At 56.1% G+C, this 57,671-nt stretch carries 56 protein-coding genes (2 of these 56 running past the window's edge); 28 read left to right on the forward strand and 28 right to left on the reverse strand.

Annotated features, from left to right (window positions below; genetic code table 11):
• Positions 1–487, reverse strand: the beginning of a protein-coding gene (locus tag IT971_RS06105; RefSeq protein ID WP_063093873.1) for an NnrS family protein. 749 nt of this gene lie to the left of the window's left edge; the window shows 487 of its 1,236 coding nt (coding positions 1–487); it begins with the start codon at positions 485–487; its stop codon lies beyond the left edge, outside the window.
• A 276-nt stretch (positions 488–763) separates the two neighbouring features.
• Here IT971_RS06105 and IT971_RS06110 point away from each other — a divergent pair, with 276 nt between their 5' ends.
• Positions 764–2,233 carry a leucyl aminopeptidase gene (locus tag IT971_RS06110; RefSeq protein ID WP_063093779.1) on the forward strand — a complete coding sequence of 490 codons (1,470 nt, stop codon included), beginning with the start codon at positions 764–766 and terminating at the stop codon, positions 2,231–2,233.
• Between the two features lie 83 nt (positions 2,234–2,316).
• Entirely contained in the window at positions 2,317–2,772 is a 456-nt protein-coding gene (locus IT971_RS06115) for a DNA polymerase III subunit chi (protein ID WP_063093781.1), read from the forward strand.
• 36 nt (positions 2,773–2,808) lie between these two features.
• Here the strand turns inward: IT971_RS06115 and IT971_RS06120 are convergent, their stop codons facing one another.
• Positions 2,809–3,447, reverse strand: coding sequence for an N-acetyltransferase (locus IT971_RS06120; protein WP_158526644.1), 639 nt, complete (start codon positions 3,445–3,447; stop codon positions 2,809–2,811).
• A gap of 36 nt (positions 3,448–3,483) precedes the next feature.
• On the reverse strand, positions 3,484–4,443 hold the full coding sequence (locus tag IT971_RS06125; RefSeq protein ID WP_063093875.1) for a homocysteine S-methyltransferase family protein: 960 nt from the start codon (positions 4,441–4,443) through the stop codon (positions 3,484–3,486).
• A gap of 240 nt (positions 4,444–4,683) precedes the next feature.
• Here IT971_RS06125 and IT971_RS06130 point away from each other — a divergent pair, with 240 nt between their 5' ends.
• Entirely contained in the window at positions 4,684–5,349 is a 666-nt protein-coding gene (locus IT971_RS06130) for a TetR/AcrR family transcriptional regulator (protein WP_051682163.1), read from the forward strand.
• 12 nt (positions 5,350–5,361) lie between these two features.
• On the opposite strand, the gene IT971_RS06135 is transcribed toward IT971_RS06130, so the two are convergent.
• From IT971_RS06135 to IT971_RS06145, 3 genes are read right to left on the reverse strand one after another with little or no spacing between them, the layout of a single operon-like run.
• Positions 5,362–6,003 (reverse strand): hypothetical protein, encoded by a 642-nt coding sequence (locus IT971_RS06135; protein WP_063093785.1) that lies wholly within the window; start codon positions 6,001–6,003, stop codon positions 5,362–5,364.
• Positions 6,004–6,033: 30 nt separating this feature from the next.
• Entirely contained in the window at positions 6,034–8,337 is a 2,304-nt protein-coding gene (locus IT971_RS06140) for a protein-arginine deiminase family protein (protein WP_063093787.1), read from the reverse strand.
• A gap of 7 nt (positions 8,338–8,344) precedes the next feature.
• Positions 8,345–9,202, reverse strand: coding sequence for a hypothetical protein (locus IT971_RS06145; protein ID WP_063093789.1), 858 nt, complete (start codon positions 9,200–9,202; stop codon positions 8,345–8,347).
• Positions 9,203–9,514: 312 nt separating this feature from the next.
• Between IT971_RS06145 and IT971_RS06150 the strand changes: the two genes are divergently transcribed.
• The 3 genes from IT971_RS06150 (at position 9,515) to IT971_RS06160 (ending at position 11,857) form a co-directional block, all read left to right on the forward strand.
• Entirely contained in the window at positions 9,515–10,327 is an 813-nt protein-coding gene (locus IT971_RS06150; RefSeq protein ID WP_063093791.1) for a methionine ABC transporter ATP-binding protein, read from the forward strand.
• 2 nt (positions 10,328–10,329) lie between these two features.
• On the forward strand, positions 10,330–10,989 hold the full coding sequence (locus IT971_RS06155; RefSeq protein ID WP_007091436.1) for a methionine ABC transporter permease: 660 nt from the start codon (positions 10,330–10,332) through the stop codon (positions 10,987–10,989).
• A gap of 67 nt (positions 10,990–11,056) precedes the next feature.
• Positions 11,057–11,857 (forward strand): MetQ/NlpA family ABC transporter substrate-binding protein, encoded by an 801-nt coding sequence (locus tag IT971_RS06160; protein WP_110252297.1) that lies wholly within the window; start codon positions 11,057–11,059, stop codon positions 11,855–11,857.
• A 156-nt stretch (positions 11,858–12,013) separates the two neighbouring features.
• Here the strand turns inward: IT971_RS06160 and IT971_RS06165 are convergent, their stop codons facing one another.
• From IT971_RS06165 to IT971_RS06195, 7 genes are all read right to left on the reverse strand, one after another.
• The gene (locus IT971_RS06165; protein WP_063093793.1) at positions 12,014–14,779 is read right to left on the reverse strand and encodes a DUF2339 domain-containing protein; all 2,766 of its coding nucleotides are present in this window, start codon (positions 14,777–14,779) and stop codon (positions 12,014–12,016) included.
• A gap of 309 nt (positions 14,780–15,088) precedes the next feature.
• On the reverse strand, positions 15,089–15,724 hold the full coding sequence (locus IT971_RS06170; RefSeq protein ID WP_231885409.1) for a thioredoxin family protein: 636 nt from the start codon (positions 15,722–15,724) through the stop codon (positions 15,089–15,091).
• A gap of 150 nt (positions 15,725–15,874) precedes the next feature.
• Entirely contained in the window at positions 15,875–16,570 is a 696-nt protein-coding gene (locus IT971_RS06175) for a GNAT family N-acetyltransferase (RefSeq protein ID WP_063093794.1), read from the reverse strand.
• A gap of 5 nt (positions 16,571–16,575) precedes the next feature.
• Positions 16,576–18,225, reverse strand: a complete 1,650-nt coding sequence (locus IT971_RS06180; RefSeq protein WP_063093796.1) for an MFS transporter — start codon at positions 18,223–18,225, stop codon at positions 16,576–16,578.
• 139 nt (positions 18,226–18,364) lie between these two features.
• On the reverse strand, positions 18,365–18,823 hold the full coding sequence (locus IT971_RS06185; RefSeq protein WP_063093798.1) for an SRPBCC domain-containing protein: 459 nt from the start codon (positions 18,821–18,823) through the stop codon (positions 18,365–18,367).
• A 6-nt stretch (positions 18,824–18,829) separates the two neighbouring features.
• Complete coding sequence (locus IT971_RS06190) at positions 18,830–19,195, reverse strand: helix-turn-helix transcriptional regulator (RefSeq protein WP_063093800.1); 366 nt, start codon at positions 19,193–19,195, stop codon at positions 18,830–18,832.
• A gap of 37 nt (positions 19,196–19,232) precedes the next feature.
• Positions 19,233–19,880, reverse strand: a complete 648-nt coding sequence (locus IT971_RS06195; protein WP_063093802.1) for a LysE family translocator — start codon at positions 19,878–19,880, stop codon at positions 19,233–19,235.
• A 176-nt stretch (positions 19,881–20,056) separates the two neighbouring features.
• Between IT971_RS06195 and IT971_RS06200 the strand changes: the two genes are divergently transcribed.
• The 6 genes from IT971_RS06200 (at position 20,057) to IT971_RS06225 (ending at position 25,812) form a co-directional block, all read left to right on the forward strand.
• Positions 20,057–20,695, forward strand: a complete 639-nt coding sequence (locus IT971_RS06200; RefSeq protein WP_063093880.1) for a VOC family protein — start codon at positions 20,057–20,059, stop codon at positions 20,693–20,695.
• Positions 20,696–20,808: 113 nt separating this feature from the next.
• Positions 20,809–21,135, forward strand: a complete 327-nt coding sequence (locus IT971_RS06205; RefSeq protein WP_007091426.1) for a helix-turn-helix transcriptional regulator — start codon at positions 20,809–20,811, stop codon at positions 21,133–21,135.
• Positions 21,136–21,177: 42 nt separating this feature from the next.
• A complete protein-coding gene (gene arsB, locus IT971_RS06210) occupies positions 21,178–22,251 on the forward strand; it encodes an ACR3 family arsenite efflux transporter (RefSeq protein ID WP_063093804.1) in 1,074 nt (357 codons plus the stop codon).
• A gap of 9 nt (positions 22,252–22,260) precedes the next feature.
• On the forward strand, positions 22,261–22,680 hold the full coding sequence (locus IT971_RS06215) for an arsenate reductase family protein (protein ID WP_063093806.1): 420 nt from the start codon (positions 22,261–22,263) through the stop codon (positions 22,678–22,680).
• Entirely contained in the window at positions 22,673–23,386 is a 714-nt protein-coding gene (gene arsH, locus IT971_RS06220; protein WP_063093808.1) for an arsenical resistance protein ArsH, read from the forward strand. The genes IT971_RS06215 and arsH overlap by 8 nt, the downstream gene beginning before the upstream one ends.
• A 266-nt stretch (positions 23,387–23,652) precedes the next feature.
• Entirely contained in the window at positions 23,653–25,812 is a 2,160-nt protein-coding gene (locus IT971_RS06225; protein WP_063093810.1) for an autotransporter domain-containing protein, read from the forward strand.
• On the opposite strand, the gene IT971_RS06230 is transcribed toward IT971_RS06225, so the two are convergent.
• From IT971_RS06230 to IT971_RS06240, 3 genes are all read right to left on the reverse strand, one after another.
• Positions 25,809–26,846: a helix-turn-helix domain-containing protein gene (locus IT971_RS06230; RefSeq protein ID WP_063093812.1), complete on the reverse strand. Its 1,038-nt coding sequence runs from the start codon at positions 26,844–26,846 to the stop codon at positions 25,809–25,811. The two genes, IT971_RS06225 and IT971_RS06230, sit on opposite strands and share 4 nt — an antisense overlap.
• Before the next feature lie 451 nt (positions 26,847–27,297).
• A complete protein-coding gene (locus IT971_RS06235) occupies positions 27,298–28,572 on the reverse strand; it encodes a calcium-binding protein (protein ID WP_063093816.1) in 1,275 nt (424 codons plus the stop codon).
• 119 nt (positions 28,573–28,691) lie between these two features.
• A complete protein-coding gene (locus IT971_RS06240) occupies positions 28,692–30,602 on the reverse strand; it encodes an ABC-F family ATP-binding cassette domain-containing protein (RefSeq protein WP_063093818.1) in 1,911 nt (636 codons plus the stop codon).
• A 376-nt stretch (positions 30,603–30,978) separates the two neighbouring features.
• Here IT971_RS06240 and ndk point away from each other — a divergent pair, with 376 nt between their 5' ends.
• The gene (gene ndk, locus IT971_RS06245) at positions 30,979–31,401 is read left to right on the forward strand and encodes a nucleoside-diphosphate kinase (protein WP_007091418.1); all 423 of its coding nucleotides are present in this window, start codon (positions 30,979–30,981) and stop codon (positions 31,399–31,401) included.
• 146 nt (positions 31,402–31,547) lie between these two features.
• Here the strand turns inward: ndk and IT971_RS06250 are convergent, their stop codons facing one another.
• The 5 genes from IT971_RS06250 to purM form a co-directional block, all read right to left on the reverse strand.
• Positions 31,548–31,682 carry an aa3-type cytochrome c oxidase subunit IV gene (locus tag IT971_RS06250; RefSeq protein ID WP_110252298.1) on the reverse strand — a complete coding sequence of 45 codons (135 nt, stop codon included), beginning with the start codon at positions 31,680–31,682 and terminating at the stop codon, positions 31,548–31,550.
• Positions 31,683–31,861: 179 nt separating this feature from the next.
• Complete coding sequence (locus IT971_RS06255; protein WP_007091417.1) at positions 31,862–31,990, reverse strand: aa3-type cytochrome c oxidase subunit IV; 129 nt, start codon at positions 31,988–31,990, stop codon at positions 31,862–31,864.
• 114 nt (positions 31,991–32,104) lie between these two features.
• Positions 32,105–32,482, reverse strand: a complete 378-nt coding sequence (locus IT971_RS06260) for a hypothetical protein (protein ID WP_063093820.1) — start codon at positions 32,480–32,482, stop codon at positions 32,105–32,107.
• A 177-nt stretch (positions 32,483–32,659) separates the two neighbouring features.
• Positions 32,660–33,334: a phosphoribosylglycinamide formyltransferase gene (purN, locus tag IT971_RS06265; protein WP_063093822.1), complete on the reverse strand. Its 675-nt coding sequence runs from the start codon at positions 33,332–33,334 to the stop codon at positions 32,660–32,662.
• On the reverse strand, positions 33,322–34,395 hold the full coding sequence (purM, locus tag IT971_RS06270; protein ID WP_007090847.1) for a phosphoribosylformylglycinamidine cyclo-ligase: 1,074 nt from the start codon (positions 34,393–34,395) through the stop codon (positions 33,322–33,324). The genes purN and purM overlap by 13 nt, the downstream gene beginning before the upstream one ends.
• 318 nt (positions 34,396–34,713) lie before the next feature.
• On the opposite strand from purM, the gene IT971_RS06275 reads away from it, so the two are divergent.
• The 7 genes from IT971_RS06275 to rnd all read left to right on the forward strand — a co-directional run bounded on the left by IT971_RS06275 (position 34,714) and on the right by rnd (position 41,730).
• Positions 34,714–35,838, forward strand: a complete 1,125-nt coding sequence (locus IT971_RS06275; protein WP_223305040.1) for a DUF2066 domain-containing protein — start codon at positions 34,714–34,716, stop codon at positions 35,836–35,838.
• Positions 35,839–35,934: 96 nt separating this feature from the next.
• Positions 35,935–37,032 carry an AI-2E family transporter gene (locus IT971_RS06280; protein WP_007090849.1) on the forward strand — a complete coding sequence of 366 codons (1,098 nt, stop codon included), beginning with the start codon at positions 35,935–35,937 and terminating at the stop codon, positions 37,030–37,032.
• Between the two features lie 7 nt (positions 37,033–37,039).
• Positions 37,040–37,792 carry a DnaA ATPase domain-containing protein gene (locus tag IT971_RS06285; protein WP_007090850.1) on the forward strand — a complete coding sequence of 251 codons (753 nt, stop codon included), beginning with the start codon at positions 37,040–37,042 and terminating at the stop codon, positions 37,790–37,792.
• 84 nt (positions 37,793–37,876) lie between these two features.
• Positions 37,877–38,413 carry a RimK/LysX family protein gene (locus IT971_RS06290; protein ID WP_007090851.1) on the forward strand — a complete coding sequence of 179 codons (537 nt, stop codon included), beginning with the start codon at positions 37,877–37,879 and terminating at the stop codon, positions 38,411–38,413.
• Positions 38,414–38,474: 61 nt separating this feature from the next.
• Positions 38,475–39,380: a 30S ribosomal protein S6--L-glutamate ligase gene (gene rimK / locus IT971_RS06295; protein WP_007090852.1), complete on the forward strand. Its 906-nt coding sequence runs from the start codon at positions 38,475–38,477 to the stop codon at positions 39,378–39,380.
• A 3-nt stretch (positions 39,381–39,383) separates the two neighbouring features.
• Positions 39,384–40,472 carry a succinylglutamate desuccinylase/aspartoacylase family protein gene (locus IT971_RS06300; RefSeq protein WP_007090853.1) on the forward strand — a complete coding sequence of 363 codons (1,089 nt, stop codon included), beginning with the start codon at positions 39,384–39,386 and terminating at the stop codon, positions 40,470–40,472.
• A gap of 88 nt (positions 40,473–40,560) precedes the next feature.
• Positions 40,561–41,730, forward strand: coding sequence for a ribonuclease D (gene rnd / locus IT971_RS06305; protein ID WP_063093825.1), 1,170 nt, complete (start codon positions 40,561–40,563; stop codon positions 41,728–41,730).
• A 98-nt stretch (positions 41,731–41,828) separates the two neighbouring features.
• Here rnd and IT971_RS06310 read toward each other — a convergent pair whose 3' ends face one another.
• The gene (locus tag IT971_RS06310) at positions 41,829–42,290 is read right to left on the reverse strand and encodes a nuclear transport factor 2 family protein (protein WP_063093827.1); all 462 of its coding nucleotides are present in this window, start codon (positions 42,288–42,290) and stop codon (positions 41,829–41,831) included.
• Complete coding sequence (locus IT971_RS06315) at positions 42,287–43,147, reverse strand: SDR family oxidoreductase (protein ID WP_063093829.1); 861 nt, start codon at positions 43,145–43,147, stop codon at positions 42,287–42,289. The genes IT971_RS06310 and IT971_RS06315 overlap by 4 nt, the downstream gene beginning before the upstream one ends.
• 105 nt (positions 43,148–43,252) lie before the next feature.
• On the opposite strand from IT971_RS06315, the gene IT971_RS06320 reads away from it, so the two are divergent.
• Entirely contained in the window at positions 43,253–44,167 is a 915-nt protein-coding gene (locus tag IT971_RS06320; RefSeq protein WP_063093831.1) for a LysR family transcriptional regulator, read from the forward strand.
• 27 nt (positions 44,168–44,194) lie between these two features.
• Here IT971_RS06320 and IT971_RS06325 read toward each other — a convergent pair whose 3' ends face one another.
• The 4 genes from IT971_RS06325 to IT971_RS06340 form a co-directional block, all read right to left on the reverse strand.
• Positions 44,195–45,088 carry a glycosyltransferase family 2 protein gene (locus IT971_RS06325; protein WP_065701931.1) on the reverse strand — a complete coding sequence of 298 codons (894 nt, stop codon included), beginning with the start codon at positions 45,086–45,088 and terminating at the stop codon, positions 44,195–44,197.
• 106 nt (positions 45,089–45,194) lie between these two features.
• Entirely contained in the window at positions 45,195–46,442 is a 1,248-nt protein-coding gene (locus IT971_RS06330) for a DUF1835 domain-containing protein (RefSeq protein WP_063093835.1), read from the reverse strand.
• Between the two features lie 192 nt (positions 46,443–46,634).
• On the reverse strand, positions 46,635–48,131 hold the full coding sequence (gene ppx / locus IT971_RS06335) for an exopolyphosphatase (protein WP_007090859.1): 1,497 nt from the start codon (positions 48,129–48,131) through the stop codon (positions 46,635–46,637).
• A gap of 26 nt (positions 48,132–48,157) precedes the next feature.
• Complete coding sequence (locus IT971_RS06340) at positions 48,158–50,305, reverse strand: RNA degradosome polyphosphate kinase (RefSeq protein ID WP_007090860.1); 2,148 nt, start codon at positions 50,303–50,305, stop codon at positions 48,158–48,160.
• Between the two features lie 195 nt (positions 50,306–50,500).
• Here IT971_RS06340 and IT971_RS06345 point away from each other — a divergent pair, with 195 nt between their 5' ends.
• The 4 genes from IT971_RS06345 to IT971_RS06360 all read left to right on the forward strand — a co-directional run bounded on the left by IT971_RS06345 (position 50,501) and on the right by IT971_RS06360 (position 55,031).
• Positions 50,501–51,037, forward strand: coding sequence for a histidine phosphatase family protein (locus IT971_RS06345; protein WP_063093837.1), 537 nt, complete (start codon positions 50,501–50,503; stop codon positions 51,035–51,037).
• Between the two features lie 246 nt (positions 51,038–51,283).
• Complete coding sequence (gene aspS, locus IT971_RS06350) at positions 51,284–53,071, forward strand: aspartate--tRNA ligase (RefSeq protein ID WP_063093839.1); 1,788 nt, start codon at positions 51,284–51,286, stop codon at positions 53,069–53,071.
• Positions 53,072–53,217: 146 nt separating this feature from the next.
• Positions 53,218–54,135: an SPOR domain-containing protein gene (locus IT971_RS06355; RefSeq protein ID WP_063093841.1), complete on the forward strand. Its 918-nt coding sequence runs from the start codon at positions 53,218–53,220 to the stop codon at positions 54,133–54,135.
• 2 nt (positions 54,136–54,137) lie between these two features.
• Positions 54,138–55,031, forward strand: a complete 894-nt coding sequence (locus IT971_RS06360; protein ID WP_037988750.1) for an EipB family protein — start codon at positions 54,138–54,140, stop codon at positions 55,029–55,031.
• A gap of 97 nt (positions 55,032–55,128) precedes the next feature.
• On the opposite strand, the gene IT971_RS06365 is transcribed toward IT971_RS06360, so the two are convergent.
• A complete protein-coding gene (locus tag IT971_RS06365) occupies positions 55,129–55,446 on the reverse strand; it encodes a helix-turn-helix transcriptional regulator (protein ID WP_007090865.1) in 318 nt (105 codons plus the stop codon).
• A 465-nt stretch (positions 55,447–55,911) separates the two neighbouring features.
• Between IT971_RS06365 and IT971_RS06370 the strand changes: the two genes are divergently transcribed.
• From IT971_RS06370 to IT971_RS06380, 3 genes are all read left to right on the forward strand, one after another.
• Positions 55,912–56,841: a histone deacetylase family protein gene (locus tag IT971_RS06370; protein WP_063093843.1), complete on the forward strand. Its 930-nt coding sequence runs from the start codon at positions 55,912–55,914 to the stop codon at positions 56,839–56,841.
• 153 nt (positions 56,842–56,994) lie between these two features.
• Positions 56,995–57,258 carry an exodeoxyribonuclease VII small subunit gene (locus tag IT971_RS06375; RefSeq protein WP_007090869.1) on the forward strand — a complete coding sequence of 88 codons (264 nt, stop codon included), beginning with the start codon at positions 56,995–56,997 and terminating at the stop codon, positions 57,256–57,258.
• 14 nt (positions 57,259–57,272) lie between these two features.
• Positions 57,273–57,671, forward strand: the beginning of a protein-coding gene (locus IT971_RS06380) for a polyprenyl synthetase family protein (protein ID WP_007090870.1). Its footprint extends 498 nt past the window's final position; only the first 399 of its 897 coding nucleotides appear in the window; it begins with the start codon at positions 57,273–57,275; the stop codon falls past the right edge of the window.

Genomic DNA, 57,671 nt, shown 5'->3' on the forward strand with positions numbered 1-57,671 from the left:
CGGTAATCAGCCCCAGAATACCAAGGATTTTAAGGTTGCGATAATTCCGACCCAGCACAAGCTCCCGCCCGGCAATCACGATAAGGGCGATGAAATAACCAAGCCCGCCGATAATGGTCAAGGCGGGCGGCAATGCCTCGCCAAAGCCAATCGCCAGCCGCGCGATGAGCCAGCACGCGGCAAGCACCATCAGCAATCCGCCCGCAACGGCGGGCCGCCCCGTCCAGTTGGCAATCGCGGTTAGCAGGAACCCGCCAATCGCCGCCCCGCCAAAGCCGAAAATCATTTCATGCCCGTGCCAAAGCGACGGCGTGCCAAGCGACGGCGTCGGCACGCCATGCGCCATCCCCGCCACCCACCAGACCACGGCCACCACCGCAATCAGCCCGGCAAACAGAAACATCGGGCGAAACGCGCCACTCCAGAATGGATGCGGTGCGGGGGCGGGTTCGGATATCGAGATCGGCGTGGTTTTCGCATTCATCATGGCACCGTCAAACAAGCAGGGGACTAAGTTGGAACAGTTCCATCATAGGCCGCGATTGTCCGCCTGCCTTGACATTGAGCAATCGGCCAAAATCACCGTGGAAACACGTGGGTGGTCGTCATGGGCCTGTCATATCGGTAAAATCCCGCAGGTTTTTGAGCAATAAGCCTTTTCTTCGCCATTTAACGCGCTAGATTAGGGAAAGCATTCAAGCATCGGCGGGATTGCCGGTGCAGACACCACATATGCCCGAAACATGACAGGAGCCTTTTTCCCATGAAGATCACGTTCTCCGATCTCGCCATCCCGACCTCGGGCGCTGTGATCGCCTTTGCCACCGATGGCGGCGATCTGATGCCAAGTGCCGTGGCGCTGGACGAAGCAACCGGCGGCGCACTTGCCAAGGCGATCAAGGGATCGACCTTCAAGGGGAAAGCAGGGCAAAGCCTGCAGCTTCTGGCGCCGGCCAATACCGATCTTTCGCGCATCATCGTGTTCGGGATTGGCAAGGAAGCCGAATTTGACGTGATCGCCGCCCAGAAACTTGGCGGCAATGTCACCGTGCGCGCCCTTTCGACCGGCGAGAAGGACGTGACCGTCCTGTTTGACATGGAAGGCATGGCCTGTGATTTCGCCACCGGTGCGATGCTGCGCGATTATCGTTTCGATAAATACCGCACCACCGAAACCAAGGAAGATAAACCGGTTCTGAAATCCATCGCGATTGCCGCGCGCGATCACAAGGACGCCAAAAAACAGTTCGACAGTGCCAAAAAGGTCGTCGAAGGCGTGTTCTTCACCCGCGATCTGGTGTCTGAGCCTGCCAATGTGCTGTATCCCGAAAGCTTCATGAAAGAAGTCAGCGCGCTTGAAAAACTCGGTATCGAGATCGACGTGCTTGACGAAAAGGAAATGAAAAAGCTTGGCATGGGCGCACTTCTGGGCGTCTCGCAAGGTTCGGCGCACAAGCCCTATATGGTTGTCATGCGCTGGAACGGTGGCAAGAAAAAAGACGCACCGGTCGCGTTTGTTGGCAAGGGTGTGACCTTTGATACCGGCGGTATTTCGATTAAACCGGCTGCTGGCATGGAAGACATGAAATTCGATATGGGCGGGGCCGGTGTGGTTTCCGGCCTGATGAAGGCCCTGGCCGGGCGCAAGGCCAAGGCCAACGTGATTGGCGTCATCGGCCTTGTTGAAAACATGCCATCTTCCACCGCACAGCGTCCGGGCGATGTTGTGACCTCCATGTCGGGGCAGACCATCGAAGTCATCAATACCGACGCCGAAGGCCGCCTTGTCCTGTGTGATGCCCTGACCTATGTGCAGGAAAAATACGATCCGAAACTGATCGTCGATCTGGCGACGCTTACCGGCGCGATCATCATTGCGCTGGGCCATGAAAATGCCGGGCTGTTTTCCAACAATGATGAATTGTCCACCCAGATCACCAATGCCGGTCTTGCGGTTAATGAAACTGTCTGGCGCCTGCCACTGTCGAAGGCCTATGACAGCCAGCTTAAATCCGACATCGCCGATATGAAAAACGTTGGCGGCCGGCCGGCCGGTTCCATCACGGCGGCCCAGTTCCTGCAACGCTTCATCACCAAGGATCGCCCGTGGGCGCATCTTGATATCGCCGCCATGGCCTGGGCGACGAAGGATAGCGAAGTCACGCCAAAGGGTGGCACTGGCTTTGGCGTGCGTCTGCTGGATCGCTTTGTTGCTGATAACTGTGAGTCCTGATTTCACGGCGGTTTGACCAGAAACTTGCGGGGCAGGGTGACGATCACCTTGCCCCGTTTTCATGTTCGCGATAGAAATCCACCATGGCTGACATCTGGTTCTATCATCTGACCGCGTCCCCGCTGGAACGTGCATTGCCGACCCTGCTGTCCAAGACATTGGAGCGGGAAAAACGTGCTGTCGTTATGACCGGGACCGAGGAAAGGATCGAGGCGCTCAATACCCTGCTTTGGACCTATGACGCCGCAAGCTGGATGCCCCATGGATCGAAATCTGATGGTGATCCGGAAATGCAGCCGGTCTGGCTGACATCCGAGGATGAAAATCCCAACGGGGCGCAATTCCTGTTCCTGACCGACCGCGCGATAAGCGAAAAGATCGCCGATTATGAACGCGTCATAATGCTGTTTGATGATCGTGATCATGAGGCGGTGGCCGAGGCCCGCACCCGCTGGAAAGACTGGAAAGACGCCGGGCACAAGCTGTCTTACTGGCAGCAGACCCCGCAAGGCGCATGGGAAAAAAAGGCCGAAAGCTGAGGGCTTCCGGCTTTTTGTTTGGTCTCCTGCTTCTGATCAGAACTGCTTGATCAGCAATATCCAGTTTTTACCGGGATTTTCCCAACCTTCCTTGACCATCGCTCGTTTGGCGCACTGGGTATAACCATGCCGTTCATAAAGACGGATGGCACCGGGATTGCCGTCTGATGCGATGATGCTGATCGCCTGTTTTCCGGCATTGATCGCATTGCGTTCGGCCGCCCGGATCAGTTCTGATCCGACCCCGCGATTGCGAAACGGCGGAAACACCGCCAGCACATTGATGTACCAGCTTCCCGGTGCCAGGCTTTCAAGCTCAAGCAACGGCACAAACATTGCCGGTATTTCCGTCGGATCAATCGGATCAAACGTATCGGGCTGGGCATAATCAATCAGAGCACCGATCACCTGATGTTCGCCAAAGGCAAGCGTGGTATTGCGATAGGAAAATCCGCCTTCGTCGCGCCGGGCGCGTCGGCGCCCGACATCCCAGACGGTCTCGTCGCCTTCGATCATGTCCTGCCACAGATAAACCGGCAGGCCTTCGCCCGCGATATTGATCAGCTTGGCCATGACATCGGCATCATTAACGCTTGCGCGCAGTAAATCCATTGGCGGTGTCGGGCGGTCGGTGTTTGATTGTGCCAATGGCCGCGCGGCTGGTTTAAAGCTCATATTCATTGCTCGTGTCCCTTTTCTTTGTCTTTGCGATCATCCCGCCGCCACAAGACGTGGCAGGGCATGTTTGGCCATGGCATGGACATGGCGATGATCGGTCCCGCAACAGCCGCCAATCACCGCAAGGTTCGGCAGCAATTCGGCCAGATCGCAATAAAGCCGCCCCAGTTCGTCCGGGTTGCCGTCGTCAAGATGTTCGCAGGCATCAAGTTCCGCATGGCTTTGGCGCGATGCATTGGCCCGAACACCACAAATGCGGTTCTTCCAGGCGTTGTTGCCGTCAAGCTTGTCGCGGAAATGGTCAGGGTGGGCGCAATTGATCATGTAATAAACCGGATAGGCACCGGTTTGCGCATCAACCATTTCAATCACGTCGCCAATGCCGTCACCGCTTGGCAACTGGCCATCGGTTTCAACGGTAATGGAAATCACGCAGGGCAAATCGGCATCCTTGCAGGCCAAGGCGATGCCAATCGCTTCTTCAGGGTAATTCATCGTGATCGCCGATACCATATCGATCGGCGTACCGGCAAAGGTGCGCACCTGAACCGCGTGATAGTCGCGTGCCTGCTGGGTGGTCATGCGGTCGGTCGGGCTATACCCATCGCCGCGTGGTCCGATGCAGCCACTGATCAGGCACGGGGTTTCGGCGGTCTGATACCGGTCGCGCAGATCGGCCATCATCCGGACCGACTTGTGGTTCATGTCGGCAAGTTCGACCGCACTGTAACCCATGCGCAGGCCCCAGTCGCCATTGGCGCGCCATGTCGGGCTTTCCAGTACAAAACCGACCTTGGCGTTGAGCGCGATTTCAAGGTAGCGCGCGTAATAGTTGGCAACGCGATTGTAGCCGTCCTGTGTCTGCAAAAGATCAAAAGATGCGAAATAGGGGATATCAATCCCGTCATGGAAAATCAGGGTGGTTTCAAGCCCGCCGTCGGTAATGAATTTGGTTGGCGCGAAAGGGGGCAGATGGGAATGGTGTGCGGTCATGACTTCAAATTTCACATTTTGGGGTTTCAAAAATTCTACCCGGACGCTATTCAAACCAGCGAAAGAGCAGGGGCCGAAGTCTCGCCCCGGTTGGGTTTTGCTTCTAGTAAGCATGCGGTGCAGTTTTTGAAATTACTGAAAACCTTTTTAAAACAATGGAATATCGGAACTGGTCGGCTTTCTGGCGCATTCGGGGTTATGCTGTGCGACGGAAAACTGTACCGCCGGTAGGGTAAAGTGATGAACCAGACGATTGATCAGGCCGCCGATGCGGCATCAGAGCAGGCCAAGGGCAAGGGTGAGCGCACCCGCGACCGTATCCTCGAAATTGCCGAAAACTCTGTGCTGAACAAGGGATTTGGCGCAACCTCTATCGAGGAGCTCATCTGCGAGGCTGGCATCACCAAAAGCGGATTTTTCTATCACTTCAAGGATAAGAACGAACTGGCGCGCGCCCTTTTGCTGCGTCATATCGAACAGGATGAAAAGATTCTCGATCAGGTGTTTTTGCGCGGGCAGGAACTGGTTGATGATCCGCTGCAACAATTCCTGATCGGGCTTAAAATCCTTGCCGAACTGGTCGAAGATCTGCCGCAGGGTCACCCGGGATGCCTGATCGCGGTTTACTGTTATCAGGAACGGCTGTTTGACAATGAAGTCCGGCTTTTGAACCGGCAGGCGGTGCTGGGCTGGCGCACACGGTTCCGCGCCATTCTGGATCGGATCGTTGATGTTTATCCGCCCAACGAGCCGGTCGACCTTGATGAACTTGCCGACATGGTTTCAACCGTGGTGGAAGGTGGCATCGTGATGTCAAAGGCGCTTGGTCGCCCGCATATGCTTGCCAATCAGATCATGTTGCTACGCAGTTTCGTCAAATTGCTGTTTACCCGGCAACCGGTCTGATTTGATACGGGCTCAAGGCGTGCCGGTTTTGCCGCTACCACCAGTACCACCAGTGCTCATGACATCCTCAAACAGGATTTCCACCAGCGCCTTGGTGACGTCATTCTGGCTTAGTTTTCCGGCGGCCATTTCATTTATTGCCGGGAAACTGTCCGCCGACAGGGCAAACAGCTTTGTCTGGATTTCAGATGCCCGCACCGGCCAGTCCGGATCGATTTGCGCCAATCCAAGCAACATCGCACGCGCCATCTGATCGGTATCACCGCTGTTGATCGCGTCCTGCACCTGCGGGATTTGTTTGGCCTCGGACACGGCAACGTCAAGTGTCGCCAGAAGGTCGGCCAATGCCTTTGCCTGAATCTGAATATCCGTCACCGGGTAATTCTGCTCAATGTCGCGCAATGGGGCGACGGCGGTTGATGTGCCGTAGCTCGACAGATAGGCAATCGCTCCGCCCAACTGCCAGCTTTCCCACTTTTTCCACGAACCGGCTTTAAGGTCATCGATCATCGGCGTGGCGATGGTGCCGCCATATTGCCGGAAAATCTGGTCAATCGCCTGTGGGGCCGGGCGGCCTGTCACGCGGGTTGCTTCCTGCGTTGCAAGGGCGGCGATATCTTTCAGGGCCTGTTGATAGTCGCTTTGTGCCGTCATCGGAAAGCTCCCGTTTCATATGTCACGATATCACGCATCAACCGCTGTCCACCAGTTGGCATAGCGCACATTGCCAAACGCCGCCTGACCGTCATAGGGCGTGCGCAATTCGTTGGTGCCACAGTGAATTTCGCCAAGTGCAACGTGATAGTCATCCCAGTCATCAATGAAGTCGCAGGTGGGGCCATTGACAATGGCAGCGATTTTCTGGGTCAAATCACGTTCAAAAAGATCATATCCGTGATTGGGATTTGTATTGTCCTCGATCCACGGGCCGAAAGGCTTGGGAATCATCAGGCGGTCATTACCAACAAACATATTGGGCATGTCACCGGTCAAGGCACCACACTGGAAGCCGCCCTGTTTGCCCGGATAGACGTTAAAGCCGTTATCCCGCCCGATTGTCCAGCCTGAAACCTTGTCGGCAAAGGTGAAATCACCGGGATTATAGCCTTCCGGGAAGAAGATGACCGGAACCTTGATGATATCGGTATCGACCAGATCGAATGCATTTTTCAGGAGTGTGACATTTCTGGCGATAACTGTTTCAACCCCGCCAATGTTCCAGTCGCGCAGTTGCTTGTATGTGTAATTGCTGTGATCGCGTGGATTGGTCAAGGGTGCCGGGCCGTTGCCCAGAAAGGCATTGATGGTCGCGCCAACATTGGTCCCGTTGATTTGCAGGCTGGTATAATCAAAACGATTATGAACACCATCCCATGCCGCACGATTAAGCACATTTGCGGCACCATGTGCGCCTTGGGCGGCGGTCATCAGGCGGTATGCCTCTGCCGGGCTTGCCACCAGAAGCTTCCATTTTTTGAAGGCACTGGCCGGATTGTTGTCAGGTACAAAGGTCATCATTTCATCGACATGACCAACCAGTAGCCAGTCCGTATCCAGAATGATCGGTGTTTGCATGTTCTGGGCGGCCATGAAGTCGCGGCTGCTGGCATCGACCCTGTGATACCGGTTATGGCCGTAATAAATCCGGCCGTATCGATATGGTGTGACGATGCCATTCGCCGTTTTCTGAACCGGTGGGGTTACGGCAATATTTCCACCCGAATTGGCCGAGGCAATGGCATCTGCGCTTCCCGCTGCCGGATAGGAAATGCCGACATTTGCATTCAGCAATGTCTCATACACCCAGTTTTGCAGGGGCCGCCAGCGGTGGGTCTTCATGAAAACATCCTTGTTTTCAACACCCGTTACGTTACCGGGCCATGAACAGTGACCCGATACAATGGTGTCGCGCATCCAGCGGTCATCCCCGGCGGGAACGGTGCCCCCGCGATAGTTTGCCCATGCATTGCCGTTCAGATAAGGAACACCTGTTGGGGTTGCTGCGGCGGGATCGCCTACCGTGACCGGGATAACCGGATTGTCTGCACCGGCTGCCGCGCCAAGATCAACGCGAAACTGTGCATTGTTTGCGTTGGCGACATACATGCGGGCAACTGTTTGCAAATGGTGATTGCCGACCCACCGTGCTGCGACAACCCGGTCTGCATAAAGATAGCTTGGATTGCCTGCTCCTGTGACCTCGGGCTGGATCACATGCAAAACGATGCGGACTTGACCAGAGGTAAACCCGGTGCCGGCAAACCGGACGGCTTCAAGGGCAAAGAGTTTGGAAGCGCCGACATTGCCGGTTGTAATTGCTGCGATGTCCGTCGTTTCGGGACCAATGATTTCGGTGCTGTTATTCAGAATACCGTTGAATATCCGCAAATGTTGCCGGGCCGGGTTTTCACCCCCAGTCCCGATAACGCGCAGTTCCAAACCCCAACCGCCGGGTACAACAGGGGCACCTGCATTCGGGCCAAGTGCATTTCGCCGGATTTCAAGGCGGGAGGTGCCGGTCACCAGGTCATTGTTACCGTTTACCCGCTGATCCTGATTGTCGGCATAGCCGACAGCGGTGTTATTGCCATCGCGGTTGCAGTTAACCGGAATGATCGCACCAACACCCCCTGCGCCATATGTGATGGCGGGTGGTGTCACCTGATTAAGGATACCGGCATCATCCAGATTGCCGTCACGATTGCGGTCCGTGTGAAGCGTATACCAGACAACATCAAGATTTTTGGCATTGGTGGCATCACCATTCACGACAATACCCGGCTCGTCCACCGGGACGAACCCGGCACCGCTAACCTTCAGCCGCCACGTACCATCCGCAATATCAAAAACATGCGAAACCGCGACATTCGGTGTCACAACCAGATCCTGTGTCTTTTGCGGATGGGCATCGCTGGTGAGCGAGATGCGTACCGAGTTGAACGGATAAACTCCGGCGGGGGCATTAAGCTGGACGGTGTAATTTGCCATGACGTCCTCAGCGGCTGGTAGGGGCGGGTGATGGGCTGTCATTCATCGCATCGGCCAACAGAAGCCGTGCCTGAAGCGCGTTGTTCAGAATGGCAATCCGGTCATCGATGGTGCCAAGGCCGACATCCTTCAGGATTGCACCGGCCCATGGCTGGCTGGTGATGTCCGGGCCACCTGCGAATTGTATGGTGGCGTAATCGGTAATCCCGTCCGGCGTTTTGACGCCAAGCCTGATCGCGGCATCCCCGGCGGCCTTGCTGGCAATCGCCAGGCTGTCGGCGTCATATCGGGCAACCGCATCGGGAATGGTGATCTGCAAATAACCGGGAAGCGATGCGATGACATCGTCAAGCGACGGCACCGGTGACGGGGTGGGGGATGGTGTTGGCGTCGGTGATGGTGACGGTGTCGGCGTTGGTGTGGGTTGCGGTTTCGGGCCACAGGGCGAAGCTGGCAGGGCGGCAACGCTGCTGGCCTCTGCCTCCATCAGTTTCGCCACCTCGTCGGCAAAGCGTTTCTCGGCCTGAAGGCGGCTGACTGCACTCGCATCGAATTTCTGTTTGCTCATGATGCTCAGCGTCTTGAGCCGTTCGGCATCCTGTGCGCCAAACGCCGCCAGAAGATTGCCGACCTGCGGGCCGGCATCGGCAATGCGTTGCGACAATGCCTTGGCGTCCTTGCCGCTGCCTGCTGCAATCAGGGCATCGCCATCACGTGCAAGCTTCTGATCGTTGCTGATCTGCGCATTCAGGCTTTCAAGCTGCTTGGCGGTGCGAATGTCGATCCTGGTGCCGGTGATGGTCACACTGGTCGGGTATTGCGCCAGTGTTCGGGCAAGGTCGCTGATCCTGTCGGCATAGGCCATTTGTCCGGTCCCGCTTTGGTGAAGACGTCCTATGACGCCGGCAGGCGGGGTTTGTGATGGGCGGGATTAATACAAATATTTCATGTTGATCGTGCCCGTCTCATGCAAGCCATGCGTAAATTGCATGTTGATGGGGATTGATGAATGACGTCCGGTTCGCTATACATGTCATATCGAACGCGCCGATTTGCTCCTCAGCTTGCGGGCGCGCTAAAAATGCGGCTAAAGCGAGAGGGCGTGCACGCTCCGACATGTACGACCGCCTCGGTTTCGCCGCGGCGGTTTTTTTATGTTCGGAAAAGGTTGGGATCCATGATCAGGCTCTCGAACGTCCAGAAGACCTACCCTGCACGGCGCGGAAGCCCGGCGCATACTGCGCTGCACGGCATCGATCTTGATATCGCGGCCGGTGAAATCGTGGGGGTGATCGGTCGGTCCGGTGCGGGCAAGTCCACGCTTATTCGTTGCATCAACCTGCTTGAAGTCCCGACATCGGGCAGCGTGATTGTTGATGGCACCGATGTCACGCAACTGGCGAAACGCGATCTGCCGCTGTTTCGCCGTCAACTTGGCATGGTGTTCCAGCATTTCAATCTGCTGTCATCGCGCACGGTTTACGACAATATCGCCCTGCCGCTTGAACTGGCCGGGGCCAGCAAGGCCGATATTGCCGCGGCTGTTGATCCATTGCTGCCGCTGGTCGGGCTAGAAGACAAACGGGACCGTTATCCCGCCGAACTTTCCGGCGGCCAGAAACAGCGCGTTGGCATCGCACGCGCCCTTTCAAGCAATCCCAAGGTCGTTCTGTGTGACGAGGTCACATCGGCCCTTGACCCGGAAACCACCCGCCAGATCCTCAGTCTCCTGCGTGACATCAATAAACGCCTTGGCCTGACCATGGTGGTGATCACCCATGAAATGGCGGTGGTCAAACAGCTTTGCGACCGCGTGGCGGTCATGGATGGCGGCGTGATTGTCGAGGAAGGCAAGGTTGACGCGATTTTCGCCAATCCGACCCACGCCACGACGCAATCGCTTCTGGCCGATGAATTCCTTGATTACCCGGCGCGGGCGAATGCGGCTGCGACCGCGACCGTCGATACAACCACCGGGCAGGAGGCTTAATCATGTTTGCAACACTTGCACCGATCCTGCTTCAGGCAACGCTTGAAACCTTTGCGATGGTGATATCCGCCCTTGCACTTGGCACGGCGTTTGGTCTGCCGCTTGGCGTTTTGCTGGCGACGTCTGGCCGGGGTGAACTGTTCGAAGCCCCGCTGTTTCAGAAATCCATCGGGCCGATTGTCAATGCCACCCGATCCGTGCCCTTCATCATTCTGGCCGTCGCGATCATTCCGTTTACCCGCCTGATTGTCGGGACATCGATTGGTACGTCGGCTGCTATCGTGCCACTGACCGTTGCGGCCATTCCGTTCATTGCCCGCATCATCGAAGGTGCCATCCGCGAAGTCGATGGCGGCCTGGTCGAAGCCGCCCAGGCGATGGGCGCCCGCCCGTTTCAGGTGGTGACCAAGGTGCTGCTGCCCGAAGCATTGCCCGGCATCATTCACGGCCTGACCTTAACTGCGGTAACCCTGATCGGGTATTCGGCGATGGTTGGCGCGGTGGGTGCCGGTGGCCTTGGCGATCTTGGCATTCGCTATGGTTATCAGCGTTTCCGTCCCGATGTGATGGCGGCGGTTGTCATCACCCTGATCGTGGTGGTGCAGATGGTGCAAAGCCTTGGCGACTGGATGGCGCGCAAGGCGGACAAGCGCAATATCTGAACCCGTTTTCGTTTCTTTATCTTCTTTGAATTCCCGCAAAACACCACAGTAAACAAGGAGTTTTACCATGCGGTTTCTGCTTAAACTGACGGCTGCTGCCGTTCTGACCGCCGCCCTGACCGGGCAGGCACTGGCGAACGAGAAAATCAAGATCGGCGTTACCCCCGGTGCGCACGAAGAAGTCATGGAAGAAGTCGTCAAAGTGGCGGCGACCAAGGGCCTTGATATCGAAATCGTCAGCTTCTCGGACTATGTCATTCCCAACCAGGCGCTTGATGATGGCGACCTTCAGGCCAACAGCTTCCAGCACAAGCCTTACCTTGATAACCAGATCAAGGATCGCGGTTATGACCTTTCGGTGGTCGGCTATAACATCCTGACCCCGATGGGTATCTATTCCGACAAGATCAAGGATCTGAGCGAGCTTAAAGACGGTGCTGAAGTCGGGATTCCGAACGACCCGACCAATGGCGGTCGTGCGCTTCTGGTCCTTCAGTCCAAAGGCCTGATCAAGGTTGATCCGGCGGTTGGCCTTGTCGTCAGCCCGCTTGATGTCATCGAAAACCCGAAAAACATCAAATTCGTCGAACTTGATGCGGCACAGCTTCCGCGTTCGCTGGCTGATCTCGATGCCTCGGCGATCAACACCAACTACGCGCTTGAAGCCGGTCTGAACCCGATCAAGGATTCAATCGCGATTGAAGGCAATGACAGCCCGTACGCCAACGTGATTGTCACCCGCACCCAGGACAAAGATGCGCCGTGGGTCAAAACGCTGGTTGAATCCTATCACGATGATGCAATCCGTGAATTCATCGAAACCAAATATGAAGGCTCGGTCCTGCCGGTTTTCAAAATTTCTGAATAATCCCGGCGATTATTCATAAAAAATTGCGCCCGCGCTCGGATCAGAGCGCGGGCGCTTTTGTTATGTGCAGGCATATGCACGATTTAACGCGGTTCAACCATATCGCTGATCGTGTACGACACCCGGTTTCTGATCTTCTCAGACATAAAAACCGGTTTAGTCCTGATTTCCTTTTGGTGGCTCTGGCGGCGCATTTTCGGCGATTTCCCCGTTCTCATGATCGTTTTCGGGGCTGGGGCCGTTTTGGCGTGCCAAAAGGCGCTGATAGAACAGCCCGATACAGATCAGAACGACGCCAAGCCCGATAAAGGACAGCGCCCGCCAGATGCCTTCAAGGCCCGACATATCAAACAGGAACGCCTTGGCAACCGCCATAAAGACAAAGGCCGCCGATGCCATGCGGACATGCAGCGATCCGCGCCACAACCCATAGGCCAAAAGCGCAATCCCAAAGCCCAGCCACGCTGCGGAATAGCTGTAAAGTTCCGGCGATGTCCAGGGCTGATACATGCCGATATAACCGCCGTGGAAGAAATGGCGGATTTCAAAGGTGATCCAGCAAAAGGCCAGCAGGATCGACAGAACCCCCGCCGTCCGGCGATAGCTTTCCGGTTTGCCCCCCGAAAGCCGGGTCGCCAGAAGACCGGTCAGGATCGCCGGCAGCAGATAGGCCGAAAGCAGCAGGTTAAAGAACAGGCCATTGCCGACAAACTCGCCACTCATCAACGGGTTGAGCAACAGCAGGTTCAGCATGCCGAGCATGAAGAACCCGGCAAAACCAAGCCCCAGAATGCACCGGGACATCACCGGGCTTGCCAGCGACCGGTCAAGCCGCTGCAAACCGATTGCCGCCGAAAGCGCCAGAAGGGATTGAAGGCTCCATTCCATCAGGGTATCGGGCACGGTATGGAAAATACCCTGATTGGTGGCGTGATGCAGGATCACCGCACCGGTCGCAAGGCTTGTGAAAATCGCAAGTCCTTCGAAAACAAGACGATGGCGCACATCACCCGATTGGCGAAGCATCCAGACGCAGGCCCAGAATGCCATCGCCGGACCGCCATAGCCCCACAGCAATGCATTGAAAACCGGTGTGGTGCCAAGCTGATCAGCGGGAACAATGGTCGGCTGCCAGAAGATCGTCACAAGAACCAGACCGGCAATGCCAATCGCCGTCTTGGCAAGCCCCGGCAGGGGCCAGCGCCCGCCAACCCAAACGGTCGCAACCGCAAGGGTGGCAAGCCCCAGCGGCAGCCAGCCATCCCCCAGCAGGATGAACATCGCGGTGGCTATCATGCCGATGGTGCCCACCGTATAGGTGGCAAGCGCCCCGTCCCGGCCATGTGCGGTGGTGGGCATTCTGCGGTCGATGATGCTTAAGGCACCAAGGAACCCTGCCGCCAGCGCAAGGGCAAAACCACCAAAGAACATATCGACATCAAGAATATCACTACGCCAGAGCGCAATCAGGAACAGCCCGATCGGGCCCGACACCCCGGCAACCGCCATAAACAGGCGGGCGGTGGAAAATACCGCCCCGGCAAAGCCACCAAGACCAAGAATCAGGCCAAACCCAAGCCCGGTCAGAAGGAAGGATTGCGTATCGGGCAGGACGGAAAATTTATCAATCGCATCGGTGATGATTGGCTGATCATATAGCAGCGGATCGATGGAAAGACGGATATCCCAACCCAGATAACCAATCAGTGCCAATACTGGCGCACCAAGTGCAACCGGCCCCAGAACCGGGAACAGGGCCGCCGTCGCCAGCAGCAGGGCCAGCATGATCATCAGGGTCGCGGTGCCGGTCGCATCAAACCCGCTGTGATGAAGCAGATAAATCACAAGCCAGCCATTCCCGGCGACCATAAGTGACGATTTCCAGTCGATGCGTTCGGGAACCCGGGCGGGATCGCGGGGGTAAATGCCAATGGCATAGGTCGCAATCGCGGCCAGCAGAATGGCAATATCATAAACCGCAAGCGACGCCCCCATATCGGCCGGGGCGGCAAAAACCAGAAGATGGCCCCAGACAAAACCCGCAATCGCGGTTGTCATGGCAAACCAGTGCCAGCCACGCAATCGCGCAATGCCATAGCTGCCCGCCGTGATGATCAAACCGTAAAAGGCCAGAACCCAGGGGGCGGGTTCACCCGACTGCACCATAAACGGCACGATGTAACTGGCCAGAAGCCCGGTTGATGCCACCAACGGACCCTGCAAAAGCGAAAGTGCGAGCGTGCCCAGCGCCACAAGCGCCATCAGGACAAAGGCCATCGCCGGGCCGATCATGCCATAAAGCATATGGGCCGAAAAAACCGTGGCAAAGGCGGTGGTCGTACCCGCAAGGGTCAGAATGCCCGGAATATAACCGGCATTGTTGCCGGTCTTGGCCGCAAGCAGGGCGGGCTGACGGCGAAGATATTCGCCACTGCCAAACAGGGCCGCGGCAAACAGGGCCGCAAGCAGAATGCGCACCAGCGGGCTGAGCAAACCGGCCTCAATGGAATAATGCACAAGGAAAATGCCGCCAAACACCAGCGCGATGCCGCCAATCCACACCGCCCAGCGCGTGCCGATCTTTTCTTCAAAGCCGATGGCGCGTTTGGGGGCTGCTTGCGGCACGGTGCGTTGTGGTCTTGGCGCGACCGCCGCCGGTTTTGCTGGGTGGGCGGGTGTGTCGGTCCTGGCCGGTTTGGCCGGATCGACCGGATCGGTTTTTGCCGTTTTATCCGGTGGCACCGCAGCAGGTGTGACCGAAGGAGCCGGAGGCACCGGCAGACCGGCTTTCAAAAGCCCGATCTGTTGTTCCAGCATTTGCAGTTTCTGTTTGAAACCGCGTATCCGGAAAAAAGCGATGATGCCCATGATCGCCCCGACCAATATGGTCAGGCTGAAGACACCTGTGAAAAACAGCTCCATGTAATCCTCTTTTTCGCATTGCTCGTGCGGGGGCGGATTTTTATCCGCGATTATTTCCGCCATCATAGCGCGAAAAAGCGAATTGTCTTGTCTTTACAGGAGTGTATGGGATTGCGCCGGGTTTGGCCGCGGCAGAGGGATATTTATGGGTATTGCCCCGCAACCCCGACAAGGGGGAGGCAATACCCGTAAAGCAAATGTCAGAGCAGCCTGATCAGTGACAGCAGGAATGCACGGGTTGGTATTCCTCGTACTGATCATGCAGCTTGACCCAGTCCATCACCCCGTCCTCGTTACGGCCAAAGGGTGTCATGTCAAGAAGGCATGTGCCCCGATCAGGGCATCACCGGCGCGCGCATAACTGGAATAGGTGTGGAAAATCTCGCCGCTGTCGGGATCACGGACAAAGACGCTTTCGCCGTGAAGGTCTTCCATCTTGCCGGTATAGGGCGCGTAGTTATAGGTCGCGGTGCCGGCCTTGACGTCATCAGGGCGAAACGACGCATCGAAATCGTAATTGAAATCTGATCCCGCCGAAGAAAACCAGGGGAAGTTCCAGCCCATCCGTTTCTTGAAATCCTGAAATTCCGAAAGCGGGGCCCGCGAAACGACCGCGAGTGTCACGTCATGATGTTTGAGATGCAGGTTGGCACCGTCAAAGTGATCGGCCAGAAACGAACAACCGACACAGCCCTCTTTCCAGCCGGGGCCAAACATGAAGTGATAGACGATTAACTGGTTGCGGCCATCAAACAGATCGGCGAGCGATTTTTCACCGTCCGGCGTGTCAAAGACATAATCCTTGTCCACCCGCACCCATGGCAGGGCACGGCGTTCCTCGCACAGGCGGTCATAGGCACGCATATGTTCCTTTTCCCTTGCAAGATGCGCCTTGCGGGCATCAAGCCATTCCGCACGAGAGACGATTTCGGGGCGTTTCATCATATTCTCCTTGTTGATCGGTTGGCGCGCTGATCAAAAGGCAATACAAATACGTGTCGTCCGGGAAATGGGTGGGCAATTCAGGCAGGCATCAGGCACCGATCAGGGGGCAGGCCGTTTTACCGGCAATATGTCCGTCCAATCGGATCTGACTTACATTCCCTCGCAGGCCTGTTTTTGCATCTCAGCGGCAGTGCCGGTTTTGTGATTGCAGTTGGCATAGGCAAAGTTGTCGGTACGGCGTGACGCATCGGGTGTAGCATGGTCCCAAAGATTGCGTTTAAGCGACCAGTCGACCTTTGCGGTTCCGCATTCGGTGGTCCATTCGGTGGTAAATTCGGGGGAATTTTCCGACCCATGGCGTTCTGCCACGACTTCGGCCCCGAACCAGTCAGCCAGACGGGCAATGCGTTTATTGTCGCTGGCCGTGACGCCCATGATCGACGCAAGATCAAGCTCGCGGAAACCAAAGGCGATCATCATCGTGCTGGCCTCGATGGCGGCGCGGTGACGCCCCCAATGGGTCGGCGACAGCTCGATCCCGAAAATCGCGCTATCCACCGGCAGGTCCTTGCCGCGCAGGCCGACACAGCCAAGCAGATCGCCCGACGATTTATCAAAAATCCCGACCTGAAAATTGCGCCGCGGCTGTTCTTCCTGCCATGCAAGGAACCGGTCAAACAGCGCATTGCTGCTGGCGCGCGTGCTGTCGTTATCAGCAGTACCGTAAAGGGCGCGATACCGTTCATCCATCTGATAGGCGACAAACGCCGCCCGATCCGAGGGCGTGAAATCGCGCAGGATGAAACGCTTGCTTTCAAGTCTTGCGAGGAGTTCCGGACTTCGCATTGTGATTACTCCACATTTCCGGTGGCGCAGGCCGCCTGTTTGATGGCCGGGTCGTAAGGGGTATCGCCATTTACCCCATCGGTCCCATCATCGTTATTTGTGTCACAATGCACATCGCGCAACGCGAACAGGGTGCCAATCGCCGATAAAACCATCAAAATTGTGCAGATAATCGAAATAACCTGTAAACCGTCCGTAAAGGCCGCGCGCGCCAGTGGCAAAATATCCGATGATATTGCCGCAGGCAGATCATGCAGCGCATTGACCGCCCCGCCAAGGGTGCTGCGGATGGCGTCTGCGGCCTCGTTCCCGATGCCGGTCGGTACGGCTTCGATCATGACATCGCGATAGATCGCGGTGCCGACACTGCCCAGAATGGCAATGCCAAGTGCCCCGCCAAGCTCCGCACTTGTTTCCGACATCGCGGCGGCCGACCCGGCCCGATCAGACGGGGCCGATGCCACCACCATATCCGTACAGATCATCGCAACCGGCGTAATGCCAAGCGAGAAGATCGTCGCACCAGCCACTAGGACATAAAGGCTGACGACGCTGCCCGGCCATGACAGCATGCCAAAGCCAGCCGCGGTCAGGATCAGGGCACCGGTCATCACCTGTCCCGGTTTGAACCGGCCCATAAGGACCGGCGCCCCCATCGAGCCGACAATACCGGCGACAGTTGCGGGCAACATCGAAAGCCCGGCCTGGATCGGGGTAAGGCCGATGACCAGTTGCAGGGCCTGGGACAGGAACAGGAAATAAGCCATCCCGGCAAAGATCACCGCGGTCTGAATGACGATGGGAAGTGCGATGGTCTTCTGTTTGAGCAGATCAAGATCCAGCAGCGGATCGGCAAGCTTGCGCTGACGGCGGATGAAAACCCATGCACCCAGCAGGCCAAAGACAAGGGCAGAAAGGGCATCACTGCCAAAGCCATAGGCAGCAACGACCTTGACCCCGTAAATGATTGCCAGCACCGAGCCAAGCGAAAGCGCGGCACTGAACAGGTCAAGCCGGCCAAAGCTTTTGGCCTTGTGTTCCGGAAGCAGGATCGGAGCAACAATCAGCAAAAGTCCCATCACGGGCACATTGAGCAGGAAAACAGCCCCCCACCAGAAATAGCTGAGAACAAGTCCGCCCAGAAGCGGCCCGGCAGCCGTGCCGACCATAAAGGTTGTCATCCATGCGGCAATGGCAAAGGACCGTTCCTTGTCATTGTGAAACATCGAACGGATCAGCGACAGGGTAGAGGGCATAAGCGTCGCCCCGGCAATGCCCAGAACCCCACGCGCAAAAATCAGCATTTCGGGCGTATCGGAAAAGGCCGCCAGCACGGAGGCCGCGCCAAAGCAGCCACCGCCGATCATCAGCAATTTGCGCCGACCGATCCGGTCACCCAGTGTCCCCATGGTGATCAGCGACCCGGCAATGAAAAAGCCATAGATATCGACAATCCACAGCAACTGGTCACTTGTCGGGTTAAGGCTTGCGGTCAGGGCCGGTACGGCAAGATGCAGAACCGTCATATCCATCGCGATCAGAAGGCACGGCAGGGTCAGCACCAGAAGGCCGATCCATTCGCGGCGGGTGGCCTTGTTGTCGGTCTGGGCGGTATCGTCGGTTGGTGACGCGACGGGGGTATTCGGGGCGCTCATGTCTTGTGTTTCCAGTATTTCTTATGGTGGCGCAGGCCGCAATGGATTGGGGCATCGCGGAATTTATTCTGCGGTCGTTATTCGGGGCGATGTTGGGGCCTTAACCGTGGTTGAGGTCAAGACGGAAATCGGGGCAAAATCATTCCGAAGTGCAACAGACTTCGAGCTTGTCGAGGGCGCTGCTCCATCCTTCCTGATGTCCATCACGCGCAGCCTCGTCAAAGAACTGCGTGTGATGGAGGGTTAAGATGGTCGCCGCCCCGCGATCCTCGGCCACAAAGGTCAGGGTCACATGCGATTTGCGTTCGGGCATTGTGATCCATTGCCAGGAAAAGGACAGCTTTGCATCGGTTTCAACCGCATCATAGGTGCCGCTGACATCGTGGATTTCACCATCGGGCCCCGGTTCCTTGAAACGGATGCGAAAGGTGCCGCCGATTTTTGCATCGATGCTGGCATCAATCATCTCGCAACCTTCTGGTCCCCACCATCTGGCGAGTTTTTCGGGCTGGGTCCATGCGGCGTAAACCTTTGCCGGTGGGGCGGCAATCCGGCGCCGGATCATCAGGCTCGGCTTGTCTGGTATTGTATCGGGCATCAGTCCCTAATCCTGCTGCTTTTCGGTTTTGATGGCGTCGTCGTCTTCTTGTTCAAGGAAGGCGGCAAGCTGATCGAGTTTATGCGACCAGAAGCGCTGATAGCGGGCCAGCCATTCCATGGCGTGCTCCATCGGTGCGGCATTCAGGCGCACATTGACCGTCCGTCCGGTCTTCTGCCGCGCAATCAGCCCGGCATCGGACAGAACATCCAGATGTTTCATCACCGCCGGCAACGAAACGTGAAACGGTCGCGCCAGCTCACTGACCGACAGGTTTTCTTCCGTCTCCAGCCGGGCCAGAAGCGCACGGCGGGTTGGATCGGCAAGGGCGGCAAAGATGTCGTTCAGTTCGGCTTCTTGATACTTAACCATGAAGTTAAGTATTGATCAGGCCACACCGCCCTGTCAATCAAAAGTTGATCCCGGTTGTCACCATCCCCTGCCACGCGGTCAGAAGGGCAACACCGATAAACAGCAAACCCGCCGTCCGCCCGATGAAAATCGTTGCCACCGGATTGCCGGTAATCAGGTTGCGGCTGGTCCCGGCCGCAAGGGCAAGCGCGCCATAAACCGCAAGCTGTACGGCGGCCGTCATGATCCCCATGATCAGCGCCTGCGACCAAAGCGGCCCGTAATGCGGGCGGATGAATTGCGGATAAACCGCAAAAATGAACAGATAGGCCTTGGGATTAAGCATGCAGGTGATCATGCCCTGGCGAAACGCGATCCAAAGCGACGCGGTTCTGGCCGCCCGGATGCGTTCCACCGTGATGGCGCTGCGCAACAGCGTAATGCCGATCCAGACCATATAGGCCGCCCCGGCAAACAGCATGACATTCAAAAGCCATGGTGCAACGGCCAGAAGGGCGCTGATGCCGATGGCACCCAGCAGCGTGTGATACACCCCGCCCAGCATGATCCCGGCGGTGGCCGACAACCCTGCGCGTTTGCCCCCGGTCAGGGAATTGGCAATCACGAAAAACATATCCATGCCGGGCACAATGATGATGCCCGACAGCAGAACAAAGAACAGCCAGAGATTTTCAGCATATGTCATGGGGCGCTCGTAATTTATCCACCGAACGGCTTGATCGGCAGGGGTAAACTAGCAGGGCGCTCCTGACAGGCTCATGTCAGGATGGTGGAGGGGGGCTGTGTTCGATGTTGAATTTACTCTTCGTGTCAGATTGGATCAAATGCATGCATTGGGTGGCATTGGAGTTTTCCCCAAGCATGCTGAAACTTGACCATATCACTGTTATCGCGCCAACATTGGCCGAAGGTGTGGCGCATGTCCGGGCGTGTCTTGATCTTGATGTACCGTTCGGGACGCGTCATGGCTATATGGGCACGCATAATCACCGGCTTCAGCTTGGCAACAATGTCTATCTTGAAATCGTGGCGCTGGACCCGGACGGTATTACGCCGGGCAGGGCGCGTTGGTTTGGATTGGATAATCAGGACAAGATCAGATCGGATTGGGAAGAGGGTCGTCGTTTGCGGGGCTGGGGTGCCGCGACAAAATCCGTTGATTCCGTTGTTGCAGCCCATGGCGCGATTTTTGGCGAAAAGGTGCTTTTGCCGACAGCGGACCCGACTTTTGCCTTTGCCATTCCTGCTGATGGCTCGTTACCGCTGGATGGTGCTGCACCATCGATCATTGATCATCAGGGTGACCCGACATCAATGGCGGAAATCCCCGATTTGGGCGCGCGCCTTGTTTCGATGAGGATGGAGCATCCTGACCCTGCGTTCGTCGAGGCACTCTATCGCGAACTTTCCATTGATCGTCCACCTGCGATCATTCAGGGGGCCGGCGTCCGTTATCGGGCGCAGATCGAAACACCGACAGGATTGAAAGAGCTGACTTGAGCCAGTTTCGAAACTGCGCCAGTTCGGGGTGGGAGGCAGGTCACGGGAACCTGATCGTAATTTGCGCATATTTTCCATTGCACTTGTCTTTATAATTCGATATTTCATGAATTATGGAAAAGATAGATACCTTAAACGCATTATCGGCGCTGGCGCATGATGTTCGGCTTGATATTTTCCGGCTGCTGATCAAGGCGGAACCGGAAGGCATGATTGCCGGGGATATTGCCGCAGCACTTGATATCCGCGCCAATACGCTTTCGAACAATCTGAACATCCTGTCGACCGCCGGATTGGTCCGGTCGGTGCGCGAAGGGCGGGCGATCCGCTATTTTGCCGAGATCGGCACGATGCGCGATCTTCTGGTGTTTCTGATGGAAGACTGCTGTGGCGGGCGGGAGGATATCTGTCTGCCGATGTTGAACAAAACCTGCCGATAATCACAGCGCCCACAGCGCCCACAGCGATCACAGGGAATTCCGATGACAGAGAATAATCGCGCAAACAATGGTGCCGATAGTGGCAAACTTGGCGTGTTCGAACGGTTTCTGACCCTTTGGGTCGGGCTTGCCATGATTGGCGGGGTTGTGATCGGCGTGGTTGCCCCGGGGCTTGTCGATGCGATTGCCGCAAGCGAGGTGGCGTCGATCAATCTTGTGGTCGCCGTTCTGATCTGGGCGATGGTCTATCCGATGATGGTCGGGGTTGATTTCGCCGCCGTGGCCGGGGTGGCCCGCCAGCCCAAGGGGCTTCTGGTGACGCTGGTGGTCAACTGGCTGATCAAGCCGTTCACCATGGCGTTTCTGGCAGTGGTGTTTTTCGAACATGTTTTTGCCCCCTGGATTGCACCAGCTGACGCCGCGCAATATATCGCCGGTCTGATCCTTCTGGGGGCGGCACCGTGCACGGCGATGGTGTTTGTCTGGTCGCAACTGACGCGGGGCGATGCGACCTACACGCTGGTACAGGTATCGGTCAATGATCTGATCATGGTTGTGGCATTCGCGCCGATTGTCGCATTGTTGCTCGGCGTGACCGACATTGCCGTCCCTTGGGAAACACTGGTTCTGGCAACCGTGCTTTATGTGGTTCTGCCGCTTCTGGCCGGGTTGCTAACGCGCCGGATCCTGGGATCAAAGGACGCAATCGAAAGATTTTCCGCCCGGGTCAAGCCATGGTCGATCCTTGGCCTGATTGCGACGGTCGCCATTCTGTTCGGGCTTCAGGGCGATGTGATCCTGCGACAGCCCTTGGTGATTTTCCTGATTGCGGTGCCGATCCTCATTCAAAGCTACGGGATTTTCGCGCTGGCCTATGGGGCGGCGTTCCTGCTGCGTATTCCGCATCGGATGGCTGCCCCCTGCGCGATGATCGGGACATCAAACTTTTTCGAACTGGCGGTTGCGGTGGCGATCAGTCTGTTTGGCCTTAATTCCGGGGCGGCATTGGCAACCGTGGTGGGTGTTCTGGTCGAGGTGCCGGTGATGCTGTCGCTGGTGGCTTTTGCCAACCGGACACGCGCCCATTTCCCCGAAGCACAAAACAAGCTTTCATAAGGTTCTGCCATGATCGTTGTCCACCACAATCCGGATTGCGGCACATCGCGCAATGTCCTCAATATCATCGAGAAATCCGGCGATCCCTATCAGGTGATCGAATATCTGAAAGAAGGCTGGACCCGACCGCAGCTTGTCGCTCTTTTTGCCGCTGCCGACCTGACGCCGCGCACGGCATTGCGCACGACCAGATCACCCGCCGCAGAATTGGGCTTGCTTGATGACGCGATATCGGACGATGCCCTGATCTCGGCGATGCTGGCACACCCGGTTCTGGTCAACCGGCCGATTGTGGCATCGCCCAAAGGTGTTCGGTTGTGTCGTCCATCCGAAACGGTACTTGATCTGCTCGATCACCTGCCGGCCGGGCCGCTTTACAAGGAAGACGGCGAAATGATTTTAAACGAGAAAGGAGCGCGCGTTGGCTGATACTCCCAATATTCAGGACGAACAGTTCGCGTCGATCCCGGCTGCGGCATTGTTCCCCACGGCACACAGCACCCATGCGCCGCGCATATTGGTGCTTTATGGCTCGCTTCGTGAACGCAGCTTTTCGCGTTTCGCCGCCGAGGAAGCCGCGCGCATCCTGACCCGGTTTGGTGCAGAGGTCAGGATATTCAACCCCGCAGGCCTGCCCCTGGTCGACGAAACCGGTGCCGATCATCCCAAAGTGGCGGAGCTTCGCGATCTTGTAAGCTGGTGCGAGGGGATGGTGTGGTCCTCGCCCGAGCGGCATGGGGCGATGACCGGCCTTATGAAAAGCCAGATCGACTGGATACCGCTTTCGCTTGGCGCGGTGCGCCCGACGCAGGGCAAGACATTGGCCGTGATGCAGGTGTGCGGCGGCAGCCAAAGCTTTAACACGGTCAATCAGTTGCGCATTCTGGGGCGCTGGATGCGGTTATTGACCATTCCCAATCAGTCATCGGTCGCCAAGGCATGGAACGAGTTTGATGAGGCGGGGCGCATGAAGCCGTCCCCCTATTACGACCGGATTGTCGATGTGATGGAAGAACTGGTGAAGTTCACGCTGTTAACCCGCGATGTTCGCGATCACCTTGTCGATCGGTATTCCGAACGGGTGGAAAGCCACGCGGCCCTTTCGGCCAGGGTCAATCAGCCCACCGCAACCTGAACAGAACAAAGGCCGCCCTGTCATAATCGGGCGGCCTTTCGTTTTTCTGGATCAGGGCAGGTGAAATCGCGACGAAGCCTGAGAATAAAGCTTTGTCTTTAAATGCGTTGCTCACCGAATTATTGGCGCATCAATGTCCAGCCAAAGTCAGGACTGGTTTCGGATCAAAGCATGTCGTTCTGTACGCTCGTAACAATAATTTGGGATGCTCAGTCAAAACAAAAATCTTAGGCGTGTTATTCTCTCCGGCATCATTGGGGGGATAAATGGCTAAGGGATTCAGATTGTTACGTCGACGGGTAGTTCCCTTGGCGTTTGTTGGTGCAGCATTATCGGGTCATGCGGCGCAGGCCGCAGATTTTACCGTTTCTGGCGGTGTCACCGATACGGTTGCCAAAACCCTGAGCGTCGGGGAAACCGGATTGATCGAGCAGGGCGGGGTTCTCAATGTTACGACGCCGGCGAATAGCGCCGCCATCACTGTTAGCGCAGACGGCGTGCGTGTAACCAATAACGGCACGATCACGACGGTGGGTGGCGGGCGCGTGGGCATATTTGGTGATGGGGGGGCTAGAAATGCGCAGTTTGTTAATAACGGTACAATTCGGACAGACGCAGCGAGCGGTTACGGAATGGCCAGTTTCGGGCCGGGTTCTAAATTTTTCAACAATGGCACGCTTACGACAGGCGGTGCGAATGCCCATGCCATAAATGGCACCGGAACCAATTCGACACTTGTCAATAACGGCACGCTTACGACAAGCGGAGATGGTTCGTACGGTCTAAACAGCGCCAACGCCAATTCGACACTCGTTAATAGCGGTACGATTACGACAAGCGGAACAGATTCCTATGGCATCGGAAGCACCAATAGCGGTTCGACACTTTCCAATAGCGGTACAATCACGACAAGCGGACTTCGTTCCCGTGGCATGTACGCTGACGGGAATGGCGTAACAGCTGTCAATAGCGGTACGATTACCACAAGCGGCAGCGATGGCGAGGGCATGCGGAGCGACGGAAATAATTCGACACTTGTCAATAGCGGTGCGATTACCAGCACGAATGCCGACGGAATACGATCAGTCGGTAGCGGCAACACCCTTACGGTCAGTGACGGCGGAACCGTCACCGTATCGGGTGCAGGACTTGCCGGGATCAGATCCACAGGGGCCAACGGGACGATCAATGTCAGCGGGAAGGTGATCGCGACCGGGTCGGCGACCGAGGCGATTGTGGGGTCGAGCAACCAGACCCTGAACATCAAGCCAGGTGCGACGATTGTCGGGACGATTAATCTTGGTGCAGGCACCAATGTGGTCAATATCGATACATCGGCCGGGGCGCGGTCATCGACCCTGAGCATCAGCAATGCCGGTACGGTGAATACATCGGCTGGCGGTGAGGGGCTTGTCCGGCAAAGTGGATCGACGGTGGTGATCGCAGATCCGACAGGTCTTGCTGCCAATCGGGCGGCGCTGGGAACGACGGCAGCCGGCATTCATCAGGCGGTCAGCCAGCAACTGGCACGATCAAACAAACCGCAATCGGTTGTGGTCGCGGCCAGCGAACTTGAACCGGGTATGTTATATGCGCCGCAGATGCCCTTTGTCTGGGGACATGTTTTTGGTGGGTACAAAAAACGCGGCGATGACGGGGCGAATTTGGGCTATCGCAGCCGGGTTGGTGGCGTGATCGGCGGATATGAAAAGCCGATTGATGACCACAGTATCGGTGTGTTTGGCGGGGCGTCCGTTGCAGGGATGAAAACCGACGAGGCATCGGTCGAAAGTGACAGCAACGGCTTTTTTGTCGGCGGATATGGTGAATATGTGGTTGGCGACTGGGCTATCGACGGGGCGTTGGTCGTCGGCTATCAACGCCATCAGGATAAACGTCTTGTGGTCGATAACCTGACCGGCGAGGAAACCGCACAATCAGATTACAACAGTGTCTATATCAGTCCGTCACTGGCGGTGGTCCGGTCGATTGACATCGGCGGCGGGATTGAATTGCGGCCATCGGCCGAGGTTAATTACACCTATGGCTATTACGGTGAATACACCGAAACCGGCACGACATCATCCAATCTTCGGGTTAAGGGGCATGGTGTGGATGTGATCAATGGCCGTTTGCAATTGGCAGCCCGTCAGGCGCTTGCAGATGGCCGGGGCGAGATGGAACTGCGCGGCGGGATGAAATACAGCTATTTCGGGCGTGACAGCGTTGATGTCGGGCTCGGCAACGGTCCGGTTTTACGCTATCAGGGAACCGGTGATACGTCCTCGTACGGGGGATATGTCGGGGGCAATATGCGCTATGACGTGGACCGGCGGATGACGGTTGTCGCAGACATGGAACTGGGGCTTGCAACTGGCGACGAACGCACTGCTTCAGGCTATCTGGGGCTGGAATACCGGTTCTAAAGCCGCCGCACCCAGTTTGGCAACCCTGCGGCGTAGCCGGTTGACGTTGTGGCTTTGCCGTGATGATGCAATTGGGCGTTCACGGCATCGGCACGGGTCTGACTTGGTGTTGAATGGAATTTGGCGCGGAATGCGCGGCTAAAATGGGACTCACTGTTAAAACCGCATTCAAAGGCAATGCTGCCAATGTTCTTGTGGCTGTAACGCTGTTGCGACAGCAATTGAAAGCTCCGCTGCAAACGGCGATCCCAAAGATAATTTGCGACCCCGCCATGCGGGGCAAAAATGCGATAGATATGTGTTCTTGACATTCGAAAGAGCAGTGCAAGGCTTGCTGGCGTGATGTTTTCGGCAAGGTTGGCGTCAATATAGCGGTAGATAACCTTTGCAAGGGCAACTGATGTTGGCGCGTCGATTTCCTCGGGAAGCAGGCCTTCGCACGGCAAGCATCCTTGCATCAGGCCGAGAGTTCCTTGCACGGCACTAACAGCTTGCTGAGTTGTCATGTCAGGAATGTTCTTCCAAAGGTTCAGAAAACCGGTGGCCATAAAGCGGACCATCGGGTTGTCCTTGGAAAGCTTCAGTCCATGCAGTGGCGCGAGCATATCCGAGATATCTGGTCGCAATTCCCGTGGCAGAACAAGCGTAAGGTTTTCAAAATCACCCGTGATCATGTCGTGGGGGTAAGAAAGATCGATGATAAGCATGTCGCCCGCGACAATGCGCTCATTCTCTTTGGTAAGGCCGCCGCCCTGCAGAAAAAGCTGAACCAGAATGTGGTCCATATCATCATCGATCACTCGGCGGGGATGCCGTAAAAACTGCTGGGCTTGTGATCTGGTGACACCAAAAACCGTTTCCTGAAGGTCGTAAACATCGATCTGTGCAAAAAAATTCGTGAGATGACATTCATGATCGGACATCGTTACATCAAAAAAGATACCGATATTTTCCTGCCATGCGTCAAAACGATGACGTGGCTCGATATCATTGGTGTCAAAGTTTGATACGGGAACCGGTTTCAGTTTTGTCAATCCGGGGACTCTTTCGCATTAATGGCAGAACGATAAATTGGTACAATTAATCGCCCGCACTTTTGCGCCCGGACTAAATCAATGATTGATGTGATTGTTGCTTTTTCTACATTGTGGATATATTTTTTGCAAGTTCTTATGGTTTGACAATAGCTTGCTGTGTCATCCTTTCCGGATGGTTTCGGTCGCTGGTTATTGGCATTGGGAATTGGTTTTGACGCATCAGGCGCAAGGATTTGACCAAATCGCCTGAAGGGTTTGGTTAACCCGCAACATTCGCGATCACCTTGTTGATCGGTATTTCGAACAGTTCGAAAGCGATACAGCTATTTCGTGCCAGGGATCTATCAACCAGCTGCAACCTGACGGACAAGACCAGAAACGGGAAATGCCGAACAAAAAGGCCGCCTTGCGATAAACCGGGCGGCCCTTGGTGTTTCGGGGGCGGGGTCTAGCCGAACTCGACATTGTCGGGTGTCAGGTCGTCCTTGGTGATATCTTCAACAATGACCCCAAAGGTCCATGGATCGCCGTTGCTGAAATCGATGTAAAGATCGCCGCCATCGGTTTCAGTCGCATGATCAAGCAGGCTGTCGAAATCGGTAATGCCCGATCTGGCCTGAAGATCAGCGGTCAGGAGCAGGGTATCGCCGTCATTGCCGCTTTCGAAATCAACCACACGATCACGGCTGGAGGCTTCGGCGTCGAAGACGAAAGTATCGTCGCCGATATTGCCCTGAAGCCAGTCATTGCCGCCACCACCCGAAAGGATGTTGTCGGAGAAGGCTTCATGGGCGATGGGGCCGGCATCAAGTGTGTCATGGCCGTCGCCGCCATAAAGCGAGACATCATACCATTCGCCGGTGAGCGTATCATTTCCGGCTTCGCCATGGATGTTTTCGCCGACAATGACGTCGTCGCCATCGCGGCCATAGATGGTATCGCCGCCCTTGTTGCCGATCAGGCGGTTATCGTTATCATCGCCGATGATCAGGTCGCTTTGATTGCTGCCATCGACATTTTCGATGCTGATGAAATGATCGCCTGTGCGGCCCGTGCCGGTTTCAAGATTGATGACCGGTTGCGGACCATATTCACCATAAGGCGCATCATTGCCCCAGCCGGCGATGTAGCTGATGGTGTCAGACCCTTCGCCGCCGATGAAAATGCTTGTCTGTTCCTCAGAAAAAGCAGAGCCATATGCGGCATAGAAAGTGTCATCGCCGCCGCCGCCATTCATCACATCGCCGTCGCCAGCACCAGTTTGGAAAAAGGCGTTGTTGCCGTCATCGCCGATCAGAATGTCGCCATAGCGTGAATCACGGATGTCTTCGATATTGAAATAGCGGTCGCCATCCGCATCGCCGCCCACACCAATGCCGGTGGCAAGATTGACGATGACGCCTTCCTTGGCCGAGTCATTTGAATAGGAAAATCGAATTTCATCGCGGCCAGGACCGCCGTCAATGACATCGGCCCCCGGGCCGCCATCAAGTTTGTCATTGCCCGACCCGCCAAGCAGCGTGTCGTCACCGATACTTGCATGGAAATGATCATGACCGGCACCGCCATCAAGCGTATCGTCCCCCGGTCCGATCTCATAGAAGCGGTCATTGCCGCCAAGCCCGCGGATATCATCACTGCCCGCGCGCCCAAAAATATGATCGTCCTGCTCTGTTCCGACAAGCACATCTGCGCCGTCGGTCCCATAGATGAGTTCAACCATGGTCCGTCTCCCGCATTGTTTGCTTTGCCCTTGGGAAAAGCTGCGGGGAGAATTCGGCGACTTGATGGCAGTGGGGCGGGATTGACGTCAAAACAGGGGAGACGCCAGAAGGCGGCGGCCTACGCCACCTTCTGTTCGTATTCTTCCTGCTTTTCCATCCAGCGGGTTTCGATCTCGGCCAGTTCGTTTTCGATCTTGCCAAGGTCTTTTTGCAAGGTGGTCAGTTTGGTGGCGTTATCGGGCTCGTAAAGCGCCGGATCGGCCATCTCGTCCTTGATTTTGTCACGACGCGCGGTCAGCTTTTCCATCTGCTTTTCAAGGTTTTCAATCTCGCGCTTGATGGGGGCTGCGGCCTTGCGTTTTTCGGCAGCCTGCTGGCGCAATGCCTTGCGGTTGCCTTTGTCCTCGGGCCGTGCCGGTTCGCCGTTTTCGTTGGCTTCTGCCTTGTCCGCGCGGCGTTCATCACGTGCCCGGTTCAGCAGATACTGGCGATATTCGGCAACGTCGCCGTCAAAGGCGGTGACCGCACCATCGGCAACCAGAATAAGTCGATCCGCACAGGCTTCGATCAGATAGGGATCGTGGCTGATGATGATCACCGCACCTTCATAGGCATTAAGCGCATGATTAAGCGCATCGCGGCTGTCGATATCAAGGTGGTTGGTCGGTTCGTCAAGGATCAGCATATGCGGCGCATCAAGCGTCATCAGCGCAAACAGCAGACGCGCCTTTTCCCCACCCGAAAGGTCCTTGACCTTGGTGTCACCTTTCTGGCCTTCAAACGCAAAACGGCCAAGCTGGGCCCGGACCTTGTGTTCGATGACATCAGGCATCAGGGCAGCCATATGCTGATACGGGGTTTCATCGGGGCGAAGCTCGTCAGTCTGATGCTGTGCAAAATAACCGATGCGCAGCTTGCCCGACGCAACCTTTTCCCCGGCCATCAGTTCAAGCCGGTTGGCAAGAAGTTTGGCCAGTGTCGATTTACCGTTACCGTTGGCACCCAGAAGCGCGATGCGGTCATCCATATCAATGCGCAGGCTGATATTGCGCAAAACCGGTTTGCCGGGTTCATAGCCGACATCGCCGTTATGGATATTGATCAGGGGCGGTGGCAGTTCCTTGGGGCTTGGGAAGTCGAACGAAATGCTGCGGTCTTCGACAACGGCAATCGCCGGTCCCATTTTTTCCAGCATCTTGATACGGCTTTGCGCCTGTTTGGCCTTGCTGGCCTTGGCGCGGAACCGGTCGATGAAGGACTGGATGTGTTTTTGCTGGGCGACCTGTTTTTCGTAATGCTTGGACGCCAGTTCCATCTGCTCGCGGCGCGTTTTGGCAAATTTGTCGTAATTGCCGCCATACATCGTCACCTTGCCATCGGTCAGATGGGCAATATGTTTGACCGCCTTGTTCAGAAGGTCACGGTCGTGACTGATCAGGATGATCGTGCCGGGATAGTTGATCAGATAGTTTTCAAGCCAGATGGTGGCTTCAAGATCAAGGTGGTTGGTCGGCTCGTCAAGCAGCAGCAGGTCGGGTTGCAGGAACAGGGTTGCCGCCAGGGCAACACGCATCCGCCAGCCGCCGGAAAAATCATCGCACGGGCGTTGCTGGGCTTCGGCATCGAAACCAAGGCCCGACAGGATCGATGCGGCGCGTGCTTCGGCGGTGTGGGCATCGATATCGGCAAGCCGGGTATAGATGTCGGCGATCCGGTTAGGATCGGTGACGTTTTCGGCTTCGTGCAGCAGGCTTGCGCGTTCTGTATCGGCATCAAGCACGGTATCAAGCAGGGATCGTTCCCCGGCGGGGGCTTCCTGTGACACGACACCCATGCGGGTCCGGTTTGACAGCGACACATCGCCGCCATCAGACGCGATTTCCCCGGAAATCAGTTTCAGCAACGTGGATTTGCCCGCGCCGTTCCGCCCGATCAGGCCCAGTTTATAGCCATCAGGCACGGTCAGCGTAACGTGATCAAGGATCATACGTCCGCCAATGCGGTAGGTCAGGTCGGTAATTTGCAGCATTTCGGGTCCGCGTTCGGGAATCGTTTGAAAATCTGTGCTTTCAATAGGGCAGGGAGGGCCGTGACGCAAGGATTCTTGAAACTGTCATGAACACTCGATCACAGGACCAACAGGACAAAATGCGTGCGTGATGGGGCGGCAAGGCGCGCAGTTTCACGGGATTTGGCGGCTTTTCACACCTGTTCAACCCCCGATGCAAGGGGCGCAGGTCTGAATTGCGCGGACCGAACTATGTGTTGCGTTGCGAACCAAGGGCGTTTATATAGCGCCAACCTTAGGGTCTGCGGATGATAAGGAAGCCTTGTCGTCGGCTTTTTTATCTTCCGCAGTCCCTTCTTGGGGGTAACGAATTTTTACAAGTAGCTAGGTGAAACCAATGGCTATCGAACGCACTCTTTCGATCATCAAGCCGGACGCAACGCGCCGCAACCTGACGGGCAAAATCAATGCCGTCATCGAAGACGCAGGCCTTCGCATCGTCGCGCAGAAGCGTGTCGCTCTGACCCGTGCACAGGCCGAAGGCTTCTATGCTGTTCACAAGGAACGTTCGTTCTTTGGCGAACTCGTGGACTTCATGGTTTCCGGCCCGGTCGTCGTCCAGGCTCTGGAAGGCGAAAATGCTGTTGCCAAATACCGCGAAGTTATGGGCGCTACCAACCCGGCCAATGCCGAGGAAGGCACCATTCGCAAACAGTTTGCAGAATCCATCGAAGCGAACTCGGTCCATGGTTCGGACTCGCTTGAAAATGCTGCAATCGAAATTTCCTATTTCTTCGCCCAGACCGACATCGTCGGTTAAGCCTTAAAGTTCCGACATCGTCGGTTAAGCCTTAAAGCTCCGACATCGTCGGTTAAGCGATATGAAATACGGTTTCCGGTTCGCCGGATAAGAAGCGCCCCGCATCATGTGCGGGGCGTTTTTTTATGCCTGAAATATACAGCCGATCAGAGCAGGAATGCCGCCATCAATAACAGCAGGACGGCAATTGAAATGACGCTCCAGAGCATGAATTTGGTCCAGTTTTCCCAGCCATGCTGGTGGACCTCAACCAGATTGTTATCGTAGTCGCTTCCCTGCATTGTTTCCTCCCTGACTTGTTACAGGTGTGGCGTGACCCTTGGCGGGAAATACCAAACGCATAGTAACACATTTCAGGGGTGAATAAAGATCATCAAAATAACGTCAGGCGTTTGTTTTGGGCCAAGAAAAAAGCTGCCGAAACCGGCAGCTTTGCATGTTTTACCCCGCGATCAGGCGATCACAGCAGGAAGATTGCCATCAGGATCAGAATGGCGACAACAGAAAGAGTGCCCCACTTCATAAAGACGGTATAGCCGTTATAGATGTCGACGTGGGTTTTGGTCAGTTCGTAGTCTTTACCCTGCAAATTAGCCTCCTGCGTTTAGAATTTCTCCAGTGTATAGACGTGAAGTTGTTGCGACGCAAGACGCAGATTAACTGGCGATATCATTCATTTGGCCAATAAAGCCCGATGCGGATGTCAGTCTGTCGGGGCGCAGGAATAGGGCAGGAAGGAACCCGTGGCGCCTTCATTCATCATTCTCAGGGACATTTTATTGGCGTAATCGAGTTCAGCCTCGGTGGTCGGACAGACATGGATGCGTCCGGTGCATCCCGATGCAACAAAGGCATCTTCGCTTTTTAGAAATTCCTCTCCAAGCTCGCTTTTATCCTGGCTCGTTTGAAGCTGGTCGCGAAACGACTGGTAAAACTGGCACTTGCGTTGGGACCAGCTCTGTTCATCGGCGCGGGCTTCATCGGCACAAAGCAGCATCGGTGCCACCAATACAGCAGCCAGAAGGGATGTATGCATCAGGATGGCTTGGGGAATGTTCAGGCGCAGCACGGATAATTTCATGTTTTTGGGGCTCTGATCCGGTGGACAGGTCGCAGGAGAAAAGACCTGAGAAATGCGAATGAAATATGACCAATATCAGAAACTGCCAGATCATTTTTCGTGATACCAGCAGACAAGAAAAGGGACAGGTTTTTACCTGCCCCTGAACCATGTGCGGATCGCCCGCCACGGGCGCAGTCAATTCGGTTCAGGCACCGGATTGATTTGCGCGAAATCCGGGGCATTCGCATCGGCGACCGTAACGATCCCGGCTTCATCGACCGAAACCCGGCCCTCGGCGATCCAGCGGATCACCTGCGGATAAATACGATGTTCCTGTTTCAGGATGCGCTGCGCCAGCGTACCTGCATCATCACCGGGCAGGACCGGCACCACGGCCTGCGCAATGATCGGGCCGCTGTCGACTTCGGGCACCACATAATGCACCGTGCAGCCGGAATATTTCACCCCGGCATCAAGGGCGGCCTGATGAACGTGCAGGCCCTTGAAGCTTGGCAGAAGGGACGGATGAATATTGATCAGGCGGCCTTCCCAGCGCGTCACGAAGCTTTCACTGACCAGACGCAGATAACCCGCCAGAACCACCAGATCGGCACCGGATTCTTCAATCAGGTTGCTGACCGTGCTGTCATAGGCTTCGCGCCCACCTTCAAAGCCCTTGTGCGATATCGCCTCGGCCCGGATACCGGCACGGCGCGCCCGTTCAAGCCCGCCTGCGTCAAGCTGGTTGGAAAACACCAGAACGATTTCGGCCGGATAATCAGACGCCTTGCAGGCATCAATGATCGCCTGAAGGTTCGACCCGCCGCCCGATACCAGAACGGCGAGTTTTAGCGGCGTTACTTTTCCCATGCAGCGGCCATGTTTTTGATGATGACCTGCGGGCCATCACCGGCACGCGGGCCGATCACACCGATCTGGCTGACGGTTTCGCCGTGTTCGCGCAAAAGCGCTTCGGCCTCATCTGCCTTGTCGGCCGGAACCACAACGCACATGCCAATGCCGCAATTAAAGGTCCGCGCCATTTCAACCGACGGGATGCCGCCCTGTTTGGACAGCCATTTGAAAATCGGAAGGAATTCCCACGTGCTGGCGTCAAACACCGCCGTCAGGTTTTCGGGCAAAACGCGCGGGACGTTTTCGGTCAAACCGCCACCGGTGATATGCGCCAGCGCCTTGACCAGACCGGCTTTGTGGGCCGCCAAACAGCTTTTGACATAGATTTTGGTCGGTTCAAGCAGCGCCTCGCCAACATTTTTGCCCGGTGCAAACGGGGCATCATCGCCGTAACCAAGACCGGCCATGTCGACAACCTTGCGCACCAGCGAATAACCGTTGGAATGAACGCCACTGGATGCCAGGCCAAGGATCACATCGCCCTCGGCAACGTTGGAACCATCAAGCAGTTCGCCGCGTTCCGCCGCCCCAACCGCAAAACCGGCCAGATCATATTCACCGTCCGCATACATGCCCGGCATTTCGGCGGTTTCGCCGCCGATCAACGCGCAGCCCGCCTGCTTGCAACCCTCGGCAATACCGGCAACAACGTCGGTTGCCTTATCAACGGCAAGTTTGCCGGTGGCAAAGTAATCAAGGAACAGAAGCGGCTCCGCCCCCTGGACCACAAGGTCATTGACGCTCATCGCGACAAGGTCGATGCCGACGGTATCGTGTTTGTCGGCCAGAAAGGCGACTTTAAGCTTGGTGCCGACACCATCGGTGCAGGAAACCAGAACCGGATCATTATAACCGGCAGCTTTCAGGTCGAACAAAGCGCCGAATCCCCCCAAACCACCGGTAACGCCGGTTCTGCTGGTTGCTTTGGCCAGCGGTTTGATAGCATCGACAAGGGCATTGCCAGCATCGATATCGACACCGGAGTCCTTATAGGTAAGGCCGTTGGAGGCGGTCATTGGGTGATCCTCGGCTTAAGCGCATGGATAAAACAAAGCGGGCAACCCGCGTTTTTCATCAGTAAGGGCGATCAGGCCGGGTTTTGGCAACCGGGGCTGGAACTTTCGCCTTGGTTACGCCTTTAATCAGGGCAATAAGAAGCCAAAAGTCATCATACTGATAAAAAACGCGGGCTTGATAATTTCCGCTGGGCCGAAAATACTCAAACGTGGGCAATATGCAATGCTCAGGTGCGCATGGGAGAGTTTTCTTTCCAGAATGCTTCACTCGTGCCACAAGAAGCATCAAACCATCGAAAAATGGGCAAAGAGGCAAACGTGCTTACAAGACTCAAAAGTTTCAGGCTGTTGGCAGGTGTCGTCGGACTTTCGGCGTCCTTATCCTTTCCGGTATTTGCGCAGGATATCTTTTCGGTATCGGGGGTGCATGTTGACGAAAGTGCGGAAACCGCCGCCGCCGCACGTGATCAGGCCCTAGCCATCGGTCAGCGCAAGGCCTTCGATGAGGTTGTGGCACGCCTGACATTGCCCGAAGACCGCAGAAGTCTTGGCACGCCAAACCAGAACGACATCAATAATATGGTGCGCGATTTCGGCGTTTCGAACGAGAAAACATCCTCGGTGCGCTATATCGCCGACATGACGGTGCGCTTCAAGGAAAACGAACTTCGCAATTATTTGCGTTTCCGCGATATCCCGTTTGCCGAATTGCAGTCCAAGCCGGTGATCATTGTGCCGATCTATCATTCGGGCGGTTACACCAGCCTGTGGGATGACCCCAATCCGTGGCGCGATATCTGGAGCCGCAATTTCGCATCGGGCGGTCTGGTCCCGGTCAAGGCACCAATTGGCGATTTGCAGGATATCGGCATTGTTTCGGCCGAGCAGGCTGAAAATGGTGCGATCGACCGCTTGAACGAGCTTGCCCGCCGCTATGGTGCGAATGTCGCCGTTGTCGCCAGCGCCACGGTCCGTGGTGAAACCGGCGCGGAAACGGTTGATGTGACCGCCACCCGATATGACGCGGGCGGTGCGCCACAGATTTTTGGCGTGACCGAAACCACCCAGCCGGGCGAAAGCCTGAACGAAACGCTGGTTCGCGCGGCCAAAGGCGTACAGGACCAGCTTTCGGACGGCTGGAAACGTGCCAACCTGATCAATTACGGCACCGGCGGGCAGTTGATGGTGTTCATTCCGATCACCGGTCTTGATGACTGGGCCAGGATCGAGGAACGCATTATCGACTCTCCGGTGGTACGTAACAGCCGGGTCGTCGCAATGTCGCGCCGTGAAGTACAGATTGCTGTGGATTATGTCGGTTCGACCGATCAGCTTCGCACCGCCCTGGCACAACAGAATCTGAGCCTGAGCCAGATGGGGGATATCTGGTTCATCCAGCCTGCCGGGTCGGAGCGTTTGCAGGACCTGTCGATTGGCGGATAATGCCGCCTGAGGCTTAACCGTGCAGGATGTTCGCAAATATTTTGGGGGCGGGCATCATCACGGCGACATGACAGCGAAACAAGGGGAAAAACGGATATGACGTTTCGGCAACAGGCCCGTTTCTGGCTGATTTTCATTGTCGGTTTTTTCGTTCTGATCTGGCTTTTTTCCGGCATCCTGCTGCCGTTTGTGGCCGGGATGGCGATTGCCTATTTCCTTGATCCGCTGGCCGACCGGCTGGAAGCACGCGGGATCAACCGGACGATTGCCACGACGATCATCACGGTTCTGTTTTTCCTGATTTTCATTTTCGTGTTGTTGCTGATCGTGCCGATGATCGGCAGCCAGCTAGCAGGCTTCCTTGAAAGACTGCCCGGTTATATCGACACATTGCGGACGACCGTAGCACCGTATGTGCAGCACATCATCGACCGCATCGCGCCCGAAACGCTTGAAGGCATATCGGATTCGGTCAAAGGCCAGACCGCGAACGCGATCAAATGGGTCGGCAACCTTCTGACCAATGTGCTTTCGGGGGGGCTTGCGTTGCTGAACTTCCTCAGCCTTGTGTTCATTACCCCGGTTGTGGCGTTTTACCTGCTGCGTGACTGGGACAAGATCGTTGCCAAGATCGATGGATATCTGCCGCGCCGTTCGGCCGAGGATATCCGCCAATGCGCGCGCGAAATTGATGAAACCCTGGCTGGCTTCGTGCGCGGGCAGGCCACGGTTTGCATTTTGCTTGGCCTGTTCTACGCGCTGGGCCTGACGGCGGTTGGGCTTGAATTCGGCTTTGTCATTGGCCTGATGACCGGGCTCGTGTCCTTTGTACCCTATTTCGGCATGTTTGCCGGGTTCGCCGTTGGCATGGGCGTGGCATTGGCGCAGTTTGGCGTCAGTGTCGATCTGGCGCTGGTCGCCCTTGTTTTCGGGGCCGGGCAGGTGATGGAAGGCAACTTCCTGACCCCGAAACTGGTCGGCGACAAGGTCGGTCTGCATGCGGTCTGGGTGATGTTTGCCCTGCTGGCCGGGGGTGCTGTTTTCGGATTGCTGGGTGTGATGCTGGCCGTACCGGTGGCTGCGGTGATCGGTGTGCTTGTGCGATATGGCTTAAGGCAGTATCTGGATAGCCGGTTATATGATCACGGCCCTGACAATCCGGCCTATGATCCGTTAAAAGACGCCGAGAATTGAGAACACAGTGACCCGCGCACCCCAAAAGACGGCCCCGGACGAAACGCCCGCTGCACCCGAAAAGGGTGGCGACGGCCATATGCCGGAATTATCGCCGCAACAGTTGCCGCTGGAACTGGAACTGCGCCCGGCATTGGGGCGGGCCGATTTCATGGTCGCCGATTGTAATCGCGAAGCCGTTTCATGGATTGATCACTGGCCGGAATGGCCGGTTCCTGCCCTTTGCCTTTATGGTCCGCGCGGATCGGGCAAAAGCCACCTTGCGGAAGTATGGCGGGCACGGTCGGCCGCGCTAAGCGTTTCGGGGCGTGACCTTGTCGGGGCGAATCCGGACGTGCTTCTGGGCGATGCCACCGGGCTTGTCATCGAGGATGCCGATCTTGGCCTCGACGAGACGGTGTGTTTCCATCTTTATAATATGCTCAAAGAACGCGGCGGGCATTTGCTGATGACCGCACAGCAGCCCCCATCGCGCTGGAAAGTCGATCTGCCGGATTTGAAATCACGGCTGGGGGCGGCACTGGTCTGCGAAATTTCCCCGCCCGATGACGACTTGATGGTCGGACTTCTGATCAAGCTGTTCGCCGACCGGCAGATGGCACCTGGCCCGCAGATCATTGCCTATATCCTGCCACGCATCGAACGCAGCTTTGTCGCGCTTACCGAACTTGTGGCCGCGATTGACCGGCAGGCATTGGCGCAAAAGCGCGCGGTGACATTGCCGCTGGTGCGGGCTGTTATGGATGGTCAACAGGATTGACGTAGCAGTCAGACGCATTTTCGATAGGCGAGGCAAGATGTTGCGCGTTATATTCGCCCGATTGCAAATTACCGGATAGTGCATGTGACCCCGCGCAAGACCAAGGTTAAACCGTCCCTGAAATCCAAGACCGATGCACTGGTCCAGTCCGGACATGTTCTGGGCTGGCGCGAATGGATCGGACTACCGGATTTTGACGTGCCGTTGATGAAGGCCAAGGTCGATACCGGGGCGCGGACATCGTCGCTTCATGCGCTTAATCCCCGCATGATTGAACGCGATAACCAAAAATTCGTAAAATTCATCTTGCCGCATTACCGCGGTGACGGGCATGGTCGTATCGAATGCACGGCACCGCTTGTTGAAACCCGCGAGATTCGCAGTTCCAACGGCGAGGCCGAGGAACGTTATGTGATTTCGACCCATATTGCCGTCGGGCATCATAAAATCCGGGTCGAGATTTCATTGGCAAACCGTTCATTGATGGGCTTTCCCATGCTGCTGGGGCGCACGGCAATGAAGGCAGGAAGATTTTTGGTCCAACCGTCAAAATCTTATCTGGCGGGGAAACCGGAACAGGTTTATACGGCGCTGCAATCCGGCACCGTTTCGGAACAATGATCCGACGCTGTCGTTGAACCTTCGACACATTCTGTAACGCTCGACCACGGGAGTCCATTGCATGAAAATCGCAATGCTTGCGCGCAATCCTAATCTGTACTCCCACAAACGGCTGGTCGAGGCGGCCGAAAGTCGCGGGCACGAGATTGATGTCATCAACACCTTGCGCGTGACGATGAACATCACGTCGCTGAAGCCGGAAATCTATTACGGCGGCAAGAAACTGACCGGGTATGACGCGGTTATTCCGCGTATCGGCGTTTCGGTGACGTTTTTCGGACTGGCGGTGCTGCGTCAGTTTGAAATGATGGGGGTTTATCCGTTAAACGAATCCGTGGCGATTGGCCGGTCACGTGACAAGCTGCGCTCCTTGCAGATCCTGTCGCGGCGTGGTGTCGGCCTGCCGGTGACGGCCTTTGCCCATGATCCGAAAAAAACCGACGAGGTTCTTTCGATTGTTGGCGGTGCGCCGGTGGTGATCAAGCTTCTGGAAGGCACCCAGGGCATTGGTGTGGTTCTTGGCGAAACCGAAAAATCCGCCAAATCCGTGATCGAGGCCTTCCGCGGGGCCAATGTCGATATCATGGTGCAGGAATTCATCAAGGAAGCGGGCAATACCGATATTCGCTGCTTTGTAATTGGCGAGAAAGTCATTGCCAGCATGGAACGCACCGGGGCGGAGGGTGATTTCCGGTCCAACATTCATCGCGGCGGTTCGGCGCGGGCCGTGCGTATTACTCCGCAGGAACGTGCAACAGCAGTTGAAGCCGCCAAGGCGATGGGGCTAAATGTCTGTGGTGTCGATATTCTTCGCTCCAACCACGGTCCGGTGGTGATGGAAGTCAATTCATCGCCCGGGCTGGAAGGCATCGAAGGGGCAACCGGCAAGGACATTGCCGGAATGATTATCGAATTCATGGAAAAGGATCACCGCCCCGGCAAGGTGCGGACCAAAGGCAAGGGATAAACTGTGAACGAGATCGGGAAGAAAGTATCCAACGCCAGATCGGCAAAGGTAGCCAGAACCCCGGACTTCGAGATTGGCGATAAAAGGGTGCCTGCGGGCACCCGCCAGATCGTTGATATTCCGATCTCACTTTTATCCAATCACACGCCGGTCAATCTGACCGTCAATGTGGTGCATGGCAAACGCCCCGGCCCGGTTCTGTTCGTTAGTGGTGCCGTGCATGGCGATGAAATCGTCGGGGTGGAGGTCATCCGCCGGGTTCTGAAATCGCCCGCCCTTCGCGGGATGCATGGAACCTTGCTGGCGGTTCCGGTCGTCAATGCGTTCGGGTTTCTGAACCATACGCGCTATCTGCCCGACCGCCGCGACCTTAATCGGTGTTTCCCCGGTCATTCGGCGGGCTCCCTTGCCGCACAGCTTGCCCATCTTTTTCTGACTGAAATTGTCGAACGGTCCGATTTCGGCATCGATCTGCATTCCGCAGCCGTGAACCGCGTGAATCTGCCCCAGATCAGGGTCAATGAAGATGACGAGGATATCATGGCCTATGCCGAGGCCTTCGGCGCCCCGATCATCCTGACCAGTCCGCTGCGCGAAGGCTCGCTGCGCCAGGCCGGCAAGGAGGCCGAGGTGCCGATCCTGCTCTATGAAGCGGGCGAGGGGCTGCGTTTTGATGAAATGTCGATCCGGGCCGGTGTTTCGGGGGTTTTGCGCGTGATGCGCAAGCTTGGCATGACGTCGGGCAGATCAATCCGTGATCCGAAAGTCCCCCCTTTCAAATCATCCAGCAGTTACTGGCTGCGTGCGCCGGTCGGCGGGATTTTAAGGACCTTCAAGATCGCGGGCGAGTTCGTCAACGAAGGCGATGTGGTGGCCGCCGTCTCCGATCCGTTTGGCCTTCGCGATGCAGAGGTCGTGGCGAAACATGCCGGATTGATCATCGGGCGGACCAATCTGCCGATTGTCAATCAGGGCGATGCGCTTTTCCATGTGGCAGCGATCAAACGGTCATCGGAATTGCAGGAACGCATGGATGCCATCGAAACCCATCTGCAATCCGATCCGCTGCTTGACGAGGATGAAATCATCTAAGACGGCGTTTTTTAGTGCTTTTTGCGCATGATAGCTGCCATATCGAAGCTACTGGCGGATCGCGCCCGGCAATGTTATAGCAAGGTTTATGGAACCAATTACAAATACAGAAGAACTGCGCGCGTTGTGCGAAAAGCTCCGGCAGTTCGAATATGTCACGGTCGATACCGAGTTCATGCGCGATTCGACCTATTGGCCGCAGCTTTGCCTTGTGCAGTTGGCAAGCCCCGAAGCATCCGATAATGGTGCGGCGGTTGATCCGCTGGCCGAGGGCATTGACCTTGCCCCGTTGTTCGACCTGATGCAGGACGAAAGCGTGGTCAAGGTGTTTCACGCCGCCCGTCAGGATATCGAGATTTTCGTCCATCTCAGCGGCAGGGTCCCGCACCCGGTATTTGATACCCAGGTGGCGGCGATGGTGCTTGGCTATGGCGATCAGGTCGGTTACGAGACGCTGGTCAACAAGGTGGTGCGCAAGAATATCGATAAATCGATGCGCTTTACCGACTGGTCGCACCGCCCGCTTTCAACCAAGCAGCTCAGCTATGCGCTGTCGGATGTGACGCATCTTCGCGTGATTTACGAAGCCTTCCACGAACGCCTCGAAGCCAATGGCCGGGCCTATTGGCTGGCCGAGGAAATGGAACGCCTGACCGATCCGTCGATCTATACGATTGATCCCAAGGAAGCCTGGCTTCGGCTTAAAACCCGCTCCAACAGCCCGAAATTCCTGGCGGTGGCGCGCGCGCTTGGCGAATGGCGCGAGACCGAGGCACAACGCAAGAACCTGCCGCGTAACCGTGTTCTGCGCGATGATACGCTGCTTGATATCGCCGCCCGGCATCCATTGACCGACAAGGATCTCGACAAGACCCGTGGTGTTGGCCGCAATTTCGGCAGCAGCAAACCCGGTCAGGCGATCATCGAAGCCATTCAGGCCGCGCTTGACAGCCCGCAGGAAGATTGGCCACAACCAAAATTCCGCCCCGACCTTCCATCGGGCATCGGCCCGACGGTGGAGCTGCTCAAGGTGCTGCTCAAACTCTGTTCCGAGGAAAAGGGCGTCGCCCAGCGGCTGGTGGCATCCAGCGACGATTTGCAGAATATCGCGGCTGATGACAATGCCGACGTCCCGGCGATGCATGGCTGGCGGCGCGAATTGTTCGGGCAATATGCCCTGCAACTCAAACACGGACAGATCGGGCTCAAGCTCAAGAACGGCGAAGTTGTGTTTGTCGAACTTGACGCCGAGGACTAAATCCTTTCACCCAATCGAAGACATGAAAAAACGGGCCAAAGTCGGCCCGTTTTTCATTTTTGCAACAGGGGAGGAAGCCCGGTTTTAGAACCCCGGTTTTAGAACATCGTGTTGTCATGCGCCTGTTCGGCCGGGACCGGCTGGGCGACGTCCCAGTGTTCGATGATCTTGCCGGCATCATCAAGGCGGAAGATATCCATTACCGCACTTTCGCCTTCTGCCGAAAGGGACCTGACATGGGTAACCACCAGATTGCCCTCGGCGACAGTACGGACGATTTCGGCATGGATCGACGCATCAGAATTCAGCCAGCCGGTAATGCCATCGCGGAAGCCGTCAATGCCATCGGCAACAAACGGGTTATGCTGGATATATTCATCGCCGATATATTTCGTGATCGCGCCGTCAACATCGCGCTGATTGAAAACCATGTCATAAAACGCGACGACATTGGCGGTGTTGCGGTCTTCGACCTCGCCCGCATGGGCGGGCAAGGCGAAGCCGATGGCAACCAAGGTGACGATCAGGCTGGCAGCAAGGATTGTTTTGGCGCGGCTCATTTAAGCGCCTCTTTCAGAAAGTCCGCGGTGCTTTGCGGTGCGCGGCCAACAACCTTGGCGAAATCATCGCTGGTCTGTTCATAATCGCCATTGCGTGTGCCGACATACATGCCGGTCAGGGCGTCGACCAGATGATCGGGCAGGCCAAAGCTTGCCAGAATGCCGGTATGGACCTCGGGCGGCAGATCGACATAACGGATATCCTTGCCGGTTGCGTTGGCAATGATGGCGGCGATATCGGCAAAGCCGATGGGTGTGCCGGAAAGCTCGTAGGTCTGATTGACGTGATCGGCCGGGTTGGCAAGGACGGCAGCGGCGGCTTCGGCAAGGTCGTTACGCGGAATATAGCTGACCTTGCCATTGCCGGCCGGGGCACCGAAATCGCCGGTTTCAAGCGCATGCGGCACGCCTGCCATCAGAAGGTCGGTATAGAAGCTGTTGCGAAGCAAGGTGAAGGACAGGCCGCTTGCCTTGATGTAGCTTTCGGTGTCGGCATGGATCGAGGCATAGGTAAACGGGCTTTCAGGGCGCGCATCGATAAAGCTGGTATAGACCAGATGGCTGACACCGGCTGCTTTGGCGGCATCAACGGCGGTACGGTGCTGTTTGATGCGGGTTTCAACATCGGTTTCACCCGAAATGATCAGCGCGATATCAATGCCTTTGAACGCATTGGTCATCAGGGCAAGATCATCAAAATCGCCATGGCGGACATCAACGCCCCTGGCCGCAATGTCCTCTGCCTTGGCAACATCACGTACACTTACGGCGATCTGATCAGCAGAAACACGGCTCAGCAGATGTTTGACGACAAGGCTTCCGAGCTGGCCGGTTGCGCCGGTAACAAGGATTTTCATGGTTTCATTCTCCGGTAATCGGGGGTGGGCATTGGCCCGTCAATGGAATGAAACTGCACCTGATTTCCCATATGATCAATTCGATCAAGGTGATAGTATTCATGTATGAATATCGATGAATTAGACCTTGATTATCGTTTGCTGCGGCTTTTCCTGACCATCTATGACGAGGGATCAGTAACAGCCGCCGCCAACCGCCTTGGCGTCGGGCAACCGACCGTCAGCCACGGGCTCGACCGGTTGCGCCAGATTGTCGGCGATCCGCTTTTTGTCCGGTCAGGCCGGGGGATCACGCCAACCGCCCATGCCGATGAAATGGCCGGGCGGGTGCGCATCCTGTTGCAGGATTTGCGCAACCTTGCCCGCGTTGATGCCTTTGATCCGAACGATCCGAACCAATCCGCGCGCTTTGTGATCGGCACCAATGATTACGAGGTCGCGGTGATCATGCCCGAACTGTTTCGCATCATTCGCGGTTATGCCGCCGATATCCGGCTTCGGATTTTACCGATCCATGGTGATGTAAACGTGATTGACCGGCTGCGTAGCGGTCAGCTTGATCTGGCGATTGGCCTGCATATGACTGAAAATGTTGGCGATATCGCGCAACAGACCCTGTTTCGCGAACATATGGCGTGCTTTTATGATGCCGATTGCCATGATGTGCCACCCGATACGCTCGATCAATATTGCGCCGTGCCCCATGCGCGCGTGATCATCGGCAACAACGAGCATTCGGCGGTGGACGAGATGCTCGATGCCTGCGGACGCAAACGCCGCACGGTTTTGCAGGCATCGACCTTTGCCAGCATCGCCAGCCTGATCCGCGGGACGGACGTGATCGCATCGCTGCCCTCGCGGCTTGAACGCGATGTCATGACGGGCTTTGCCAAATGCACCTTCCCGCTTGATTTCCCTGAATACAGCTTCGCCCAGTCCTGGCATGTGCGCAACGCGGCAAGCGCCCCGCATAAATGGCTGCGGGGCGAGATTTTCAGGGTGACGAAGCGATTATCCTGAATGTATACGTCAGGCTTAATATCGATTTCAGTCAAACTGTTCGTGCGTGATTTTTGTGGCTCGAATTCCTACCAGTGCACTAACGGTCCCGCTGAAGCGCGCAAGATCGCGCCAGCTTTTCTTGCGATTACCGATCAGGAAGTATGAAATGGCGCGAAGGCCAAACTTAAGGGATAGTTTTAGTCCTTCAATCGTTGATGAAAGAGAACCTTTGTATTTGCGTTCGAAATAAATGCGTGACCAGGCAATATGCCAGAATTTGCGCCAATAATATGCTGAGTTCGGACGTACCGAGCCACCGTTGAGATGGCATATGATTGATTGTGGAACCAGAATGATGCTGTAGCCGGCACGACGCAGGCGTATGCAGAGATCATCGTCTTCGAAATAGAGATATATATTAGGATCGAAGTAGCCGATTTCTTTTGCAACAGTCATGCGGATCAGGTTCACTGCCCCAGACAGGAACTCTACGCAAATTGGGCCATCAGCTGGTTCCTGATACGCACCTTTCTTGTGACTTTTTCGTTTCCAGAGATCTACGTCATAGCTGAGTTCAATTTTCTGATCCGCATCAAGATGGATTGGTCCCAGCATACCGGAATCAGGATATGTATCTGCCGCCTGCTCTAGTTTTGTAATTGCATCCAAGCTTACAATTGAGTCCGGATTTGCAATGATACCAAATTCCGTTTCGACCTTTTTCAGACCAACGCTCGCCGCATTGCCATAACCCAAGCCTGTTTTATTACAGATGATGAGGGCATCCGGTCGTATTGCGCGCGCAAGGTCAAGGGTGTTGTCTGTTGAAGCATTGTCGACAACGATAAGGGGGAATTCTTTTGGAATGGCTCTGAGAAAATCCTCAAAAACCAAGCCACTGTTGTAGGTTACCGTTACGACAGTCGTTCTGGGCTTCATCGCAGTTTCAACTTTTGTTCTGTGCAAAATAAACGCGACTGTAGTTTTTTTTCCCCGGATTTGCCAGTGCTCAGGTCGCCTCTTGGTTACCGCGGGAATTGCTGGCTTATCGCAACGAACAAACCGAAAGAATCCTGATCCCGCCAACCCATCGTTCGCCGGTGTAAAGTTCCATGAAATTCCGGGTGCCGGAAAGGACTTCGTGGCCGGTTTCAGTCAGTGACAATATCTGTTCGGGCCAGGGCGTGTGCGGTTGATTGTCGGCGAAGTCAAAAAGCGGTGAGCTGGTTTGCTTCATATCGGCCAGAATTTCCCGGAACATCAGATCGCCCAGAAACGGCAGCGGTTCGTAAGACAGCATAAGATGACCAAAAACCTTGCCGGCCGGAAGTGGACCGAAATCGTCAAGGATTTGCAGGGTCAGTTCCTGCGTCAGGCCAAGACCGTTTCCGGGATCGGGCAATTCGCACAGATGGCGGTCAAGGGCTGCGATCATACAGGGGATCGGCGATTGGCCGTTATCGATTATGGCGCGCAGCGCATCGGGCTTTGATGCTCGGATCGCGGGCCAGACCGTTTGGCCAAAGGCCAGCATGGCATCCGAAACCGGCGCACGGGCATTTTCCCAGCACCAGATCAGCAATTCGGGCGAAAGCTGACCTAGGCCGATGAAACGCTCGACCCCGGGCACCCGATCCACACAGATCAGATCAAGCCGGGTTTGCGGGCGAAGGTTCGCGATGAAATCAAGCAGGAAGGCCAGTATGAGCTGATCGTAGCTGTCATGTTCAAACCACAGCACGACATGATCATAATCGCCCAGTGTCGCAAGACCGGCATATTCGCGTTGCAGGCGCGAAAACGCATCGGGAAAATCAATGCGATAGGATGATGCGATAAAACGCGCCCGGGTTTCGATGAAGTCGGGCAGGGGCACATCCGGCACCGGCCCCTGACAGAAGGGATCGGAAAATTCCATGAAAGCACCAACAAACCCGGCCAGTTTCAGGCAATGCGAAATATCCGAGCCACAGCGCAGATGTAGGGTTTGCACCGTATCGAGCTTCGGCAGATGCCCCGATGCGATCTGGCGCTGATGTTCGGTAATCCGGTCGATATGGGATTTCAGTTTCGGCCAGCTGGCAAAACCGTTTTCGCGCGCGATGACAATCTGGCTATCGGCCAGTTGCAGATCCTCAATGCTTTTGCCGGGCAGGTGGATACTGATGCGGGTTTGGGCATCGCCCTGTTGGGCGCGGGCGGATTTCAGCAGCTCCTTGGCGCGCTTGCGCTGCTGCTCAAGGTTAAGGCGGCCGTCAAAGATTCCGGATTTCGATGTGCGCGAAGCAGACATACGATTCCCCTGTGCTTAAGCCTGTGTCCGCCAGACAGGCAAGGAAACCGTGTGGTTCATATGTCGATTAGACCGGGCGCAGCCCTTTCCGCGGACGGGGTGCTTTGGGAAGCAACGGCACCATAGCATTGCGGGCTTTCCGGTTCAAAATAAATGAACCGGAAAGCCCTGAATAAACAGAAGGAAACGGGATCAGGGCTGGGGAAGCTGATCGACAATCACGACCCTGCTGTCGCAATCCATCAGTTTGGCAAGCTTCGATAAACGCTGTTCAACGACTTCACCGTTGAGTGCCGCGAAGTCCCTGTGCATCTGAAGTGTAAGCGTCTTGTCTTCATGAACAAGCGCCGTACCGGGAAGGATGCCTTCAACACCCCCCGAAAGGGTATGGCCAAGGCGGATGGCGTGACCGTAAAGGCGGCCAATCGCACGCGTGTCTTCGTCAAGCAGACGGTCGCTTGACTCGTCACCCTTGAAATTGCCGGTATAGCGTGACCCGATGGTATAAGCGAGGAACACCCGGTCATGATGGTTCAGATCAAGATAGGGATGATGCAGGATGCGGTTATAGCTCTGGATCGCGCGGTAATCGGGGTGTTCGCTCCATCCGACATCGCCGATGATGCAGGCGGCAAGGCGCAGACGGCCAAGATTGCCCGGCTGATCGCGGAAAATCGGTGCCGACCAGCGATACAGTTCTTCCCCATGCTGATGGAACCTCTCGCCATCTTCGGCAAAGCTGAGACAGGCATCAAGCAACGGATCGCGTTCGCGTAATTCATCGGGCAGGGCTTCGTACATCCAGCCTTCGCGAAGCCCGTGACTGGAAAACACGACCTCCTTGGCCTGCATGCGTTCAAGCAGCAGGTTCATGACAAGCCCCGCATGAGGCAGGCTATCGATACGGCGCTTGGAAACACCTCCAACCTTGTCAAGCGACACGCGGCTCTGCTGGGATATGATATGCGTCAGTTCGGCGATTTCGGCACGTGGCATGGTCAGGTTATGCACTACCGAAATCGGATAGTTTTCCTGGGCGATATAAAGCTTGGCAATCGAACGCCACGAACCGCCAACCGCAATCAATGGCTTGCCCGCCCCTTCATGCAGCCAGTCGATGCTTTCAAGGTGGGTTTTGACTTCGGCTTCCAGACGGGCACGGTCCGAACCAAATACCGCATGCAGGCGCATGGCACCCAACGGAACGCTGACGCGTTTTTTGATCTCGCCTTCATCAAGCAATACCAGTTCCAGCGACCCGCCACCGATATCACCAACAATGCCGGTTGCGCGCCGATCCCCCGAAATCACGCCAAGGGCGGAAAGGCGGGCTTCTTCAAGGCCGTCAATGACCTTGACGGTCAGGCCGGTCTCGGCAAGGACCCGATCACAAAAAGCCTGTCCGTCGCTGGCGGCACGGACAGCCGCGGTCGCCAGGATGTCGACCCGTGTGACCTTCATCGCGCGGAGCAACCGGGCAAAACGCCGCAGGGCGGCGGTTGCCATTTCAACACCTTCGGGGTTGAGACGGCCGGTGTTTTCGGGGTCGCGCCCCAGACCGCACATCACCTTTTCGTTAAAAATCGGGGCCGGTGCGCGTGTCATGCCATCAAACACAACAAGACGCACCGAGTTCGAGCCAACATCAATGATGGCGATACGGTTGGAAACCCTTTGGTCAGTCAGCATGCGGTTGGTTGAACCTGCCTGTTTTCTTAGTCATCAAGCTGCAGCACGGGGACATTTGGATCTTCCTCGCTAAGCGCGCTGCCACGGCCCGAAAGTGACGGGTTGGTCATGAAATACTGGTGAGAGGAGAAAGCATTTTCATCGGCTTCGCACCGCTCGTAAGTCCCGTCGGGCTGCAGGTACCAAGCCTGCGCCGTATCTTTCAGATTTGCAATCATGATCTGTTCGACAATCTGGCGCTGGCAGGTGGGGTTTTCCACCGGGACCAGTGTTTCGACACGACGGTTAAGGTTGCGCGGCATCCAGTCGGCAGATGAAATAAACGCCTTGGCCTTGCGCGACGGCAGTTTTGCGCCGTTTGCAAAGACGACAATGCGCGAATGTTCAAGGAACCGACCGACGATGGATTTGACCCGAATATTTTCCGATAACCCCGGCACACCGGGCCGCAAACAGCAGATGCCGCGCACGACCAGTTCGATATGAACCCCGCACTGGCTGGCGCGATAAAGCGCGTCAATCACCACCGGATCAACAAGGCTGTTCATCTTGGCCCAGATGCCCGCCGGTTTGCCCGCCTGACAGTTTTCGATCTCCTGATCGATATGGGCAAGCAGGGTCGGGCGAAGCGTATGCGGCGCGATGGCAATCTTTTCAAGCGACCGCGGGGTCGCATAACCGGTCATGAAATTAAAGATGCTGGCCGCGTCACGACCCAATGCCGGATCGCACGAGAAGAACGAAATATCGGTATAGAATTTCGCGGTGATCGGGTGATAGTTGCCGGTCCCGAAATGGACATAGGTCCGAAGCCCGTGGCTTTCGCGCCTGACCACCAGTGACACCTTGGCATGCGTTTTCCAGTCAAGGAAGCCATAGACCACCTGACAACCGGCACGTTCAAGATCGGCCGCCCAGCGCAGGTTGGCTTCCTCGTCAAAGCGGGCCTTGAGCTCCACCATCGCCGTTACCGATTTGCCCGCTTCGGCAGCCGCAATCAGGGCCTTGACGATCGGGCTGTTTTCCGATGTGCGATAAAGGGTCTGCTTGATGGTGACGACTTCGGGGTCACGCGCAGCCTGCAACAGGAACTGCACGACGACGTCGAAATCCTCGAACGGGTGGTGAACCACCAGATCCTTTTTGCTGATCGCGGCAAAGCAATCGCCGCCAAAGTCGCGCACCCGTTCGGGATAACGCGCGCCATAGGGCGGGAACAGTAGATCATGATGCAGATCGGAATCGATCAGCTGTTTGACATCGACAAGCCCGACAAGCCCGTCGACCTTGACGACTTCTTCGGGGGCGACAGAAAGTTCGTCGACCACGAAATCCAGAAGGTCTTCTGGCATCTCGGCATTGACTTTAAGCCGGATGATGCTGCCGCGGCGCCGACGCTTCAGCGCGGTCTTGAAAACGCGCACCAGATCTTCGGCTTCTTCTTCGATTTCAACGTCCGAGTCACGGATGACACGGAACAGGCCGTGTTCGATCATGTCGAAACCGGGGAACAGCTTGTTAAGGTAAAGGACAATCGCCTGTTCCAGCGGCAGATAGCGTTCGGTCCGGCCCGGCATGCGCAGGAAACGGCCGATTTTCGGCGGTACCGGGATCAGCCCGCGCATGTTGTGACCATCCGCCGGGTCAAACAGCTGCATGACAATCGCAAAGCCAAGGTTCGGAATGAACGGGAAGGGATGGGATGGATCAATGGCAAGCGGCGTTAAGGTCGGGAAGATTTCGCGCATGAAATAGCCGTCAAGCCATTTGCGGTCGGTCTGGGTCAAATCATCCGGTCTGATCACCGAAATCCCGTGCTTGTCCATCTCGCTGCTAAGCTGCTGCCAGATGCGCTGCTGATCCTGCATCAACTGGCTGGCATCATAGGTGATGGCGCGCAGCTGCTCGGACGGGCTCATGCCATCCTGGCTGACCTTGGTCATGCCCGCACGCAGCTGCCCGACAAGACCTGCGACGCGCACCATATAGAATTCGTCAAGGTTGCTGGCGGAAATCGACAGGAAACGCAGGCGTTCCAGCAACGGGTGACGTTTGTTTTGTGCCTCTTCAAGGACGCGGCCGTTAAAGGCCAGCCACGAAAGTTCGCGGTTTATAAAGCGCTTGTCCGAATCAAGTGTGATGGCGCTTGATTGAATAACGGCGGCGTGGGTCACGCTGTGCCTCCTGCGAAAGTGGGTTTGTGTCCTTGAAATAAAGCGACAGGTCCCGGTTGCGATTGGAGTATAGGATAACTGCTTGTCGGGGTGCAATTTTCTTAAATTTTTAAGTCAGTTTTCTTGGTGGCTTCACAGCGCCCGATGTGGCATGCAAAAGTCTGCTTTCCTTAAGATCACCGGATACCCGATTTTATGAAGACATTGCTTCTGCTCAGGCATGCAAAATCAAGCTGGACCGATCCGTCCCGATCCGATCACGACCGGGAACTGAACCGGCGCGGCGAAAAGGCGGCCCCGGTGATGGGGCGCTATTTGCATGAACAGGGGCTGGTGCCCGATCTGATCTGGTGTTCAACCGCCGAACGTACGGTTCAGACATTAACCCTGCTGGGGCGCGATTTTGCCAGTGCATCCGACGTGATCTACAACGAAGACCTTTATATGGCGACCGAGGCCGTGCTGCTTGAAAGCCTTGGGCACACCCATGACGAGGCCCGCTGTGTGATGATGATCGGCCATAATCCGGGACTTGCCGATTTCGCCGCCCGGCTGTTTGGCGAGGGCGATGGCGAAGCATTGCTGGAAATGAACCGTAAATATCCGACCTGCGGTCTTTGCCAGTATGAATTTGATGTTGATCATTGGGCGGACGTTCGGTTTGAGGCCGGGCGCCTGATTCGCTTTGTAAAGGTCAAGGATTTGCAGGGGATCGGTGCGCCGCCGACCTGAAATTCCGGCCCGCAATGCAGACCATTGCGACGGGCACTTGACGGCGGGGCTTTGGCAGCGTTTTATACCGCAGAATTTCAAGCGCCGCGTCGCGCAAACAGACAGATCACCCGATTTAAGCCCCCCGAATTGACCGGGGTGGCTGGTTTGCGGTGCTTTTTTGTTTGACAGCGCGGTGCAGCCATGCACCTTTGCGCCAAATTTGTGGCCCAAAATACCAAGCATACAAAGCAACCTGGAAAGACCATGCATCCTTATCGTTCACACAATTGTAATGCGTTGCGCGCCTCTGACGCCGATGCGGAAGTGCGCCTGTCCGGCTGGATCCACCGCAAGCGCGACCACGGCAACCTTCTGTTTGTCGATTTGCGCGACCATTACGGCATCACCCAGATCGTGATCGATATTTCAAGCCCGCTTTTCGCGGTTCTTGAAAAGTCGCGCGCCGAAAGTGTGATCACGGTGGACGGCAAGGTCGTCAAACGTACCGCCGAAACCGTCAACCCGAACCTGCCGACCGGCGAGATCGAGGTTTATGCATCGAACATCGAAGTCCAGTCGTCGGCCGACGTGCTGCCGATGCCGGTATTTGGCGATGCCGAATATGGCGAGGAAATCCGCCTGCGTCACCGTTACCTTGATCTGCGTCGCGAAAGTGTTCATTCGAACATCGTTCTGCGCTCGCGCGTGATCTCGGCGATGCGTCAGAAAATGACCGCACAGGGATTTTTGGAAATCCAGACCCCGATCCTGACGGCAAGCTCGCCCGAAGGTGCGCGTGACTTCCTCGTACCGTCGCGCATGCATCCGGGCAAATTTTATGCCCTGCCGCAGGCCCCCCAGCAGTTCAAGCAGCTTCTGATGGTTTCGGGCTTTGACCGTTATTTCCAGATCGCACCGTGCTTCCGCGATGAAGACGCCCGTGCCGACCGCTCCCCGGGCGAGTTTTATCAACTCGACTTCGAGATGGCCTTTGCCACCCAGGACGACGTGTTTGATGCGATCGAGCCGGTTCTTCATGACATCTTCGTCGAATTCGGCGGTGGTCGTGACGTAACGCCGCTTCCGTTCCCGCGCATTCCGTTTGATGAATCGATGGCGAAATACGGCTCGGACAAACCCGACCTTCGCAACCCGATCATCCTGTCTGACGTGACCGAAGCCTTCCGCGGTTCGAATTTCGGCATCTTTGCCTCGAACATCGAAAAGGGTTCGGTGGTTCGCGCCATTCCGGCACCGGGGGCCGCTGGCCGCCCGCGCAGCTTCTTTGACAAGCTCAATGCCTGGGCCCGCGAAGAAGGGGCGGCTGGTCTTGGTTACATCGTTTACGATGAAAACGGCGAAGCCAAAGGCCCGATTGCCAAAAATCTTGATGCCGAACGCATCGCAAAGATCAAGGAAGTTACCGGCGTTGCCAATGGCGATGCGGTCTTCTTTGCCTGTGACAAGGAACTGGCAGCAGCCAAATTTGCCGGCAAGTCGCGCGACAAGGTTTGCGATGAACTGGGCCTTCGTGAAGACGGCATGTTCAAATTCTGCTGGATCGTTGATTTCCCGATGTACGAGGAAGACGACGACGGCAAGATCGAATTCAGCCACAACCCGTTCTCGATGCCGCAAGGCGGTCTTGAAGCCCTTGAAACCATGAACCCGCTTGATATCAAGGCGTGGCAGTATGACATCGTGTGTAACGGTATCGAACTGTCGTCCGGTGCCATTCGTAACCACCGCCCGGACATCATGTACAAGGCGTTCGAGATTGCCGGTTATGGCAAGGAAGTCGTTGATGACCGCTTTGGCGGCATGATCAACGCGTTCAAATTCGGCGCACCGCCGCACGGTGGTTCGGCCCCGGGTGTTGACCGTATTGTGATGCTTCTGGCTGACGAGCCGAACATTCGCGAAGTCATTGCCTTCCCGCTGAACCAGCAGGCGCAGGATCTGATGATGAATGCCCCGGCCGCGGTCGATGACCGTCAGCTCAAGGAACTGCATCTGCGGGTGCAGCTTCCGCCGAAAATCAAAAAAGACTGATTTCTGTCTTTTGATGACGATAAAAACGGTCCGGAAATTTCCGGGCCGTTTTTGTTTGTCTATTGACCTTCGATGCTTACGTAATCTTAACCCGCCGTAATCCACATTCAGGGTGGAACAATTTATATCCTGCGGGGGATTACGGTTTGAAAAAGATACTTGTGGTGGTGGCACCGTTGGCATTGGCGGCGTGCGGTGGTCCGGTCGAACTGACCGTTGCCAAGCTGGCTGGTGATCTGATCAGCTATGTGACCACGGGCAAAAGCACCACCGATCATGCGGTTTCAGCGGTTGCCGAGCGCGATTGCGCCCTGCATCGCCCGTTATTCGAAGAAGACGTCTGCCGCGATAATGTCGTGCTCGATGATGCGGTTGCGCTGGCCGAACCGGGCGCGCCATCGGTGAAACAGAAAATCCGCGATGCCGAACCTGCAATTTATGCCGTTAACGCACCCGGCGAAGACTGGTCGCAACCTAATGCCGGTGCCCGCACATCGGCCGTGATTGTCCAAACCGATCTGCCGCCGCGTCCGGCGTCGCATGACGAAGTGGCTGCTGTTCCTGCATCAGCCCCGGTCGAAATCGCCAGCGCACAGGCGCAGTTCACCCCCGATCATGACCGTACCCCGCTTCGCAACGAAGGCCCCCTTGATCCGCAGGGCGAAGCCGATGCCGCGGTTGCCGGATATGTCGCCCCGCCAAAGCCGGTCGCACCTGTTGTCCAAACCCAAACCGCCGCCCTGACCGATACCGGCATCATGACCGACGAGGTCAGCGTGATCGCGCCGGAAAACGCCGGGCAGGACAAGCTTGTTGCAGTGCCGCTGCCGGGAGACTATGTAATACTGGCAAGCTTTGCAGATCAGCTGCGCGCGCAAAATGCCCTGTCGCTTTACCGTGAATATCAGCCGCGCCTGATCAGTGCGACGGTTGCGGGCCGGGAATATCTTCGTGTTGCTGTTGGTCCGCTTTCGCATGAGCATGCAAAAGATTTACGCCATCTTGCTGCCAAAAAGGGTGTCAAAGATCCCTGGATTGTCGGGATCGACGCTGCCGGAGAATAGAGTTGCCAGTTATTACGGTTTGTCCTGAAAATCGACAGCGTTCCGTCTTCGGGGCGCTGATCTTTTGTGTCGCCCTGGCGGGATGTTCCGCGCAGGCAGGGCAATCCTTTGCCGCCGGTCCGGGCGGTTTTGACCCGGCCCATGTGCGCAAGGCGGCTGATATACAGGCCGAATTGGTGCCGCATGTGGCGGAATACCGGTTTTCGATGGTGTCATCGGATGTCGGCAGCTCCGTTGTCGGTGTGCGCGGTGCGCTGGGTTACCGGTTTGAAAAGGTCTGTGATGGCTGGATCACCGAGATGCAGCATCTGATGGTTCTGCAAGGGGCCGAGGGCGGTTCGATCAATTCCGCCTATTCGATGACCCAGTGGGAAAACTTTGACGGATCGAAATACCGCTTCCGCATGCGTGATTATCTTGATGGTGTGCAGGTCGACGAGGTTGTTGGCGATGCGGTGCGTGACAAGGACAAGGTTCTTGTGACCTACGAAGTCCCGGTCGAAGTGACCGAGGAACTGCCGGCCGATACCATGTTCCCGACCCAGCATTCCCTAACCCTGCTGAAGCGCGCGCTTCAGGGGGATAAATTTGCCAATGATCTGGTGTTTGATGGCAGTGGCGATACACCGACCAACCGGATTGCCGCGGTGATTTCGGCAGCCAGACCATCGCAGAACACGGCCGAAGATGCCGATGGTATTGCAAATCGGCCCTATCACAGCCTTAACCTGGCCTATTACCCGCTTGGTGATGCCGAAAACGGCCCGTCGACCGAGATTGCGGTTGATTTCGGTGAAAACGGTGTCGCCCAGGAACTGCGGATGAATTACGGCAGTTTCCGCGTGCGTGGCGACCTTCAGAAAGTCACGCGGCTTGCTGCCCCCGAATGCGGTTAAACACAAACCGGATTATTGCCGCAATAACGGCCCGATAACGCAAAAAAGCCTGCCGGATGTCCGACAGGCTTTTTTGTGGGGGAAGTTCCATAAAGTCTTAGGCGGCGACGGCGCTGCTGTCGTCGCGGCAATACAGACCATAAAGTGTCTTGATGACGGTGACGGCTTCATCGCCTTGCAGCGAATAAAAGATCGTCTGTGCCTCGCGCCGGGTTTTAACCAGCTTGTCCCGCCGCAATCTTGCAAGATGCTGTGACAGGGCGGACTGGCTCAGTCCGACAATGCGTTCAAGTTCACCGACCGATTTTTCGCCATCGTTAAGCTGGCAAAGAATCATAAGTCTGCTCTGATTGCTCATGGCCTTCAGAAGCGCGCTGGCTTGCTCGGCCTTTTTTTCGAGATGGGTAAGTTCCATTTGGCTCCCTTTAGCCTGGCCATATTCGGCTTTTGTCCCAACTGGGGCATCGAGTGTATCACATTCGTGGTGATAATCTCCGATGGGATGTCCCCGATTTTTTCCAACCAACGAGGTCTTTGTGCCTCAAACCCATTAATGAAATTCAAGAATGGGAAGATTCCTATTCTCAAGTATAACATCAAACTGTCAAGACACTCTTTGTCTTGTGGACAGAGATTATGGCGATATTTCGTTCTGAGTCACCGTGTATACAATAGACAGTTCATGCAGGGTCTTAATCTGTCATTCAGTTTGAAAACTTGCAGTATTTGTCTGATTCATGATGATCTAGAACAAAGCAGCAGATAACGTCGGCTGGCACGATGAAACAATAATAACCAGGGTCGCCGCCCGTAAGGCAAGGTGACCGGCAAAAATCAAACTTGTCTGACTGGCATCTATTCAGGAAGGTATCCGCAAAACATGGCGACATTATTTGTCACGCATCAAAGCTGTATCGACCACGATACGGGGCCGGGCCACCCGGAACAGTCTGATCGTCTTCGCGTGATCCAGCGGGTGCTTGAAGCCGAAGAATTCATGTTCCTGCACCGCGAAGAAGCCCCAAAGGCCGATCTTGATCTGATCAAAAAGGTGCATGACCCTGCCTATGTCGACCGGGTCATGGCCGCGATCCCGCAAAGCGGATATGAATCCCTTGATGGCGATACCTATGTTTCATCGGCCTCGGGCGAGGCGGCATTGCGCGCGGTTGGCGGTGTCTGCGTCGCGGTCGATGCGGTCTTGGCCGGCCATGAACGCAATGCCTTTGTCGGCGTACGCCCGCCGGGACATCATGCGGAATATGACCGGGCGATGGGGTTCTGTCTGTTTAACAATGTGGCGGTCGGTGCGCGTCATGCCCGCGATGCCCATGGCATCAAACGTGTGGCGGTGATGGATTTTGACGTTCATCACGGCAATGGCACACAGGATCTTTTCTATAACGATCCCGACCTGTTTTACTGTTCAACCCATCAATGGCCGCTTTATCCCGGCACCGGTGCCCCCGATGAACGCGGATGTGCCAACAATATCCTCAATGTCGGGCTGTCGGCCGGGGCGGGAACGGCTGAAATGAAACACGCCTTCGAACAATCGGTTTTACCCGGCATTGCCGCCTTCAAACCGGAATTGCTGATCATTTCGGCCGGCTTCGATGCGCATCGCAATGACCCGCTGGCGGGACTTTCATTTGTTGAAAGCGACTTTGCCTGGATGACACAACAGCTTCTCGCACTCGCGGGCGAGGTTTGCGATAACCGCGTCGTCTCGGTGCTTGAAGGCGGCTATGACCTGCCATCGCTGGCAAGTTCGGTCATGTTCCATGTGCGAACCCTGATGACGGCATAAGGCATCCTTTTCCGCATTAGTTTCCGCAGTAATTTCCCCAGTAATTTACAAAGTAATTTACAAAGTAATTTCCGCTGCGATTTCCGTTCTGGCCGGTTGCCCTGCCGGGACGGTCGGCGTAAACTCCGCGCCAATCAAATCAATGGAGCAGATATGTCCACGCCAACCCCATCCACCACGATCCCCGATGATATCGCCAAACTCAGCTTTGAAGAGGCCCTCGGTCAGCTTGAAAGCCTCGTGCGGCAGCTCGAACAGGGGCAGGTGGGGCTTGATGATGCCATTGCATCCTATGAACGCGGTGCGGCGCTGAAACGTCATTGTGCCGATAAACTGCGCGCTGCCGAAGAACGCATCGAGAAAATTACGCTCGGTGCCGATGGCCGTCCGAACGCAACCCCGACTGAAATCGAATAATTCTCGCGGAGAATATGGTGAGTTACGACCTGCTTGCTGAGCTGAGTACTGCTTCTGCTGACCTTGGCGAAACGCTTGATGGCATTCTGCCGCGTCCCAATGGCCAGATCGAGCAACGCCTGTTTCAGGCGATGCGTTATTCAACCCTGGGCGAAGGCAAACGCCTGCGTCCGTTTCTGGTGCTAAGCTCCGCCGGATTGTTCCGGGTATCGCGCCAATGCGCGTTGCGAGTCGCCGCTGCGGTTGAAATGGTGCACAGCTATTCGCTGATCCATGATGATCTTCCGGCCATGGATGACGATGACCTTCGCCGTGGCAAGCCAAGCTGCCACAAGCAGTTTGACGAGGCGACCGCCATTCTGGCCGGTGACGCGCTGCTGACGCAGGCCTTCGAAGTGCTGGCCGATGAAAGC

This window comes from Thalassospira sp. B30-1 (genome assembly GCF_015767575.1).
Classification (GTDB): domain Bacteria; phylum Pseudomonadota; class Alphaproteobacteria; order Rhodospirillales; family Thalassospiraceae; genus Thalassospira; species Thalassospira xiamenensis.

Coding starts and splice junctions, on each gene's coding strand:
- IT971_RS06185 (WP_063093798.1), bottom strand. CDS start 18,823: ATGCCCGATACAATACCAGACAAGCCGAGCCTGATGATCCGGCGCCGG.
- IT971_RS06235 (WP_063093816.1), bottom strand. CDS start 28,572: ATGGTTGAACTCATCTATGGGACCGACGGCGCAGATGTGCTTGTCGGA.
- IT971_RS06260 (WP_063093820.1), bottom strand. CDS start 32,482: ATGAAATTATCCGTGCTGCGCCTGAACATTCCCCAAGCCATCCTGATG.
- IT971_RS06315 (WP_063093829.1), bottom strand. CDS start 43,147: ATGAAAATCCTTGTTACCGGCGCAACCGGCCAGCTCGGAAGCCTTGTC.
- IT971_RS06115 (WP_063093781.1), top strand. CDS start 2,317: ATGGCTGACATCTGGTTCTATCATCTGACCGCGTCCCCGCTGGAACGT.
- purN (WP_063093822.1), bottom strand. CDS start 33,334: ATGGGAAAAGTAACGCCGCTAAAACTCGCCGTTCTGGTATCGGGCGGC.
- IT971_RS06120 (WP_158526644.1), bottom strand. CDS start 3,447: ATGAGCTTTAAACCAGCCGCGCGGCCATTGGCACAATCAAACACCGAC.
- IT971_RS06170 (WP_231885409.1), bottom strand. CDS start 15,724: ATGATGAAACGCCCCGAAATCGTCTCTCGTGCGGAATGGCTTGATGCC.
- IT971_RS06225 (WP_063093810.1), top strand. CDS start 23,653: ATGGCTAAGGGATTCAGATTGTTACGTCGACGGGTAGTTCCCTTGGCG.
- IT971_RS06280 (WP_007090849.1), top strand. CDS start 35,935: ATGACGTTTCGGCAACAGGCCCGTTTCTGGCTGATTTTCATTGTCGGT.
- IT971_RS06240 (WP_063093818.1), bottom strand. CDS start 30,602: ATGCTGCAAATTACCGACCTGACCTACCGCATTGGCGGACGTATGATC.
- IT971_RS06195 (WP_063093802.1), bottom strand. CDS start 19,880: ATGACATATGCTGAAAATCTCTGGCTGTTCTTTGTTCTGCTGTCGGGC.
- IT971_RS06180 (WP_063093796.1), bottom strand. CDS start 18,225: ATGAGCGCCCCGAATACCCCCGTCGCGTCACCAACCGACGATACCGCC.
- IT971_RS06165 (WP_063093793.1), bottom strand. CDS start 14,779: ATGGAGCTGTTTTTCACAGGTGTCTTCAGCCTGACCATATTGGTCGGG.
- IT971_RS06200 (WP_063093880.1), top strand. CDS start 20,057: ATGCTGAAACTTGACCATATCACTGTTATCGCGCCAACATTGGCCGAA.
- IT971_RS06215 (WP_063093806.1), top strand. CDS start 22,261: ATGATCGTTGTCCACCACAATCCGGATTGCGGCACATCGCGCAATGTC.
- IT971_RS06330 (WP_063093835.1), bottom strand. CDS start 46,442: ATGTCTGCTTCGCGCACATCGAAATCCGGAATCTTTGACGGCCGCCTT.
- IT971_RS06375 (WP_007090869.1), top strand. CDS start 56,995: ATGTCCACGCCAACCCCATCCACCACGATCCCCGATGATATCGCCAAA.
- IT971_RS06145 (WP_063093789.1), bottom strand. CDS start 9,202: ATGGCCTATGCCGACAGGATCAGCGACCTTGCCCGAACACTGGCGCAA.
- IT971_RS06110 (WP_063093779.1), top strand. CDS start 764: ATGAAGATCACGTTCTCCGATCTCGCCATCCCGACCTCGGGCGCTGTG.
- IT971_RS06130 (WP_051682163.1), top strand. CDS start 4,684: ATGAACCAGACGATTGATCAGGCCGCCGATGCGGCATCAGAGCAGGCC.
- rnd (WP_063093825.1), top strand. CDS start 40,561: ATGGAACCAATTACAAATACAGAAGAACTGCGCGCGTTGTGCGAAAAG.
- IT971_RS06325 (WP_065701931.1), bottom strand. CDS start 45,088: ATGAAGCCCAGAACGACTGTCGTAACGGTAACCTACAACAGTGGCTTG.
- IT971_RS06205 (WP_007091426.1), top strand. CDS start 20,809: ATGGAAAAGATAGATACCTTAAACGCATTATCGGCGCTGGCGCATGAT.
- rimK (WP_007090852.1), top strand. CDS start 38,475: ATGAAAATCGCAATGCTTGCGCGCAATCCTAATCTGTACTCCCACAAA.
- aspS (WP_063093839.1), top strand. CDS start 51,284: ATGCATCCTTATCGTTCACACAATTGTAATGCGTTGCGCGCCTCTGAC.
- IT971_RS06370 (WP_063093843.1), top strand. CDS start 55,912: ATGGCGACATTATTTGTCACGCATCAAAGCTGTATCGACCACGATACG.
- IT971_RS06175 (WP_063093794.1), bottom strand. CDS start 16,570: ATGCGAAGTCCGGAACTCCTCGCAAGACTTGAAAGCAAGCGTTTCATC.
- purM (WP_007090847.1), bottom strand. CDS start 34,395: ATGACCGCCTCCAACGGCCTTACCTATAAGGACTCCGGTGTCGATATC.
- IT971_RS06250 (WP_110252298.1), bottom strand. CDS start 31,682: ATGCAGGGAAGCGACTACGATAACAATCTGGTTGAGGTCCACCAGCAT.
- IT971_RS06320 (WP_063093831.1), top strand. CDS start 43,253: ATGAATATCGATGAATTAGACCTTGATTATCGTTTGCTGCGGCTTTTC.
- IT971_RS06160 (WP_110252297.1), top strand. CDS start 11,057: ATGCGGTTTCTGCTTAAACTGACGGCTGCTGCCGTTCTGACCGCCGCC.
- IT971_RS06150 (WP_063093791.1), top strand. CDS start 9,515: ATGATCAGGCTCTCGAACGTCCAGAAGACCTACCCTGCACGGCGCGGA.
- IT971_RS06365 (WP_007090865.1), bottom strand. CDS start 55,446: ATGGAACTTACCCATCTCGAAAAAAAGGCCGAGCAAGCCAGCGCGCTT.
- ndk (WP_007091418.1), top strand. CDS start 30,979: ATGGCTATCGAACGCACTCTTTCGATCATCAAGCCGGACGCAACGCGC.
- arsB (WP_063093804.1), top strand. CDS start 21,178: ATGACAGAGAATAATCGCGCAAACAATGGTGCCGATAGTGGCAAACTT.
- IT971_RS06125 (WP_063093875.1), bottom strand. CDS start 4,443: ATGACCGCACACCATTCCCATCTGCCCCCTTTCGCGCCAACCAAATTC.
- IT971_RS06155 (WP_007091436.1), top strand. CDS start 10,330: ATGTTTGCAACACTTGCACCGATCCTGCTTCAGGCAACGCTTGAAACC.
- IT971_RS06140 (WP_063093787.1), bottom strand. CDS start 8,337: ATGGCAAATTACACCGTCCAGCTTAATGCCCCCGCCGGAGTTTATCCG.
- IT971_RS06345 (WP_063093837.1), top strand. CDS start 50,501: ATGAAGACATTGCTTCTGCTCAGGCATGCAAAATCAAGCTGGACCGAT.
- IT971_RS06310 (WP_063093827.1), bottom strand. CDS start 42,290: ATGAGCCGCGCCAAAACAATCCTTGCTGCCAGCCTGATCGTCACCTTG.
- ppx (WP_007090859.1), bottom strand. CDS start 48,131: ATGCTGACTGACCAAAGGGTTTCCAACCGTATCGCCATCATTGATGTT.
- IT971_RS06190 (WP_063093800.1), bottom strand. CDS start 19,195: ATGGTTAAGTATCAAGAAGCCGAACTGAACGACATCTTTGCCGCCCTT.
- IT971_RS06135 (WP_063093785.1), bottom strand. CDS start 6,003: ATGACGGCACAAAGCGACTATCAACAGGCCCTGAAAGATATCGCCGCC.